The 57671-nt window shown below is 37.2% G+C and carries 52 protein-coding genes and 1 riboswitch (2 of these 53 cut by a window edge); of the genes, 51 read left to right on the forward strand and 1 reads right to left on the reverse strand.

The annotated features are described in order from the left end of the window. The 51 genes from CN326_RS14385 to mutL all read left to right on the forward strand — a co-directional run. Positions 1-1253 carry the end of a PolC-type DNA polymerase III gene (locus CN326_RS14385; protein ID WP_098309696.1) on the forward strand. 3049 nt of this gene lie to the left of the window's left edge, so 1253 of the gene's 4302 nt are visible here — the last part of the coding sequence; the start codon falls outside the window, past its left edge; its stop codon occupies positions 1251-1253. 341 nt (positions 1254-1594) lie between these two features. Further along, positions 1595-2065: a ribosome maturation factor RimP gene (rimP, locus tag CN326_RS14390; RefSeq protein WP_098309697.1), complete on the forward strand. Its 471-nt coding sequence runs from the start codon at positions 1595-1597 to the stop codon at positions 2063-2065. Positions 2066-2082: 17 nt separating this feature from the next. Further along, positions 2083-3183 carry a transcription termination factor NusA gene (gene nusA / locus CN326_RS14395; protein ID WP_098309698.1) on the forward strand — a complete coding sequence of 367 codons (1101 nt, stop codon included), beginning with the start codon at positions 2083-2085 and terminating at the stop codon, positions 3181-3183. An 11-nt stretch (positions 3184-3194) separates the two neighbouring features. Beyond that, positions 3195-3467, forward strand: a complete 273-nt coding sequence (rnpM, locus tag CN326_RS14400; protein ID WP_020059150.1) for an RNase P modulator RnpM — start codon at positions 3195-3197, stop codon at positions 3465-3467. After that, complete coding sequence (locus tag CN326_RS14405; protein ID WP_020059149.1) at positions 3468-3779, forward strand: YlxQ family RNA-binding protein; 312 nt, start codon at positions 3468-3470, stop codon at positions 3777-3779. Between the two features lie 4 nt (positions 3780-3783). Next, on the forward strand, positions 3784-5850 hold the full coding sequence (gene infB / locus CN326_RS14410; protein WP_098309699.1) for a translation initiation factor IF-2: 2067 nt from the start codon (positions 3784-3786) through the stop codon (positions 5848-5850). Beyond that, positions 5847-6128, forward strand: a complete 282-nt coding sequence (locus CN326_RS14415; protein WP_098309700.1) for a DUF503 domain-containing protein — start codon at positions 5847-5849, stop codon at positions 6126-6128. Before infB ends, CN326_RS14415 begins: the two co-directional genes overlap by 4 nt. Positions 6129-6143: 15 nt before the next feature. After that, positions 6144-6500, forward strand: coding sequence for a 30S ribosome-binding factor RbfA (rbfA, locus tag CN326_RS14420; protein ID WP_035428960.1), 357 nt, complete (start codon positions 6144-6146; stop codon positions 6498-6500). A gap of 78 nt (positions 6501-6578) precedes the next feature. After that, the gene (gene truB / locus CN326_RS14425) at positions 6579-7502 is read left to right on the forward strand and encodes a tRNA pseudouridine(55) synthase TruB (protein ID WP_098309701.1); all 924 of its coding nucleotides are present in this window, start codon (positions 6579-6581) and stop codon (positions 7500-7502) included. A gap of 43 nt (positions 7503-7545) precedes the next feature. Next, positions 7546-8517, forward strand: a complete 972-nt coding sequence (gene ribF / locus CN326_RS14430; protein WP_098309702.1) for a bifunctional riboflavin kinase/FAD synthetase — start codon at positions 7546-7548, stop codon at positions 8515-8517. Positions 8518-8617: 100 nt separating this feature from the next. Then, a complete protein-coding gene (gene rpsO / locus CN326_RS14435) occupies positions 8618-8887 on the forward strand; it encodes a 30S ribosomal protein S15 (RefSeq protein ID WP_020059143.1) in 270 nt (89 codons plus the stop codon). A 160-nt stretch (positions 8888-9047) separates the two neighbouring features. Beyond that, on the forward strand, positions 9048-11189 hold the full coding sequence (gene pnp, locus CN326_RS14440; RefSeq protein WP_098309703.1) for a polyribonucleotide nucleotidyltransferase: 2142 nt from the start codon (positions 9048-9050) through the stop codon (positions 11187-11189). A gap of 256 nt (positions 11190-11445) precedes the next feature. After that, on the forward strand, positions 11446-12345 hold the full coding sequence (locus tag CN326_RS14445; RefSeq protein WP_098309704.1) for a polysaccharide deacetylase family protein: 900 nt from the start codon (positions 11446-11448) through the stop codon (positions 12343-12345). Positions 12346-12433: 88 nt separating this feature from the next. Further along, the gene (locus CN326_RS14450; protein WP_098309705.1) at positions 12434-13678 is read left to right on the forward strand and encodes a M16 family metallopeptidase; all 1245 of its coding nucleotides are present in this window, start codon (positions 12434-12436) and stop codon (positions 13676-13678) included. A gap of 280 nt (positions 13679-13958) precedes the next feature. Then, positions 13959-14210, forward strand: a complete 252-nt coding sequence (locus tag CN326_RS14455) for a YlmC/YmxH family sporulation protein (protein ID WP_098309706.1) — start codon at positions 13959-13961, stop codon at positions 14208-14210. A gap of 170 nt (positions 14211-14380) precedes the next feature. After that, entirely contained in the window at positions 14381-15283 is a 903-nt protein-coding gene (gene dpaA / locus CN326_RS14460) for a dipicolinic acid synthetase subunit A (RefSeq protein ID WP_098309707.1), read from the forward strand. Then, a complete protein-coding gene (locus CN326_RS14465) occupies positions 15280-15879 on the forward strand; it encodes a dipicolinate synthase subunit B (protein ID WP_098309708.1) in 600 nt (199 codons plus the stop codon). Before dpaA ends, CN326_RS14465 begins: the two co-directional genes overlap by 4 nt. 149 nt (positions 15880-16028) lie before the next feature. Next, positions 16029-17075 (forward strand): aspartate-semialdehyde dehydrogenase, encoded by a 1047-nt coding sequence (gene asd / locus CN326_RS14470; RefSeq protein WP_098309709.1) that lies wholly within the window; start codon positions 16029-16031, stop codon positions 17073-17075. Between the two features lie 22 nt (positions 17076-17097). Next, positions 17098-18330, forward strand: coding sequence for an aspartate kinase (dapG, locus tag CN326_RS14475; RefSeq protein ID WP_098309710.1), 1233 nt, complete (start codon positions 17098-17100; stop codon positions 18328-18330). An 11-nt stretch (positions 18331-18341) separates the two neighbouring features. After that, complete coding sequence (gene dapA, locus CN326_RS14480; protein ID WP_098309711.1) at positions 18342-19220, forward strand: 4-hydroxy-tetrahydrodipicolinate synthase; 879 nt, start codon at positions 18342-18344, stop codon at positions 19218-19220. 655 nt (positions 19221-19875) lie between these two features. Beyond that, the gene (locus CN326_RS14490; RefSeq protein ID WP_098309712.1) at positions 19876-21546 is read left to right on the forward strand and encodes a ribonuclease J; all 1671 of its coding nucleotides are present in this window, start codon (positions 19876-19878) and stop codon (positions 21544-21546) included. Positions 21547-21649: 103 nt separating this feature from the next. Next, the gene (locus tag CN326_RS14495; protein ID WP_098309713.1) at positions 21650-22399 is read left to right on the forward strand and encodes a ClpP family protease; all 750 of its coding nucleotides are present in this window, start codon (positions 21650-21652) and stop codon (positions 22397-22399) included. Continuing rightward, complete coding sequence (locus CN326_RS14500; RefSeq protein WP_098309714.1) at positions 22396-22602, forward strand: YlzJ-like family protein; 207 nt, start codon at positions 22396-22398, stop codon at positions 22600-22602. Before CN326_RS14495 ends, CN326_RS14500 begins: the two co-directional genes overlap by 4 nt. Positions 22603-22961: 359 nt before the next feature. Further along, positions 22962-25331 carry a DNA translocase FtsK gene (locus tag CN326_RS14505; RefSeq protein ID WP_098309715.1) on the forward strand — a complete coding sequence of 790 codons (2370 nt, stop codon included), beginning with the start codon at positions 22962-22964 and terminating at the stop codon, positions 25329-25331. Between the two features lie 343 nt (positions 25332-25674). Continuing rightward, positions 25675-25777, forward strand: a riboswitch (purine riboswitch). Between the two features lie 236 nt (positions 25778-26013). Then, positions 26014-26739: a GntR family transcriptional regulator gene (locus CN326_RS14510; protein WP_098309716.1), complete on the forward strand. Its 726-nt coding sequence runs from the start codon at positions 26014-26016 to the stop codon at positions 26737-26739. An 89-nt stretch (positions 26740-26828) separates the two neighbouring features. Next, complete coding sequence (locus tag CN326_RS14515; protein ID WP_098309717.1) at positions 26829-27911, forward strand: BMP family lipoprotein; 1083 nt, start codon at positions 26829-26831, stop codon at positions 27909-27911. An 81-nt stretch (positions 27912-27992) separates the two neighbouring features. Beyond that, the gene (locus CN326_RS14520) at positions 27993-29525 is read left to right on the forward strand and encodes an ABC transporter ATP-binding protein (RefSeq protein WP_098309718.1); all 1533 of its coding nucleotides are present in this window, start codon (positions 27993-27995) and stop codon (positions 29523-29525) included. Then, positions 29518-30576 (forward strand): ABC transporter permease, encoded by a 1059-nt coding sequence (locus CN326_RS14525; protein WP_098309719.1) that lies wholly within the window; start codon positions 29518-29520, stop codon positions 30574-30576. Before CN326_RS14520 ends, CN326_RS14525 begins: the two co-directional genes overlap by 8 nt. After that, complete coding sequence (locus CN326_RS14530; protein WP_098309720.1) at positions 30577-31536, forward strand: ABC transporter permease; 960 nt, start codon at positions 30577-30579, stop codon at positions 31534-31536. Between the two features lie 131 nt (positions 31537-31667). Continuing rightward, a complete protein-coding gene (gene yfmF, locus CN326_RS14535; RefSeq protein WP_098309721.1) occupies positions 31668-32942 on the forward strand; it encodes an EF-P 5-aminopentanol modification-associated protein YfmF in 1275 nt (424 codons plus the stop codon). A gap of 1 nt (position 32943) precedes the next feature. After that, positions 32944-34230, forward strand: coding sequence for an EF-P 5-aminopentanol modification-associated protein YfmH (yfmH, locus tag CN326_RS14540; protein ID WP_098309722.1), 1287 nt, complete (start codon positions 32944-32946; stop codon positions 34228-34230). Positions 34231-34251: 21 nt separating this feature from the next. Continuing rightward, positions 34252-34965, forward strand: a complete 714-nt coding sequence (gene ymfI / locus CN326_RS14545; RefSeq protein WP_098309723.1) for an elongation factor P 5-aminopentanone reductase — start codon at positions 34252-34254, stop codon at positions 34963-34965. Positions 34966-35073: 108 nt separating this feature from the next. Then, positions 35074-35319 (forward strand): DUF3243 domain-containing protein, encoded by a 246-nt coding sequence (locus CN326_RS14550; protein ID WP_098309724.1) that lies wholly within the window; start codon positions 35074-35076, stop codon positions 35317-35319. A 152-nt stretch (positions 35320-35471) separates the two neighbouring features. After that, positions 35472-36257, forward strand: a complete 786-nt coding sequence (locus tag CN326_RS14555) for a DUF3388 domain-containing protein (RefSeq protein WP_098309725.1) — start codon at positions 35472-35474, stop codon at positions 36255-36257. Positions 36258-36278: 21 nt separating this feature from the next. Then, positions 36279-37166, forward strand: a complete 888-nt coding sequence (locus CN326_RS14560; protein ID WP_098309726.1) for a helix-turn-helix domain-containing protein — start codon at positions 36279-36281, stop codon at positions 37164-37166. A gap of 64 nt (positions 37167-37230) precedes the next feature. Further along, the gene (pgsA, locus tag CN326_RS14565) at positions 37231-37809 is read left to right on the forward strand and encodes a CDP-diacylglycerol--glycerol-3-phosphate 3-phosphatidyltransferase (protein WP_098309727.1); all 579 of its coding nucleotides are present in this window, start codon (positions 37231-37233) and stop codon (positions 37807-37809) included. Positions 37810-37830: 21 nt separating this feature from the next. Next, positions 37831-39069 (forward strand): competence/damage-inducible protein A, encoded by a 1239-nt coding sequence (locus CN326_RS14570; RefSeq protein ID WP_098309728.1) that lies wholly within the window; start codon positions 37831-37833, stop codon positions 39067-39069. A 303-nt stretch (positions 39070-39372) separates the two neighbouring features. Then, entirely contained in the window at positions 39373-40407 is a 1035-nt protein-coding gene (gene recA, locus CN326_RS14575) for a recombinase RecA (RefSeq protein ID WP_098309729.1), read from the forward strand. A 318-nt stretch (positions 40408-40725) separates the two neighbouring features. After that, positions 40726-42288 carry a ribonuclease Y gene (rny, locus tag CN326_RS14580; protein WP_098309730.1) on the forward strand — a complete coding sequence of 521 codons (1563 nt, stop codon included), beginning with the start codon at positions 40726-40728 and terminating at the stop codon, positions 42286-42288. 183 nt (positions 42289-42471) lie between these two features. Further along, positions 42472-43266: a TIGR00282 family metallophosphoesterase gene (locus CN326_RS14585; RefSeq protein WP_098309774.1), complete on the forward strand. Its 795-nt coding sequence runs from the start codon at positions 42472-42474 to the stop codon at positions 43264-43266. 149 nt (positions 43267-43415) lie between these two features. Continuing rightward, on the forward strand, positions 43416-43676 hold the full coding sequence (spoVS, locus tag CN326_RS14590; protein ID WP_020059065.1) for a stage V sporulation protein SpoVS: 261 nt from the start codon (positions 43416-43418) through the stop codon (positions 43674-43676). Positions 43677-43943: 267 nt separating this feature from the next. After that, positions 43944-44867 (forward strand): dipeptidase, encoded by a 924-nt coding sequence (locus tag CN326_RS14595; RefSeq protein ID WP_098309731.1) that lies wholly within the window; start codon positions 43944-43946, stop codon positions 44865-44867. A gap of 256 nt (positions 44868-45123) precedes the next feature. Further along, positions 45124-46881: a 2-oxoacid:acceptor oxidoreductase subunit alpha gene (locus tag CN326_RS14600; RefSeq protein ID WP_098309732.1), complete on the forward strand. Its 1758-nt coding sequence runs from the start codon at positions 45124-45126 to the stop codon at positions 46879-46881. After that, positions 46868-47734 carry a 2-oxoacid:ferredoxin oxidoreductase subunit beta gene (locus tag CN326_RS14605; protein ID WP_098309733.1) on the forward strand — a complete coding sequence of 289 codons (867 nt, stop codon included), beginning with the start codon at positions 46868-46870 and terminating at the stop codon, positions 47732-47734. Before CN326_RS14600 ends, CN326_RS14605 begins: the two co-directional genes overlap by 14 nt. 328 nt (positions 47735-48062) lie before the next feature. Further along, positions 48063-49592, forward strand: coding sequence for a tRNA (N6-isopentenyl adenosine(37)-C2)-methylthiotransferase MiaB (miaB, locus tag CN326_RS14610; RefSeq protein ID WP_098309734.1), 1530 nt, complete (start codon positions 48063-48065; stop codon positions 49590-49592). 3 nt (positions 49593-49595) lie between these two features. After that, positions 49596-50027 (forward strand): YlbF/YmcA family competence regulator, encoded by a 432-nt coding sequence (locus tag CN326_RS14615; RefSeq protein WP_098309735.1) that lies wholly within the window; start codon positions 49596-49598, stop codon positions 50025-50027. A 206-nt stretch (positions 50028-50233) separates the two neighbouring features. Then, positions 50234-50632 carry an IS200/IS605 family transposase gene (tnpA, locus tag CN326_RS14620; protein WP_098309736.1) on the forward strand — a complete coding sequence of 133 codons (399 nt, stop codon included), beginning with the start codon at positions 50234-50236 and terminating at the stop codon, positions 50630-50632. A gap of 11 nt (positions 50633-50643) precedes the next feature. Next, positions 50644-51756 carry an RNA-guided endonuclease TnpB family protein gene (locus CN326_RS14625; RefSeq protein ID WP_098309737.1) on the forward strand — a complete coding sequence of 371 codons (1113 nt, stop codon included), beginning with the start codon at positions 50644-50646 and terminating at the stop codon, positions 51754-51756. A 282-nt stretch (positions 51757-52038) separates the two neighbouring features. Beyond that, positions 52039-52590 (forward strand): outer spore coat protein CotE, encoded by a 552-nt coding sequence (gene cotE, locus CN326_RS14630; protein WP_098309738.1) that lies wholly within the window; start codon positions 52039-52041, stop codon positions 52588-52590. A gap of 128 nt (positions 52591-52718) precedes the next feature. After that, the gene (gene mutS, locus CN326_RS14635; protein WP_098309739.1) at positions 52719-55388 is read left to right on the forward strand and encodes a DNA mismatch repair protein MutS; all 2670 of its coding nucleotides are present in this window, start codon (positions 52719-52721) and stop codon (positions 55386-55388) included. An 8-nt stretch (positions 55389-55396) separates the two neighbouring features. Then, a complete protein-coding gene (mutL, locus tag CN326_RS14640; protein WP_098309740.1) occupies positions 55397-57319 on the forward strand; it encodes a DNA mismatch repair endonuclease MutL in 1923 nt (640 codons plus the stop codon). A 239-nt stretch (positions 57320-57558) separates the two neighbouring features. Here the strand turns inward: mutL and CN326_RS25105 are convergent, their stop codons facing one another. Continuing rightward, positions 57559-57671, reverse strand: the end of a protein-coding gene (locus CN326_RS25105; protein WP_098309741.1) for a PQQ-dependent sugar dehydrogenase family protein. Its footprint extends 526 nt past the window's final position; the window shows 113 of its 639 coding nt (coding positions 527-639); its start codon lies beyond the right edge, outside the window; it ends in the stop codon at positions 57559-57561.

Raw genomic sequence — 57671 nt, forward strand, 5'->3', positions numbered from 1 at the left:
TACGAGGAGCAGAAGTGGATCGTCTTGTAGCGGGTTGTACAGGTGTTAAGCGAACGACGGGACAGCATCCAGGTGGTATTATCGTAGTCCCAGATTACATGGATGTCTTCGATTTTACACCTATTCAATTTCCAGCAGATTCTTTAGATGCCGAATGGAGAACAACACATTTTGATTTCCATTCTATTCATGATAATTTATTAAAACTTGATATACTTGGACACGACGATCCGACAGTTATTCGTATGTTGCAGGATTTGAGTGGAGTTGATCCAAAGACAATTCCGACTGATGATCCAGAAGTAATGAAAATTTTCTCAGGTACAGAATCGCTTGGCGTAACAGAAGAGCAAATTAACTGTAAAACAGGTACGCTTGGTATACCGGAATTTGGTACAAAATTCGTTCGTCAAATGTTAGAAGAAACGAAGCCAACCACATTCTCCGAGCTTGTCCAAATTTCGGGGTTATCTCACGGCACAGATGTATGGCTCGGAAACGCAAATGAGTTAATCTATGATGGTACATGTACACTGAGTGAAGTAATCGGTTGTCGTGATGATATTATGGTGTATTTAATTTACCAAGGCTTAGAACCATCCTTGGCATTTAAAATTATGGAATCTGTACGTAAGGGAAAAGGTGTGCCTCCAGAGTGGGAAGAAGAAATGCGCAATAATAATGTGCCAGGATGGTATATTGATTCATGTAAAAAGATTAAGTACATGTTCCCGAAGGCCCATGCGGCGGCATATGTACTAATGGCTGTGCGCATCGCATATTTCAAAGTGCATTTTGCGCTCTTGTTCTATGCGGCATATTTCACAGTTCGTGCAGATGATTTTGATTTAGATGCAATGGTGAAAGGTTCAGCATCCATCCGTGCTAAAATTGATGAAATTACTCAAAAAGGATTAGATGCATCGCCGAAAGAGAAAAGTTTACTAACAGTATTAGAGATGACGCTAGAAATGTGTGAACGTGGTTATTCATTCCAAAAGGTTGATTTATATCGCTCCAGTGCAACTGATTTTATTATTGATGGGGATACATTGATTCCGCCATTTAATGCAATACCTGGTCTTGGTACAAATGCTGCACTAAATATCGTAGCAGCACGTGAAAATGGCGAGTTCTTATCGAAAGAGGATTTACAGCAGCGCAGTAAAATTTCAAAAACAATTATTGAGTATTTAGACAGTCAAGGTTGTTTAGGAGAACTACCGGATCAAAACCAGCTATCTCTGTTCTAATAGGTAGGAAAAGTCTTTGCAAAACCGTGGTTGCTATGCTATACTAGTAAGCGAGATAACCATGTCATGTATATTTTTTTAAAAAAAGAGTGGGGAAACCCACTCTTTCGTGTTACTATCTATGTTTCTGCGCCAAGACGATAGATGAGGCGCTTCTGTCGTATATACATATTTTGTTACAAGTTTTACTTCTTAAATTTGGTAATACTAAGACAGATATTCCCTGCTTATTGGCAGGGGCTTTTGTTAGCTAACGAGAAAGAATATATAAGCTGCGTTGGTTAACTATACGCAGGGTGAAATCTTTCAAACGGCACATGGCGGCAGAAAGGAGGCTGTTTATGGATAAGAAAGTTACAGAAATTGTTGAAGCACTTGCGCAGCCAATTGTCGAAGAGCTTGGTCTTGAGCTTGTAGATGTAGAGTATGTGAAAGAAGGAAAAGATTGGTTTTTACGCGTATCCATTGACTCTGATACAGGAGTAGATATTGAGGAATGTGGTGCGGTAAGTGAGCGATTAAGTGAAGCTTTAGATAAAGAGGATCCAATTCCTCATCTTTACTTTTTAGATGTATCCTCTCCAGGAGCGGAGCGTCCATTAAAGAAAGAAAAAGATTTCCAGCAAGCAGTAGGAAAACAAGTTGCGATTAAAACATATGAGCCAATCGATGGTGAGAAAATGTTTGAAGGAAAACTACTCGCGTACGATGGAACAACAATCACATTACTATTAACAATTAAAACACGTAAAAAAGAAATCCAAATTCCAATGGATAAAGTTGCCAATGCGCGACTTGCAGTTACGTTTTAGTAAGAAGGGGGATCCTCATGAGCACTGAGTTGTTAGATGCTTTGCTCGTATTAGAACAAGAAAAAGGTATAAGCAAAGATATTATTATTGATGCTATTGAAGCAGCTTTAATCTCTGCTTATAAACGAAATTTTAACCAAGCGCAAAATGTTCGCGTTAGCTTCAACCCTGAAGTTGGAACTATTCAAGTATTAGCGCGTAAAGATGTAGTGGAAAATGTATTTGATCCACGTCTTGAAATTTCTGTTGAAAAAGCAAGACAAATTAATCCGAACTATCAAGAGGGCGACGTATTAGAAATTGAAGTTACGCCAAAAGATTTCGGACGTATTGCAGCGCAAACAGCAAAACAAGTTGTGACGCAACGTGTACGCGAAGCAGAGCGTGGCGTTATTTATTCTGAGTTTAGCGATCGTGAAGAAGACATTATGGTTGGTATTGTACAACGTCAAGATGCTCGCTTTATTTATGTAAGTTTAGGAAAAGTAGAAGCGCTTTTACCTGTAAGTGAGCAAATGCCAAACGAACAATATAAACCGCATGATCGCATTCGTGTTTTCATTACAAAAGTAGAGAAAACAACAAAAGGGCCACAAATTTATGTATCTCGTACACATCCAGGTCTTTTAAAGCGTCTGTTTGAAATTGAAGTGCCAGAGATTTATGATGGAACTGTAGAAATTCGTTCTGTAGCACGTGAAGCTGGAGATCGTTCTAAAATCTCTGTGTACTCTGAAAACATAGATGTAGATCCAGTAGGTTCTTGTGTAGGGCCGAAAGGACAACGTGTACAACGCATTGTAGATGAGCTAAAAGGTGAAAAAATTGATATTGTTCGCTGGTCAAATGATCCAGTTGAATATGTAGCAAATGCATTGAGTCCATCACAAGTTGTAAAAGTACTTGTAAACGAAGAAGAAAAAGCAACCACTGTAATTGTTCCAGATCATCAGCTTTCTTTAGCGATTGGTAAGCGTGGTCAAAATGCACGACTTGCAGCGAAGTTAACTGCCTGGAAAATTGATATTAAAAGTGAGTCTGATGCGAAACAACTAGGACTTTTAACAGAAGAAGATATGATGATCGCATTCGATTCTGCTGAAGACGAAATCGAATAGAGGTGATGAACGTGAGCAATCGAAAAGTTCCGTTACGAAAATGTGTTGTAACACAAGAGATGAAATCAAAACGCGAGCTCATTCGCATTGTTCGTTCCAAAGAGGGAGTCGTGTCTATTGATTTAACAGGCAAACAATCAGGACGCGGTGCATACTTGTCAAAAGATAAAGAATGCATTTCTCAGGCGAAAAAAAAGAATGTCTTGGAACATCACCTAAAAGCGAAAATTGATGACTCTCTTTATGAAGAGCTAATTGAGCTTGTTGAGAAGGAGTCGAAGTAAGTGTCCAATTGGAAATCGTTTTTAGGGCTAGCTAATCGGGCCCGAAAGATTATATCGGGTGAAGAGCTTGTTTTAAAAGAAGTTCGAGGCGGTAAGGCAAAGCTCGTATTGCTTTCTGAAGATGCGTCAGCAAATACAACAAAGCGTATTACGGACAAAACAACGTTCTACAACGTACCAATGAGAAAAGTCGAAAATCGACAAGAGTTAGGGCATGCGATTGGGAGAGAAGAACGAGTCGTTGTAGCGGTGTTAGATGACGGCTTTGCTAAGAAGCTGCTTAGCATGCTCGATACAACTTACCGGGGGTGAAGGTATGAGCAAAATTCGAGTATATGAATATGCAAAAAAACACAATATCTCAAGTAAAGATATTATTACAAAACTAAAAGAAATGAATATTGAGGTATCGAATCATATGGCGATGTTAGATGATGAAGTAGTAAACAAGTTAGATAATCAATATAATGATGGAGCAGAAAAAACTTCTGTTGCAGATGAGTTTGAAGTAGAGGAAAAAGTTGTTCGTAGCAAAAAGAACAGCAATAAGAATAAGAAAAAAGGTAAAGGGAATCAAGACAAACGTCAAGAAAACTTTGCTGGAAGACAACAAACGCAAACGGTAGAAACACCAGATAAAATCACTTTCTCTGGTACACTTGCTGTAGGCGAATTGGCAAAAAAATTAAGTAAAGAGCCATCTGAAATTATTAAAAAGCTCTTTATGCTTGGAATCATGGCAACAATTAACCAAGATTTAGATAAAGATACAATTGAGCTGATTGCTAGTGATTACGGTATTGAAGTAGAAGAAGAAGTGATTGTTAGTGAAACAGAATTTGAAACGTTTATGGACGAGCAAGACGATGAAGAAAACTTAAAAGAACGTCCAGCTGTCGTTACAATTATGGGACACGTTGACCATGGTAAAACAACATTACTTGACTCTATTCGTAATTCAAAAGTAACTGCTGGTGAAGCTGGCGGAATTACACAGCATATCGGTGCATACCAAGTAGAAGTAAACGACAAAAAAATTACGTTCTTAGATACACCAGGTCACGCAGCGTTTACAACAATGCGTGCACGCGGTGCACAAGTTACGGATATTACAATTCTTGTTGTGGCAGCTGATGACGGTGTTATGCCACAAACGGTTGAAGCGATTAACCACGCGAAAGCAGCTGGAGTACCAATTATCGTTGCTGTGAATAAAATGGATAAACCATCAGCAAATCCAGATCGCGTAATGCAAGAGTTAACTGAATATGAGTTAGTTCCAGAAGCTTGGGGCGGCGATACAATTTTCGTACCGATTGCTGCGATTAAAGGCGAAGGAATTGACAACTTATTAGAAATGATTCTTCTTGTAAGTGAAGTAGAAGAATATAAGGCAAATCCAAATCGCTATGCAACTGGTACAGTAATCGAAGCACAGCTTGATAAAGGTAAAGGAACAATCGCGACATTACTTGTTCAAAACGGTACACTTCGAGTAGGAGACCCAATCGTTGTTGGTACATCATTCGGCCGTGTTCGTGCGATGGTAAATGATATTGGTCGTCGTGTAAAAGTTGCTGGTCCGTCTACTCCTGTTGAAATTACAGGCTTAAACGAAGTACCACAAGCTGGCGATCGCTTTATGGCATTTGCTGACGAGAAGAAAGCACGCCAAATCGGTGAATCACGTGCACAACAAGCATTGCTTGCACAGCGCGGTGAAAAATCTAAACTAAGCCTTGAAGATTTATTCCAACAAATTCAAGAAGGCGATGTAAAAGAAATTAACCTAATTGTGAAGGCAGACGTACAAGGTTCTGTAGAAGCAATGGCAGCATCACTTCGTAAAATTGATGTTGAAGGCGTAAAAGTGAAAATCATCCATACTGGCGTAGGTGCAATTACAGAATCTGATATTATTTTAGCTTCTGCATCAAATGCAATCGTAATCGGATTTAACGTACGTCCTGATGTAAACGCGAAACGTACAGCTGAATTAGAAAATGTTGATATTCGTTTACACCGTATTATTTACAAAGTAATCGAAGAAATTGAAGCAGCAATGCAAGGTATGCTAGATCCTGAATTCGTAGAAAAAGTAATCGGTCAAGCAGAAGTTCGTCAAACATTCAAAGTAACGAAAGTTGGAACAATTGCAGGATGTTACGTAACTGATGGTAAAATCACACGTGATAGCGGCGTACGTATCATTCGTGATGGCGTAGTTATTTTCGAAGGACAGCTTGATACGTTAAAACGTTTCAAAGATGACGTAAAAGAAGTTGCACAAAACTATGAGTGTGGTATTACAATTGAAAGATATAATGATCTTAAAGAAGGGGACATCATTGAGGCGTACATTATGGAAGAAGTGAAGCGATGATTATCGCTTCGCTCTCATTCGAATGTATGATTTATGATGTGCATTCTTTAAAAGAGAAACGAGCAATTTTACAGCGTATTTTAACTCGTGTGAAACAGCGTTACAATGTATCTGTTTCAGAAGTTGGACACCAGGATGTATGGCAACGTACAGAAATTGCAATCGTTTCCGTATCCTCAAATCGTGTTGTCTGCGAAAAAGAAATGAATCGTGTACTTGAATATATTGACTCATTTCCTGAGATTGAACGTACGATAACACAATTGGAATGGTATTGAATGAGGTGATTAGTTATGAAGCTACGTGCAAATCGCGTGGGCGAGCAAATGAAGAAAGAATTAGGCGAAATTATCAGTCGCAAAATTAAAGATCCACGTATCGGTTTTGTGACGGTAACAGATGTGCAAGTAAGTGGGGATTTACAGATTGCCAAAGTATATATTTCTGTTTTAGGAGACGAAGAGCAGAAGGAAAATACGTTAAAAGGCTTAGCAAAGGCGAAAGGCTTTATTCGTTCCGAAATTGGACAACGTATTCGTCTTCGTAAAACACCTGAAATCTCCTTTGAATTTGATGAATCGATTGGATATGGTCATCGAATTGATACGCTTTTACACGAAATTAATAAAGACGGTAAACGTGAAGAATAATGGATAGACACTTGTCTATCCATTTTTTTCAATCTGAAGTAAATTTGACATACAAAAGTATAACAATGAGGTGAACATATGGAAGGTGTAGTGTTATTACATAAACCAAAAGGAATGACATCGCATGATTGCGTATTTAAGTTAAGAAAAATATTAAGAGAGAAACGCATAGGGCATACAGGAACTTTAGACCCGGATGTAACAGGTGTATTACCGATTTGTGTAGGACGTGCTACAAAAATTGCACAGTTTTTAACGAGTGAAACAAAAACATATGAAGGTGAAGTCACGCTAGGCTTTTCGACAACTACAGAAGATGCTTCAGGTGAAATTGTTGAAAAACAGGCTGTAAATCGTATTATTACACGTAAAGAAGTAGAATCTGTATTAGCAGAGTTAACGGGAACACTTGAACAAGTACCACCGATGTACTCAGCTGTAAAAGTGAATGGAAAGAAATTATATGAATATGCAAGGGCGGGAATAGAAGTAGAGCGTCCAGTTCGTACAATTACAATTCATGACTTTACTTTACTTGATGACCGTGAGGTGTTTGAGGGTGCAACAGTTTCCTTCCGTTTTCGAGTGACTTGTAGCAAAGGAACATACGTGAGAACATTAGCTGTGATGATTGGGGAAAAGCTTGGATTTCCAGCGCATATGTCAGATCTTGTACGAACAGCATCAGGAGAGTTTCACTTAGAAGATTGCATATCATTTGAAGAAATTGAGCAAAACGTGCACAATGAAACAGTGGAATCTATCTTTATTTCCATTGATGAAGCATTACATAAGTTTCCAAAAATAATTGTTAATGAAGAACAAGCAGAAAAAGTAAAGAATGGTATGTTCTTACCGAATAAAGAGCAATTGATCGCGCCATTTATTACAGTCTTTGATGCTCATAAACGCTGTTTAGCGATTTATGAGCATCATCCAAAACGTCCAGGGATGTTGAAACCAATGAAAGTACTTGTGAATAATCAAGAATTACAGCTATAATGAATAATTAGAAGGATTATTATAGAAAAAGGTGAATTCAAGCGTGAAACTCATTCATTTAACTCATCCTCATGCATTAAATAAAGCGGAAATAGAGTCTACTGTAATGGCATTAGGGTATTTTGATGGTATTCACTTAGGTCATCAACGTGTCATTCATACTGCAAAAAAGGTGGCGGAAGAACGAGGATTTAAAAGTGCTGTTATGACTTTTCATCCACATCCGTCTGTTGTATTAGGGAAAAAGGAAGCGCATGTAGAGTATATTACGCCTTTACGAAGTAAAGAAAAAGTAATTGCAAGTTTAGGAATTGATATTTTATATGTTGTGAAATTTGACGAAGCATTTGCAAATCTATTGCCACAACAATTTGTAGATGATTATATCATTGGGCTGAATGTACAGCATGTTGTAGCAGGCTTTGATTATTCATATGGACGTTTAGGAAAAGGGACGATGGAAACTTTGCCATTTCATGCAAGAGGGGAGTTTACACAAACCGTGATTGAAAAAGTAGAATTTCAAGAAGAAAAAGTAAGTTCCACATTATTGCGAAAACATATTCGCAATGGAGAAATGGAACAAATACCATCTATTTTAGGCAGACCATATACTGTTGAAGGAACAGTTGTTCATGGAGATAAGCGCGGACGCCAAATTGGTTTTCCGACAGCAAATATTGCTCTAAATGATGAATATCTTTTACCGCCTGTTGGTGTATACGCCGTTCGAATGAAAGTAAATGATGAGTGGCATGAAGGTGTATGTAATATCGGATATAAACCGACTTTTAAGGAAAGTGAAAAGCAGCTTTCTATTGAAGTGCATCTTTTTGAATTTCAGCGTGATATATATGATGAGTCTGTTGTTGTAGAGTGGCATATGCGAATTCGCGAAGAAAAGAAATTTAATGGTATTAATGAGTTAGTTGTACAAATTGCAAAAGATAAAAAAGTAGCAGAAGATTATTTTAACCGTGCAAATAATATACTTGCTTTTTCGAATGAAAAGTAGTATTCTATCTTATGTACTTTAAAATAACCATTGCTTGGCATTACGACTCACCGACGTTTGCTAGGTAATTGGGGATTTATTACTTAGGAGGTGAAATAGGATGGCTTTAACACAAGAGCGTAAAAATGAAATCATTGCACAATTTAGAACTCATGAGACTGATACTGGTTCTCCAGAAGTTCAAGTTGCTGTCCTAACGGAGCAAATTAACACTCTAAATGAGCACTTACGTACTCACAAGAAAGATCATCATTCACGTCGCGGTCTTTTAAAGATGGTTGGTAAACGTCGTAACTTACTTACTTACCTTCGTAACAACGACATCACTCGCTACCGTGAACTAATCACAAAGCTTGGATTACGTCGATAGTCAAAAAAGCGGGAATATTCCCGCTTTTTTGTTAGGTAAAAATATATCTTCGACTCTTGATAGCTTACTGAATTTTCGGTAATACTAGAGGAAGAATATTGTGATATATTATTCATTTACATAGAAGAACTGAATACTTTAAATTGAGAGGGGTACTTAAATGAGTCACGAAAAGCAAGTCTTCTCGATAGATTTGGCTGGTCGTCAGCTAACAATTGAAACAGGTCAGCTTGCAAAGCAAGCAAATGGAGCAGTATTAGTGAGATATGGCGACACAGCGGTTCTATCTACAGCAACTGCATCAAAAGAGGCAAAAAATGTAGATTTTTTTCCACTAACAGTAAACTATGAAGAGCGTTTATATGCAGTAGGGAAAATTCCAGGCGGTTTTATTAAACGTGAAGGTCGTCCAAGTGAAAAAGCGATCTTAGCAAGCCGTTTAATTGATCGTCCAATTCGTCCTCTTTTTGCTGATGGCTTCCGTAATGAAGTGCAAGTTGTCAGCATCGTTATGAGTGTGGATCAAGATTGCTCTTCAGAAATGGCAGCTATGCTTGGTTCTTCATTAGCGTTATCGATTTCAGATGTTCCGTTTGAAGGTCCGATCGCTGGTGCGACAGTTGGCCGTATTGATGGAGAGTTTATTATTAATCCAACAGTTGAACAACAAGAGAAAAGTGATATTCACCTTGTTGTTGCTGGAACAAAAGATGCTATTAACATGGTAGAAGCAGGTGCAGATCAAGTACCTGAAGAAACAATGTTAGAAGCAATTATGTTCGGTCATGATGAGATTAAACGCTTAATCGCTTTCCAAGAAGAGATTGTACAAGCAGTTGGTAAAGAGAAAACAGAAGTTAAACTGTATGAAGTTGACGCTACAATCAACCAAGATGTACGTGAAATGGCAGAAAAAGATATGCTTGCTGCTATCCAAGTTCATGAGAAACATGCACGTGAAGATGCAATTAATGAAGTGAAAAAACGTGTAATTGAGCATTATGAAGCGAATGAAGCTGATGCAGAAACATTAGGACAAGTAAGTGAGATTTTATATAAAATTGTAAAAGAAGAAGTACGTCGTCTTATTACAGTTGAAAAAGTGCGTCCGGATGGTCGTAAAGCTGATGAAATTCGTCCTTTAGCATCAGAGGTAGGAATTTTATCTCGTACGCATGGTTCTGGTTTATTTACACGTGGACAAACGCAAGCACTAAGTATTTGTACGTTAGGTGCATTAGGCGATGTACAAATTTTAGATGGTCTTGGTGTAGAAGAATCAAAACGTTTTATGCATCATTATAACTTCCCGTCCTTTAGTGTCGGAGAAACAAGACCAATGCGTGGTCCAGGTCGTCGTGAAATCGGTCATGGTGCATTAGGTGAGCGTGCTCTTGAGCCAGTTATTCCATCTGAAAAAGACTTCCCGTATACAGTTCGTCTCGTATCAGAAGTATTAGAATCAAATGGTTCTACTTCGCAAGCAAGTATTTGCGGAAGTACATTAGCGATGATGGATGCAGGTGTTCCACTTAAAGCACCAGTTGCTGGTATTGCAATGGGACTTGTGAAGTCTGGTGAACACTACACAATTTTAACAGATATCCAAGGTATGGAAGATCACTTAGGTGATATGGACTTTAAAGTAGCTGGTACAGCTAAAGGTGTAACAGCACTTCAAATGGATATTAAAATTGAAGGTTTATCTCGTGAAATTTTAGAAGAAGCATTGCAACAAGCAAAAGTTGGACGCATGCACATTTTGGATCACATGTTATCTGTTATTGCTGAGCCTCGTACAGAGTTATCTCAATATGCTCCTAAGATTGTTACAATGACAATCAATCCGGATAAAATCCGTGATGTTATTGGGCCAAGTGGAAAACAAATTAACAAGATTATTGAAGAAACAGGCGTGAAAATTGATATTGAACAAGATGGTACAGTCTTTATTTCATCTATTGATCAAGAAATGAATGAAAAAGCGAAGAAAATTATCGAAGATATCGTTCGTGAAGTACAAGTAGGTGAAATTTACTTAGGAAAAGTAAAACGAATTGAAAAATTCGGTGCTTTCGTTGAATTATTCAGTGGGAAAGACGGTCTTGTTCATATCTCTGAACTAGCACTTGAGCGTGTAGGCAAAGTAGAAGATGTTGTGAAAATCGGTGATGAGATTTCAGTAAAAGTTATCGAGATTGACAAACAAGGTCGTGTAAACTTGTCTAGAAAAGTATTGCTTAAAGAAGAGCAAGAAAAAGAAGCAGCAAAACAAGAAGCAGCAAAGCAAGAACAAGAATAAGCTAAAAGCCAAGGAATTCCTTGGCTTTTTTATTATGTATAAAACCTTGGGATATATCTCGAGGTTTTTTTGTATATAACAGAGTATAGTTTTAACGAGAACGTTTAAATTAACAATGATAAGAAAAGGAGATTTTTACTATTCTGCTTTAACGAGCTGTAAATCCAGTCTTAGCATTTAGGGAAAGAAGAGAAGTGAGATTGGACTAAACAGCACGCCTAATGATAGAAGTTTCATTTTACTGGAGGGTACTTTTATGAAAACTCGCATCATTTTACTTATAGTTATTTTATTGTTCTCAGCTCAGCATTTTTCGCATATATCATATGCAAAAGACCATTTGTACGAAGAGATTGAAGAAAAAGCGAAAGTATATACGATTCCAGCACAAAATGCATGTATTGATAAAGTATGGAAAGCAACGCCAGGTTACAATGGAAAAGCAGTAGATATAAGAGCTTCCTATGATAACATGAAGAGGAAGGGTAGCTTTGATGAGAAACAGTTGGTATATCGAGAGGTATCGCCTCAAGTGCATTTAGAAGATTTATCTCCCGCTCCTATTTATAGAGGGAATCCAAGTAAAAAAATGGTTGCGCTTACTATTAATGTTGCCTGGGGGAACGAATATCTTTCTCGGATGTTAGAAGTACTGCAAAAACATCAGGTTACAGCAACTTTTTTTCTAGAAGGAAGATGGGTAAAAGAAAATTTACGTTTTGCAAAAATGATTGCAGATGCAAATCAGGAAGTGGGAAATCATTCGTATACGCATCCTGATATGAGCACTTTGTCGGTTGATGCAATTTATGAACAATTGCAAAAAACGAATCAAGTCATTGAAGCAGCGACGAATCAAAAGGTACGCTGGTTTGCACCGCCAAGTGGTAGTTTTCGTGATGATGTTGTCCATACTGCTGCAAAACTAAAAATGGGAACGATTATGTGGACGGTAGATACAATTGATTGGAAACGACCAGAACCGCATGTGTTGCTACAGCGAGTGTTAAGTAAAGTACATCCCGGTGCCATTATTTTAATGCATCCTACTTCTTCTTCAGCAGAATCACTTGATACATTGATTTCAAAGCTAAAAGAGAGAGGGTATACGGTAGGGAATGTATCAGCTTTAGTAGACGAAAAGCGTATTGATTAAACACATTTGCATGACATTCGCTGTTAAACTTGTTATGATTATATAATAGAAACTTTTTACAGAGAATTTGTCAATAGGAGGAAGGCATTTGATCAAAAAATATACGTGTAAAAATGGAGTAAGAATCGTAATGGAGAATATTCCAACAGTACGTTCTGTTGCAATTGGAGTATGGATTCATGCGGGATCACGAAATGAAAATGAAAAGAATAATGGGATTTCTCACTTTTTAGAACACATGTTTTTTAAAGGAACGAAAACACGTAGTGCTAGAGAAATTGCAGAATCCTTCGACAGCATTGGCGGACAAGTTAATGCGTTTACATCAAAGGAATACACATGTTACTATGCAAAAGTATTAGATGAGCATGCGAAATACGCACTTGATATTTTAGCGGACATGTTCTTTAATTCAACGTTTGTTGAAGAAGAATTGAAAAAAGAAAAGAACGTTGTGTTCGAAGAAATTAAAATGTATGAAGATACACCAGATGATATTGTTCACGATATGTTAACGAAGGCGACGTATGAAACGCATCCGCTAGCATATCCGATTTTAGGAACAGAGCAAACCCTTGACACATTTACAGGTGATACGCTTCGTCAATATATAAAAGATCATTATACGCCAGAAAATGTCGTTGTTTCCGTCGCTGGTAATATTGACGAATCCTTTGTTCAAATCGTCGAACAATATTTTGGAAATTATGAAGGAACGACAAATCGCGAACAAGTACATAAGCCTGTTTTTCACCCGAATAAAGTAGCGCGCAAAAAAGAAACAGAACAAGCTCATTTATGTTTAGGATTTAATGGATTACAGATGGGTGACGAAAATATTCATAATTTAATTGTATTAAATAATATTTTAGGTGGCAGCATGAGTAGCCGTCTGTTCCAAGAAGTGCGTGAGCAACGTGGATTAGCATACTCTGTATTTTCTTATCATTCTTCTTATGAAGATACAGGGATGTTAACAATTTACGGAGGAACGGGTAGTCAGCAGCTAGATACGCTGTACGAAACTATTCAGCAAACACTAGATATACTAAAAGATAAAGGAATTACAGAAAAAGAATTACTTAACAGTAAAGAGCAACTAAAAGGAAATCTTATGTTAAGTTTAGAAAGTACAAATAGTCGTATGAGCCGCAATGGTAAAAATGAGTTGCTGCTGAAAAAACACCGCTCTTTAGATGAAATTATTGAAAGTGTAAACAGTGTTACAAAAGCGGATGTAGATACGCTGATTCGTAATATGTTTACAGACGAGTTTTCTGCAGCGCTTATTAGTCCAAATGGAGAGCTTCCAAAAGGAATAAGTAAAAAATAAATATGTTTATGAAACCGTTTCTTATTAAGGAGAAACGGTTTTTTTATATACATGGGGGCAAAACTGGTAGGCATTTTTTTTACAAGACTAGAATAGGTACTTAATATAAAGTGAAACTTCCCCCACTGAGGGTTAGTTGAACTAATCGGGCATTTACGGGCAGTTATACCCGACCTATCTTCTTTGCTTCTCTCTCAATCTTGAGGTGGGGGTTTTACTGCCTGTTAATGCGGGATAAAAGAAATCTTCAAATTAGAACGTTTTATAAGGAGAGGATGGAATGCGATTAAGTGAATTGAGCGGGAAAGAAATTGTTGATTTACAGCGTGCGGAGAGAATGGGAGTACTTGGGCATGCGGACTTAGAGATTGATGAGAGAGATGGTAAAGTTCAAGCGCTCATTATTCCTGTTGGGAAATGGGGAGGGTTCAAACGAGGGCAACAAGAAGTGCGTGTGGAGTGGGGCAGAATTAAAAAAGTAGGGCAGGATATGATTATTTTTGATCTTGCTAATTATTCAGATCCTGTTTAAAAGATGACCATTGTGGTTGTCTTTTTTTATTGTGGAAATCCATAGATGTAAATCATCCTTACTTTTGGTTTTTCAATCACCTTATACTCGTATATTACATATGATGTGGAGGAAAACGAAAAAAGTAGGCGCTTTTCTTATAATGAGAGAAAAAGAAGGTGAAGTAAAGGATGTTGACTGATATCCATATTGCTGTCATAGGAGGAGATGCACGGCAGCTTGAAGTTATTCGTAAGCTAGTTGAGCTTGATGCAAAACTCTCATTAGTAGGCTTTGATCAACTTGATCATGGATTTACAGGAGCAGCAAAAGAGAGTATGCAGAATCTTGATTTTACTTCTTTAGATGCCATCATTTTGCCGGTAGCTGGAACTGATGCAAACGGACAAATCGATACAATTTTTTCTAATAAAAAAGTGATAATTACGAAAGAGCAAATTGAAAACACACCAGCACATTTTACGATATATTCAGGTATTAGTAACACTTACTTAGATACAATTGCTTCTTCTACGAATCGAAAACTTATCAAATTGTTTGATCGTGATGATGTGGCAATTTATAATTCAATTCCAACGGTTGAAGGGACCATCATGATGGTTATTCAACATACAGATTATACAATTCATGGCTCTAAAGTAATGGTATTGGGGTTTGGGAGAACTGGAATGAGTGTAGCGAGAGCATTTCAGTCGCTAGGAGCAAAAGTGAAGGTAGGTGCTCGGCGCTCTGAGCATATTGCTCGTATCACAGAGATGACATTTACGCCATTTCAAATGCGAGATATAGAGCAAGAGGTGCAAGATGCCGATATTGTAATTAATACAATTCCGTATCTTGTTGTAACAGCAAGTGTAATTTCAAAAATGCCAGCTCACACATTGATTATCGATTTAGCTTCTAAACCAGGCGGAACAGATTTCCGGTATGCGGAAAAGCGAGGCATTAAAGCATTGTTAGCACCTGGACTGCCAGGAATTGTTGCACCAAAAACAGCAGGGCAAATTCTTGCGAACGTCCTTTCTAATTTATTAATGGCAGATATAGAAGTGAGAAAGGAGAAGAAAAAATGAGTGTAAAAGGCAAACGAATTGGTTTTGGATTAACAGGTTCGCATTGTACGTATGCAGAAGTCATGCCGTATTTAGAGAAGCTTGTTGCAGATGGAGCCGAAGTGTTACCTATCATATCGTACACATTGCAAACGACAAATACGAGGTTTGGTGAAGGGGCAGAGTGGGTTGAAAAGATAGAAACTATTACAGGTCATAAAGTAATTGACTCTATCGTAAAAGCAGAGCCGCTTGGTCCGAAAATTCCGCTAGACTGTATGGTTATAGCTCCGTTAACAGGGAATACGATGAGTAAGTTTGCAAATGCAATGACAGATTCTCCTGTATTAATGGCAGCGAAAGCGACACTAAGAAATGGTAAACCTGTTGTATTAGCTGTTTCAACAAATGATGCTCTCGGATTAAACGGAGTGAATATGATGCGTTTGATGGCAACGAAAAATATTTATTTTGTACCGTTTGGGCAAGATGCACCGCATAATAAACCGAATTCTATGGTAGCGCGTATGGAATTGTTGCAAGATACAATGGTTGAAGCGATGGAAGGGAAACAACTGCAACCTGTAGTTGTAGAAAAATTCAGATACATGAATTAAAAAACAAAAAACAGACAATTTTTTTCATGAAACCATCATTCTTCTCGCAGAATATGATAAAATTAATTCTATTAAGAATTAGAAGGAGTATTTGTTACTCCTTTTTATTCTAAGTATAGAAGGATTGGTACCTAGAAAGGGGCATGGTGATGGAAAAGAAAAAATCTTTTCATGTCGCTGTAGTTGGAGCAACCGGCGCAGTTGGTGAACAAATGTTAAATACTTTAGAGCAACGTGATTTTCCAATTGGAAAATTAACGTTACTTTCATCTAAACGTTCTGCAGGCAAAACGCTTTTATTTAAAGGAGAAGAAGTAACAGTACAAGAAGCTACTCCTGAAAGCTTTGAAGGAGTGGATATTGCACTCTTTAGTGCGGGTGGATCTGTATCAAAACAATTAGCACCAGAAGCAGCAAAGCGCGGTGCAATCGTTGTTGATAATACTAGTGCGTTCCGCATGACAGAAAATGTTCCGCTTGTTGTACCAGAAGTAAACGAAAAAGACTTATTAGAACATAACGGAATCATTGCAAATCCAAACTGTTCTACAATTCAAATGGTAGTTGCTCTCGAACCAGTTCGTCAGCACTTTGGTTTAAAACGAGTAATCGTTTCCACATATCAAGCTGTATCAGGTGCAGGGGCTGCTGCAATTGAAGAGCTTCATGAACAATCACAAGCCATTTTAAACGGCGAAGAAGTAAAAGCAAATGTTTTACCTGTAAAAGGTGATGAAAAACATTATCAAATTGCATTCAATGCGATTCCACAAATTGATAAGTTCGAAGATAATGGCTTTACATTTGAAGAAATGAAAATGATTAATGAAACGAAGAAAATTATGCATATGCCAGAGCTTGAAGTAGCGGCAACATGCGTACGCTTACCAGTTGTATCAGGTCACTCTGAATCTGTTTACATTGAAGTGGAAAAAGAAGGTGTAACAGTAGAAGAACTACGTAATCTGTTAGCGAACGCAGAAGGAATTGTACTGCAAGATAATCCAGCAGAACAAGTATACCCAATGCCGGCAACTGCAGTTGGTAAAAACGAAGTATTCGTTGGTCGTATCCGTAAAGATTTAAACAATGATAAAGGATTCCATCTTTGGGTCGTATCTGATAACTTATTAAAAGGTGCTGCATGGAACTCTGTTCAAATTGCAGAACGATTAGTGAAATTACAATTAGTGTAAACGGCTAAAAGAAGGTGCAAAAATGAAAATTATTGTCCAAAAATTCGGTGGAACATCTGTGCGTGATGAAAACGGTCGAAAGCATGCTCTTCATCACATTCAAAAATCATTGAAAGAAGGCTATAAAACTGTAGTTGTTGTATCTGCGATGGGCCGTGTAGGTGAGCCTTATGCAACGGATACATTATTAAACCTTGTAAATGAGAAGCAATCGTTTATTTCAAAACGCGAGCAAGATTTATTGTTGTCTTGCGGTGAGCTAATTTCGGCGATTGTGTTTTCAAATATGCTAAATGAAAATGGTGTGAAGGCTGCAGCGTTTAACGGTGCACAAGCTGGATTCATTACAAATGATGACTTTACCAATGCAAAGATTATTGAGATGGATTGTGAGCGCATTTTGAAGGAATTAGAAGAAGTTGATGTAGTCGTCGTAACGGGATTCCAAGGCCGAACGAAAGAAGGCGATACGACAACACTTGGACGCGGAGGTAGTGATACATCAGCATCAGCGTTGGGTGTTGCACTTCATGCTGAGTATATTGATATTTTTACAGATGTAGAAGGTGTAATGACTGCTGATCCACGTATTGTAAAAGATGCGCGTCACCTTGAAAATGTAACATATAATGAAATTTGTAATATGGCATATCAAGGTGCAAAAGTCGTTCATCCGCGTGCAGTTGAAATTGCGATGCATGCAAAAGTGCCACTGCGTGTGCGTTCAACATATTCTGATAGCGAAGGAACTCTGATTGCAGCGTATGATGGTGCGACAAAAGGTCGCGATGTACAAGAGCGTCCTGTAACTGGTATTGCTCATGTTTCTAATGTAACGCAAATTAAAGTGTTGGCCAAGGACGGGGCATACGATTTACAAACAGAAGTGTTCAAAGAAATGGCAAATGAAAAGATTAGCGTAGATTTAATTAATATTTCTCCTACTGGTGTAGCATACACAGTTAGTGATGAGGTTACAGGCCGAGCTGTCGAAGTACTGCATAAACTTGGATATAATCCAATTGTAACTGAGCACTGCGCGAAAGTATCCATTGTTGGAGCTGGTATCGCAGGTGTTCCGGGTGTTACTGCAAAAATTGTAACAGCATTAGCTGAAAATGGTGTTCAAATATTACAATCTGCAGATAGCCATACAACAATATGGGTGCTTGTTAAGGAAGAGAAACTAGTAGATGCTGTAAATGCGCTTCATCGTGCATTTGAGCTTTCAAAAGAAAAGCAACTGGAATTATAAGGAGTGAGACCATGATAGATTTTGGGACAATTGCAACGGCGATGGTCACACCATTTGATAAGAATGGAAATATCGACTTTGTAAAGACAACAAAATTGGTAAATTATTTAATTGATAACGGTACAACAGCAATCGTTGTAGGGGGAACAACAGGTGAGTCTCCTACATTAACATCTGAAGAAAAAGTAGCGTTATATCGCCATGTTGTATCTGTTGTCGATAAAAGAGTGCCTGTAATTGCTGGAACTGGTAGCAATAATACACATGCTTCTACGGAGCTTACGCAAAAAGCAGAAGAAGTAGGTGTAGATGCGATTATGCTAGTTGCACCGTATTATAATAAACCAAGTCAAGAAGGTATGTATCAGCACTTTAAAACAATTGCTGAAAGTACAAAACTGCCGGTTATGTTATATAACGTTCCAGGCCGATCTATTGTACAAATTTCTGTTGATACAGTTGTTCGTTTATCACAAATTCCAAACATTGTTGCAATCAAGGATGCAGGCGGCGATGTATTAACAATGACAGAAATCATTGAAAAAACAGATGATAATTTTGCTGTATACAGCGGTGATGATGGCTTAACATTGCCAGCGATGGCAATTGGAGCGAAAGGTATTGTATCTGTTGCTTCTCATGTTATTGGTAACGAAATGCAAGACATGATTGCAGCATTCCAAACTGGCGATATGAAAACAGCACAAACGCTTCATCAATTGTTAGTAAGAGTGACGAATGCACTATTTATGGCACCGAGTCCAACTCCTGTCAAAACAGCACTGCAAATCGTAGGGTTAGATGTTGGTTCTGTTCGTTTACCTCTTCTACCATTAACTGAGGCAGAAAGAACGCAATTACTTGAAGTTATACAATCTATTCCTCGTTAATAGAAAAGAAAAGTGGCTTAGTGTTGTACTAAGTCACTTTTTTGTGTTTCGTACTGTATCCCGCATTAACGGGCAGTAAGACTAAGACCCTCACCTCAAGATGGAGAGAGAAGCAAAGAAGATAGGTGGGGGATAACTGCCCGTAAAAGCCCGATTGGTTCAACTAACCATCAGTGGGGGATGAAGAGAATCCCCACTGATGGAAGTTTCACTTTATCTCACTATTTTGGGGCAGTAAGCCCCCTATCTACAAAGAAAATCCCCACGGGTGGAAGTTTCACTTTATTGCTTAGATGAAGTGGTGAAATGAATCCAGTTTATCATCGTGTACACATTCTTCTCTTTTCTTTCTTATAATTTAACTTGTGTTCTATTTCTTGTATCAGTTATAATATGGCTAAGTAGCTTAGTACGGGTATGCTTAGCAAAAATGGGAAAACTTTACGGATTATCGGATTTTGTATGAAATTACATAAAACATTTGATTTATATAATGAAAGAGAGGTGGAACCTGGTTTAAAAACGAAAAAACGTGATATCGCATAGCGATAAGACCTTCGTTTTAGATGCTGAAAAATGATGGTGGAGTTTCCCCTGGTTTCTCTACAATGTTAGTGGGATCAGTTTTTACAACATTTTTAAACCAGGCAACAACATGAAGAAAAAAGAGATAGATACTGTAAAAGTATTCGCTCTCGGTGGAGTGGGCGAAATTGGAAAAAATATGTACTGCGTTGAAATTGACTCTGAAATTTTTATTGTAGATGCGGGACTTATGTTTCCGGAAGAAGAGATGTTTGGAATAGATATTGTTATTCCTGACATCACATATTTAGTGGAAAATAAAGAGCGAGTAAAAGGACTATTTTTAACACATGGCCATGAAGATCATATTGGTGGTATTGTCTATGTGTTAAGAAAATTAGATATTCCGGTTTATGGAACAAAGCTGACGAATGGTCTCGTGAAAGAAAAATTAGGGGAAGCGGGTATGTTAGGTCGCGTTGATTTAAAAACGATTGATTCTAATGCTACGGTAGAATTCGATACAACAACTGTTTCCTTCTTTAAAACAACACACAGTATTCCAGATGCAGTAGGGGTTTGCTTCCATACTTCACAAGGTGCAATTGTATATACTGGTGATTTTAAATTTGACCAAACTCCTGTTGGGAATAATGGTTCAGATATCGGAAAAATGGCACAAATTGGAAATGAAGGTGTGCTTTGTTTACTATCTGATAGTACGAATGCAGAGCGCCCTGGCTATACAGGATCTGAGAGAGAAGTCGGTTTGGAGATTTCTAAAGTATTTTATAATTCAGAAGGTCGTATTATTGTGGCTTCATTTGCTTCTAACGTTCATCGTATTCAACAAGTTTTTGATGCAGCGTATGAAACTGGGCGTAAGGTAGCGGTAGTTGGACGAAGTATGGTAAAAGTTGTTGATATTGCGTATAATCTAGGGTATTTAAATATTCCAGACGGTATGTTAATTTCACTTCAGGATGTTGATAATTATCCTGAGAAAAAGGTGACGATTTTAACGACTGGTAGCCAAGGTGAGCCAATGGCTGCTCTTTCTAGAATGGCAAGACAAGCCCATAAACAAATTTCAATTCGTAAAGGTGATACAGTCATTATTGCTGCATCCCCAATTCCAGGGAATGAAACATCTGTTTCAAGAACAATTGATTTACTGTTTAGAGCAGGTGCGGATGTCGTATATTACGGAGAAAAGAAAGTCCATGTTTCCGGGCATGGTAGTCAAGAAGAATTGAAACTAATGTTAAACTTAATGAGACCGAAATATTTTCTGCCTGTACATGGTGAATTCCGTATGCAAAAGGCGCATGCCCGTTTAGCTCAAGGTGTTGGCGTTCACTCAGATCGTATTTTTATCACGGAAAAAGGTGAAGTGATTTCCTTCACAGATGGAGAGGCAAAACCTGCTGGTAAGGTTCCTGCAGGAAATGTATTGATTGATGGATTAGGCGTTGGTGATGTTGGAAATATCGTTTTACGTGATCGTAAAATGTTATCACAAGATGGTATTTTAGTCGTTGTTGTAACGCTTGGAAAAGATGAGAAAAAGATTATTTCTGGACCAGAAATTATTTCGCGAGGATTTGTTTATGTTCGTGAATCAGAGGCGTTAATTGAAAAATCAACTGATATTGTACGTACAATTGTAGAACAATCTATCAAAGAATATTCTATTGAATGGTCAACGTTAAAACAAAATATTCGTGAGCTACTTGGACAATTTTTATTTGAAAAAACAAAGAGAAAACCGATGATTTTACCAATTATCATGGAAGTATAAGAGATGGCTGCCTATTTGTAGGCGGCTTTTTCTTTTGTCCTCTTTCGAATGAAATTTACAACTTAACAAATAATAGTTGTATACGTGAGAAAGGGGATTCGATATGGTAGAGCGTGATGAAATGAAAAATGAAGAAAAAGAGGCCGAGACAAAAGAAGAAACGAAAGAAGCTTCTGTGCTAGAGAAAATTCAGCAACTTGGACAGACAAATGTCCCGCAATTAAATGAATCGCGTATTCATTGTTTAACGATTGTAGGGCAAATTGAAGGGCATGTACAATTACCGCCGCAAAATAAAACAACGAAATATGAACATGTTATTCCTCAAATTGTAGCAATTGAACAAAATCCTAAAATTGAAGGGCTATTAATTTTGTTAAATACAGTTGGAGGAGATGTAGAAGCTGGGCTTGCAATTTCTGAAATGATTGCTTCGCTTTCGAAACCAACAGTATCGATTGTTCTTGGTGGAGGTCATTCAATTGGTGTGCCGATTGCTGTGTCAACAGATTATTCATTCATTGCAGAAACAGCAACAATGACGATTCATCCTATTCGTCTTACAGGTCTTGTGATAGGTGTTCCGCAAACATTTGAGTATTTAGATAAGATGCAAGAGCGTGTCATTCGTTTTGTCACAAAGCATTCAAAAGTAACAGAAGATCGTTTTAAGGAGCTAATGTTTGCGAAAGGGAATTTAACACGAGATATTGGTACGAATGTTGTAGGTGGAGATGCGGTGAAATATGGTTTAATTGATGATGTTGGAGGGATTGGCCAAGCGGTCAAAAAATTAAATGAATTAATTGACGCAAAAGCATCATCTGAACAAAGCGGGGCGTTATTACAATGATTTTATATACCATTATGCCAGAGCAACTCGTGTATCCAATGGATCATACAGAATTTGCAAGGCAGAAAATTGTACATGTAGATGGTATTGATATGGTTGTTGAAATGGGGAATGAAAATGATTATTCTGTTGTACGAGTATTAAGTACAAATCCCCAGCATTTTTTACAATATGAACCGGGGCAGAAAATATCCTTTTCGTAAAAGCAGGATTTTGTTTATGAGCTATGGTATAATATAAAAAACAAGAAGGTGGAGCAGCCGTGTATAGGCTGCTTTCTTCAATTTATCCCGCTATTCGCGGGAAATTATCACCTGCTTCAAGATTTTAAGAAAACAAAGAAGATAGGAGCGGGATAATTTCCCGTAAAATCTCGATTGGTCGGGCTAACGATGTGAGGGATGAAAACCTTGCATTCATGGAGGTTTTACTTTATTAGTATTCGGCTTTAAATTATCCACTGATAAGATAATGTGAAGAAAATTCACTGCCATTAGAGCGGGATTGAAACTACACTTGTTTTACAAAAGTTATATTTTGAATTGGAATTTGAGGTGAAGAAATGGCAAAACAAAAGCAAAGAGGGACGAAAACAAAAGCAAGACGTACCATAAAGCCAACTTTGTACTACGAAATCGTCGGTTTGGCTCTTTTTGCGCTCTCTATCATTACAATTATGCAGCTAGGTATTGTCGGAAAAGCATTCGTGCTATTTTTTCGCTTTTTCTTTGGGGAATGGTACATACTTGGAGTACTCGGAGTTATTGCTCTTTCTATAGCGTTTGTTATAAAACGAGAGTGGCCAAATTTATTGCACAAACGATTGATTGGTATATATTTAATCACATTAGCTGTGCTCATGTTTAGTCATATTACGTTAGTCAACCTTCTAACAAAAGATGGGGCGGTACAAAGTTCATCTGTTATTGTGACTACGAAAGATTTGTTTTTTCATGAAATGAAAAAAGGAGTCGACACGGTTCATTTAGGCGGAGGGATGTTTGGGGCTATTATGTTTGCGACATGTTACTTTTTATTTGATGAAGTTGGCGCATACATAATTGGAATGATTCTCATTTTACTTGGTGTACTATGTATTACAAATAAACATATAGGCGAGGTGCTTGCACCGATTGGGCGAATATTCAGAGGGCAATTTGAATCGATGCAAGGTGATTACAAAGAGTGGCAAACAAAACGTGCTGCTGAGAAAACGGAAAAGAAAAAGACCGTTCGTACGCGAAGTGAACGTCATGTGCAAGAAGTGCCGGAGTTAGAAGAGAGTGTAGAAGAGGTTGAAGTAGTGCCGCCGATTATATCAAACTTTACTGAAAACTATACAACACCAGATCCAATAAGAAATGAATCGCTTACTTCTGAAACAAATCTAGAAGAATCTCTGCCTATGCAAGAGGAGCAGCCGAAGCGGCAGAAAGGTGGGAAAATTGTTGAATCTCTTGCTGGAGAGACAGCGGCGCCACCAATGCATTTTTCAGATGTTGAAAATAAAGATTATAAGTTGCCTTCTTTAGAACTATTAAAGTTTCCAAAGAATAAGCAAGTGACCAATGAAAATGAAACGATTTATGAAAATGCACGTAAGTTGGAACGAACATTCCAAAGCTTCGGTGTGAAAGCGAAAGTAACAAAGGTTCATAGAGGACCAGCTGTTACAAAATATGAAGTGTATCCTGATATGGGAGTTAAAGTAAGTAAAATTGTTAGTTTAAGTGATGATTTGGCATTAGCTTTAGCGGCAAAAGATATTCGAATTGAAGCCCCAATTCCTGGGAAATCAGCTGTTGGGATTGAAGTGCCAAATTCAGAAGTTGCAATCGTTACGTTAAGAGAAGTGTTAGATTCGAAAGCGAATAATCATCCAGAAGAAAAGTTATTAATTGGACTTGGGCGTGACATTACAGGAGAAGCTGTATTAGCCCGTCTGAATAAAATGCCTCATTTACTTGTAGCAGGAGCAACTGGTAGCGGAAAGAGTGTATGTATAAACGGAATTATCACAAGTATCTTAATGCGCGCTAAGCCGCACGAGGTGAAACTCATGATGATTGATCCGAAAATGGTAGAGTTAAATGTATACAATGGTGTACCGCATTTATTAACGCCTGTTGTAACAGATCCGAAGAAAGCATCGCAGGCGCTAAAAAAAGTTGTCAATGAAATGGAGCGTCGCTATGAATTGTTTGCTCATAGTGGAACGCGTAATATTGAAGGGTATAACGAATATATAAAGCAACATAACGAACATTCTGAAGCGAAGCAACCCGAACTTCCTTATATTGTTGTTATAGTGGACGAGTTGGCAGATTTAATGATGGTTGCTTCTTCCGATGTAGAGGATGCGATTATGCGTCTTGCACAAATGGCACGTGCAGCTGGTATTCATTTAATTATTGCAACGCAGCGTCCATCTGTGGATGTTATTACGGGTGTTATTAAAGCGAATATTCCATCGCGAATTGCCTTTGCAGTTTCTTCTCAAATTGATTCAAGAACTATTCTTGATACAGGGGGAGCAGAGAAATTATTAGGACGCGGTGATATGCTGTTTGTACCAATTGGTGCTTCTAAACCAGTTCGTGTGCAAGGAGCATTTCTATCAGATGAGGAAGTAGAGAAAGTAGTAGAATATGTTGTTACGCAGCAAAAAGCACAGTATCAAGAGGATATGATCCCGCAAGATGTACCAGAAACAACGCAAGAAGTAGAGGATAGTTTATATGATGAAGCAGTTCAGCTTGTTGTCGATATGCAGACAGCGTCAGTTTCTATGTTACAGCGGAGGTTCCGTGTTGGGTATACGCGGGCGGCACGTTTAATTGACGCGATGGAAATGAATGGTATCGTGGGACCGTATGAAGGAAGTAAGCCCCGTGAAGTATTAGTAAAAGATATTCAAGAGAAAAGTTCGTAATAAAGTGAAACTTCCATCAGCCGGGGAGGCTTTATTCCCCGTTGATGGAAAGCCCGCCCAATCAGGCTCTTATGGGCAGTTATTCCCCATCTATCTTCTTAGCTTTCTCTAAATCTTGAGGTGGGGCTTACTGCCCGTTAGTGCGGGATAAAGTTGTCTGTTCATGTGAGATAAAGAAGCCGGTTAGAAACACTTCTAGCCGGTTTCTTTATTAAATAAAAATGACAACGCTTACTATCGTTGTGTTTCGATGAGAATACGAATGGTTATATATCTTTTTATTTCAACGTTCGATTTTTTTGTTGGATTGTATTGACAGTAATCATATCAAGTGGTACGATTACTTCGAAATCAAAATAAACCTCATATAATCTTGGAAATAAGGTCCATAAGTTTCTACCTAGCAACCATAAATTAGCTAGACTATGAGAAAAAAGTGTAAATACAAGGTGTATCATAACTTTGTCCCTGACTTTTTCAGCATATGAGAAATGTAGGTGTACAAAGTTTTTTTTATGGGTTAAAGAAAGAAAATTTAACCTAAAAAAATTATTAGCATTTATTTGACAAATTACAATTTTCTTATTTTTATTCAGGGGCATCCATGGTATATTAATTGTGGAAAAAAGAGAAAAGAGGTCTTACATCAGAGGTCGAATAAGTGAAGTGCGAGGGGAGTCTTATGTCAGTAAAGTCAGATAGTCGACATTTGTATTTACGAGTGATTGACCACATTAAAGAAAAGATTAAAAACGGGGAGTATAAAGAGAAACAAAAGCTACCATCCGAATTTGATCTAGCAAAAGAGTTAGGTGTCAGTAGAGCGACATTGCGAGAAGCGCTTCGAATCTTAGAAGAAGAAAACGTTGTTATTCGCAGGCACGGTGTAGGGACGTTTGTAAATGCAAAACCTTTGTTTTCTTCAGGAATTGAACAATTATCTAGTATTACAGATATGATTACTAGTGCAGGGAAAACGCCAGGGACAGTGTTTTTATCATCATCAATAGGCAATTTAACGGAAGAAGAAAAAGAGAAGTTTCATAGTGAAGATGATTTTGAAACACTTATGATTGAACGCGTTCGTACAGCAGACGGGGAACCTGTTGTATATTGTGTTGATAAGTTGCCAAAAGAAGTTCTTCCTGATTTGTCAGAATACAAAGAAGAATCATTACTTACTGTCATTCATAAAAACACAAATAAACGCATTACGTATGCTGTTGCTCATATTGAACCGCTCGGTTATCATCCGAAGATATCACCGATTCTAGAGTGTGAGCCAGAAACGGCACTGCTTGTATTAAAGCAAATGCATTATGATCAAAATGATGAACCGATTTTATATTCTATTAACTATTTTCGAGCAGATAAATTTAGCTTTCACGTGTTAAGAAAACGAATGTAAAATGTTCCCTTTTTAGGGGGGTGACAGCAAGAAAACGGGGACATGGTCATATAGGTAGAATGATACATATTTTAGGAGGGGTTTCTAGTATGAAGAAAAAAGCGGGGATTTTATTATCACTAACGTTAGCGGCAAGCACGATTTTAGGAGCTTGTGGTAACACGAATAAGGAAAGTGACAAAAAAGAGGGAAAAGGAAATAATAACTTTAAGGTTGGTATGGTTACAGACGTTGGTGGAGTAGATGATAAATCATTTAACCAATCTGCTTGGGAAGGTTTAACTGCATTTGGTAAAGAGAATAAGTTAAAAGAAAACGAAGAATATCGTTATCTGCAATCTTCTAAAGAATCAGACTATGTTCCTAACTTAACAAAGTTTGGGGAAACAAATTACGACTTGACATTCGGAATTGGATTCTTAATGCAAAAATCAATTGAAAAAGTAGCGGGTCAATTCCCAAAAAATCAATTCGCGATTGTTGATGCTGTAGTAAATAAACCGAACGTAACAAGTATTACATTTAAAGACCATGAAGGTTCTTTCCTTGTTGGTGTAGTGGCAGCAATGACAACGAAATCAAACAAAATTGGCTTTATCGGTGGTGTAAAGAGTCCATTAATTGAAAAATTTGAATCTGGTTTTAAAGCTGGGGTAAAAGCAGTAAATCCGAACATTGAAATTGTATCTCAATATGCTGAAGCATTTGATAAGCCAGAAAAAGGTTCTGTATTAGCTTCTGCTATGTACGGCCAAGGCGTTGACGTAATTTATCATGCATCTGGTGCAACGGGTAACGGTGTGTTTACAGAAGCGAAAAACCGTAAGAAAAAAGGTGAAAATGTTTGGGTAATCGGTGTTGACCGTGATCAAACACAAGAAGGTATGCCAGAGAATGTAACATTAACTTCAATGGTAAAACGTGTTGATGTTGCAGTGGAAAAAGTTTCACAAGAAGCAAAAGATGGTAAATTACAAGGTGGTAAAACAGAAGAGTTTGGCTTAAAAGATGATGGTATCGGGATTGCAAAAACAACTGATAACGTGAAAAAAGTAAATCCAGAGATTTTAACAAAAGTAGAAGATTATAAAAAGAAAATCATAAACGGTGAAATTAAAGTGCCATCTACTCCAGATGAGTACAAAACATATGAGGCTTCTCTTAAAAAATAATGTTAGAGAAATAGCAAAGGTTAGTTCTTAGAACTAACCTTTGTATATATAAAGAACTTTGTCCTGTCAAGGAGGAATAACATGGAATACGTAATTGAGATGAACAATATTACGAAAGTATTCCCGGGGATTGTAGCGAATGATAATATTACGCTGCAAGTGAAACAGGGAGAAATTCATGCTTTACTTGGAGAAAACGGTGCTGGAAAATCAACACTTATGAATGTTTTGTTTGGATTGTATCAACCAGAACAAGGAGAAATTAAAATTAAAGGGCAGCCTGTGAAAATTACGAATCCGAATGTAGCGAATGATCTTGGAATTGGTATGGTGCATCAGCACTTTATGCTTGTTCATAATTTTACAGTCACGGAAAATATTATTCTAGGAAATGAACCGAAGAAAAACGGTAAAATTGCTATTGATGAAGCAGCGGAAAAAATTAAAAAATTATCTGAGCAATACGGACTAGCAGTAGACCCATATGCGAAAATAGAAGATATTTCTGTTGGAATGCAACAACGTGTAGAAATTTTGAAAACGCTCTATCGCGGGGCGGAGATTTTAATTTTTGATGAACCTACAGCTGTATTAACACCGCAGGAGATTCAAGAGCTTATTCATATTATGAAAAAGCTTGTACAAGAAGGGAAATCTATTATTCTTATTACACATAAGTTGAAAGAAATTATGGAAGTGTGTAATCGTTGTACAATTATTCGTAAAGGAAAAGGAATTGGTACGGTAGACGTTGCAAATACAGATGAAAACAAGCTTGCAGAATTAATGGTCGGACGTCAAGTGAATTTTAAAACTGAAAAGTCAGACGCCAAACCACGTGAAAATGTACTTACGATTTCTAATCTTGTTGTGCACGATGCACGTCAGTTACCTACCGTAAAAGGACTTGACTTAACTGTTCGTGGAGGAGAGATTGTTGGTATTGCAGGAATCGATGGAAATGGACAAAGTGAATTAATAGAAGCGATTACTGGTTTACGAAAAGTTGAGTCAGGCTCTATTACGTTAAGAGAGAAGGACGTGACGAATTGGCCAGTTAGACGCATTACAGAAGAAGGCGTTGGACATATTCCAGAAGATCGTCATAAACATGGGCTCGTTCTTGATTTTTCTATTGGAGATAATATGGTACTTCAAACATATTATAAAAATCCGTATTCCAAAAAAGGTATTTTGAATTTTTCGAAAGTATATGAAAAAGCAAAGTCGTTAATTCAACAGTTTGATGTTCGTACACCGAGTGAGCATACACCAGCACGGGCGTTATCTGGGGGAAACCAGCAAAAGGCAATTATTGCTCGTGAAGTGGACCGTGATCCGGATTTATTGATTGCTGCACAGCCAACACGCGGTTTAGATGTCGGGGCAATTGAATTTATTCATAAAAAGCTAATTGAACAGCGTGATAAAGGAAAAGCAGTTTTACTACTTTCGCTAGAGCTTGACGAAATTTTAAATGTAAGTGACCGTATCGCTGTTATTTATGAAGGGAAAATTGTGGACATTGTGAATGCAAAAGAAACAAATGAACAACAACTAGGTCTGTTAATGGCTGGGGGAAAGAAGAAAGAGAAGGTGAATACAAATGGCTAAAAAGTTTTTAACGGAGCGAACAATTAATATGGTAGTACCTGTATTATCCGTTATTTTTGGTTTACTTGTTGGAGCCATTATTATGATTACGAGCGGATACGATCCAATCGCCGGCTATGCTGCATTATGGGATGGAATGGTTGGAAATCCACGTGCGATAGGGGAAACACTTCGAACGATGATTCCACTTGCTCTTGCGGGTTTATCGGTAGCATTTGCGTTCCGTACAGGTTTGTTTAATATCGGGGTAGAAGGACAATTATTAGTTGGGTGGCTCGCTGCTGTTTGGTTCGGTTATGCTGTTTCTCTACCAGCCTTTCTCCATATTCCATTATCGATATTAGTTGCAGCCCTTGCTGGCGGACTGTGGGGATTTATTCCTGGATATTTAAAAGGGAAATTCAAGGTAAACGAAGTTATCGTTACAATTATGATGAACTATATCGCGCTTTACGTAACTTATGATATTATTAAACGTTTTTTACATGAAGGAAATGAAAAATCGTATGATATACAAGCAAGCGCGTCTCTAGCTTCTTCTTGGTTATCATCTTTAACAGGAGGCTCTCGCCTGCACTGGGGAATTATTGTAGCAATTATTATGGCGATTATTATGTGGTTTTTATTAGAACGAACAACATTAGGTTACGAGCTCAAATCAGTTGGATTTAATCAACATGCCTCCAAATATGCAGGGATGAAAGTGTCGCGTAATATTATATTGTCAATGACAATTGCTGGTGCGTTTGCTGGAATTGGCGGTGCGATGGAAGGGCTTGGAACGTTCCAAAGTATGACAGCGATGTCTTCTTTTACAGGAATAGGATTTGATGGTATCGCTGTTGCTCTTCTTGGTGCAAATAATGCATTTGGTATTTTATTAGCAGCACTTTTATTTGGCGGTCTGAAAAGTGCTGCGCCGCAAATGAACTTTGAAGCGAATGTTCCATCTGAACTAATTAATGTCATTGTTGCTTGTATTATTTTCTTTGTAGCATGCAGCTATGTTTTACGATGGGCACTTTCTCGTTTTAGCAAGGAGGGGAAATAAATGAGTTTCCTAGATATTGTAGCCATTCTTGTCACAGGTACGTTATATACAGCAGCACCGCTTATTTTTACAGCACTTGGAGGCGTATTTAGTGAACGTTCTGGTGTTGTTAACATTGCATTAGAAGGTTTAATGTTGTTTGGTGCGTTTGTTGGAGTTGTTACAACTTTATTAATGGGGGATACATGGGGAGCAATGACGCCGTGGATTGCGCTTATTTTTGCAGCGATTGGCGGGGGATTATTTGCACTTCTTCATGCGGTTGCATCAATTACATTCCGCGCTGATCAAGTTGTCAGCGGAGTAGCGATTAACTTTTTAGCGTTAGGATTAACAGTGTTTGCGATTAAAAAGATTTTTGGAAAAGGTCAAACTGATTTTATCCAATATCGTATTGAAAAAATTGATATTCCTGGCCTTTCTGATATTCCTGTTATTGGAAAAGTGTTTTTCTCTGATGTACCATTAACCTCTTATATTGCAATCATTTTAGCATTTGTAGTTTGGTATGTGATTTATAAAACACCATTTGGCTTACGATTACGTGCTGTTGGGGAACATCCGATGGCAGCTGATACAATGGGTGTTAATGTTTATAAAATGCGCTATATTGCTGTTTGCTTATCAGGTATGTTTGCAGGTGTCGGCGGTGCTGTATTTTCAACATCTATCTCAAATAACTTTTCTGGCGCTACAATTACAGGCCAAGGGTTTTTAGCGTTAGCAGCAATGATTTTTGGAAAATGGCATCCAATTGGGGCTCTAGGTGCAGCGTTATTTTTTGGATTTGCACAGTCACTAGGCGTTGCAGGTGGTACAATTCCTGTTTTAAATCAAATTCCAAGTGTCTTTTTAACGATATTACCATATGTATTAACAATTTTTGCACTTGTCGGTTTTGTTGGGCGTTCCGAAGCTCCGAAAGCGCTTGGAACACCATATGAAAAAGGAAAACGCTAAAAGCTAAAAAGCTCGCACATTAGTGCGAGTTTTTTTACATACAATAACGTTAATACATGAGAAAAGTTGCAATTTCTTTTGTGAAAACTGTATATTGAAGAAGAAAATTCCTTTTTAGAGGAGGTTTACCAATGGAGCTTATAAAACAAGAAACACATGAATTAGGTGGATTACGCCTACATATTATTCCAACGGAAAAATATAAAACGAATACATTTGTATTGCGCCTGAAGGCACCGTTATGTGAAGAAACAGTAACAGAACGGGCATTACTTCCTTATGTATTACAAAGTGCTACAGAAACACATCCATCTGTTATTCGTATTCGTCAATATTTAGAGGAGTTATATGGCTCTTCATTAGCTGTAGATGTAAGTAAAAAAGGTGAAGATCATATTATTTCTATTTATATAGATGTTGCTAATGAAACGTATTTACAAGAAGCGCCTCCGCTCTTTGAAAAAGCGCTTGCTATGCTTGCTGATATTTTACTAAGACCAGCAACAGAAGGTAATGGTTTTTTACAAACGGTTGTGGAAAGTGAGAAACGTGCGCTTGTGCAGCGTATCGAATCTACGTTTGATGATAAAATGCGTTATGCTAATGAACGCCTCATCGAAGAAATGTGTAAAGTAGAGCCATATCGCTTAAGTGCAAATGGTCAAAAAGAGCGTGTTTCTGCTATTACAAGCGAGACGCTGTATCAATACTATAAAAAAGTCTTAGAAGAAGATGAAATGGATTTATATATTATAGGTGATATTGAAGCGGGGGCTCTTGACCTTGTGAAACAATATTTCTCTGTTTCTAAACGTGAGGTGAAAGAAAGAAATGTAATGTTGCATAAGAAAAATGAAGAAGAGCAAGAAGTTGTAGAAAAACAAGAATTAAAACAAAGTAAATTAAATGTTGGATACCGCACATATATTACGTATCGTGACGAAGACTATTTTGCTTTGCAGTTATTTAATGGTTTGTTTGGTGGTTTTTCACATTCAAAATTATTTGTTAATGTACGTGAGAAAAACAGTTTGGCATACTATGCTGCTTCTCGTTATGAAAGTCACAAAGGACTTCTGTTCGTGATGTCTGGAATTGAGGGAAAAAATTATGAAAAAGCTGTTACGATTATTAAAGAACAAATGACAGCGATGCAAAATGGTGATTTTACTGATGAGGAAATCGTACAAACAAAAAGTGTAATTAAAAATCAAATCTTAGAAACAATTGATACGCCGCGCGGTCTTGTAGAACTTCTGTATCATGAAATAATTGCAAATTATAATCGCCCTGTAGGAGAATGGTTAACAGGGATTGAACGGGTAACGAAAGATGCAATCGTGAACGTGGCTAATAATATCCAGCTAGATACAATTTATTTCTTACACGGGACGGAGGGTGTTTAAGATGGAAAGAATCGTGTACGAACAATTAAAAGAAACGCTATATTATGAGAAACTTTCGAATGGTTTAGAAGTATATATTCTTCCGAAGCAAGGCTTTAATAAAACGTATGCAACATTTACGACAAAGTATGGTTCGATTGATAATGCGTTTATGCCGCTTGGAAAAGATGAGATGCTCCGTGTACCAGATGGGATTGCACACTTTTTAGAGCATAAATTATTTGAAAAAGAGGATCATGATGCGTTTCAATTATTTAGTAAACAAGGAGCTTCTTCAAATGCATTTACATCTTTTACAAGAACTGCATATTTATTTTCTTGCACATCAAACGTTGAAACAAACTTAGAAACATTGTTGGATTTCGTGCAAGAGCCGTACTTTTCTGAACAAACGGTTGAGAAAGAGAAGGGAATTATCGGTCAAGAAATTCAAATGTACCAAGATAATGCTGATTGGCGTTTATATTTTGGATTAATTGACAGCTTATATAGGAAACATCCTGTAAAGATTGATATCGCTGGAACAATTGATTCTATTAGCAAAATTACGAAAGATTTACTGTATGAATGCTATCATACATTTTATCACCCAAGCAATATGTTATTATTTATTGTTGGCTCTATTGACCCAGAGAAGACAATGAATTTAGTGCGTGAAAATCAAGCGAAGAAAAATTATACCGCTCAATCTGAAATTGTTCGGTCTTTTGATGAAGAACCAGAACAAGTAAACGAGAAAAAAATGGTTATTACAATGCCAGTACAAACACCAAAATGTTTAGTTGGTGTGAAAACACAGGACTTAAAGAAAGAAGGAAAAGACCTGCTAAAACAAGAAATTGCCTTAACCCTTCTGTTAGATTATTTATTTGGAAAAGGTTCTACTCATTATGAGACGTTATATAATGAAGGTTTAATTGATGATACGTTTTCGTACGATTATACAGAAGAAAGCAGTTTCGGTTTTGCAATGATTGGCGGAGATACGAAACAGCCGGATAAGCTAGCGAAGCAAATAACTGATATTTTATTGCAAACAAATTATGATGAGTTATGCGGTGAAACATTAGAGCGTGTGAAGAAGAAGAAAATAGGTGGTTTTTTACGTTCGTTAAATTCATCAGAATATATTGCGAATCAATTCACACGATATGCATTTAACGGTTCTAGTTTGTTTGATGCATTATCTGTTTTGGAAAGTTTATCAATTGAAGATTTACAAACAGTCGCGAAGAGCTTTTTAAAAGAAGAAAGAGTAAGTGTTTGTCAAGTTCTTCCAAAGAAATAATGTAGTAGAGAGAGGAACAGGATGAAGAAATATGCGTTAGTTACCGGGGGAAGTGGAGGAATCGGTTCTGCCGTTGTAAGGCGGCTAGTGAAAGATGGGTATACGGTATATGTCCATTATAACCGAAGTGAAAAGAAAATTTTGGAGTTACAGCTTGAACTAGAAGGTATTATTCCAGTTCAAGCTAATTTATCAGAAGTGGATAGTGCTGAGCGTCTATGGTCTCAAATTCATCATCAAATTGATACTGTAGTATATGCAGCTGGAAAAAGTATCTTTGGATTAACGACAGATATTACCGATAAACAATTAAATGAGATGGTGGAGCTGCAAGTAAAAAATGTATATAAACTTATTTCATTTGTACTTCCTTCAATGATTCGAAATCGAAGTGGAAATATTGTCATTATCTCCTCCATATGGGGACAAATAGGTGCTTCATGTGAAGTGTTATATTCTATGGTAAAAGGAGCACAAAATTCGTACGTAAAAGCTCTGGCAAAAGAAGTTGCATTAAGTGGTGTACGAGTGAATGCTGTTGCTCCCGGCGCAATTGAAACAGAGATGCTACGTGAATTTTCAGATGAAGAAAAGCAAGATATTGCAGAAGAAATTCCACTTGGACGATTAGGAATGGCAGAGGAAGTTGCAAACACAGTTGCATTTATAGTTTCTCCCCAAGCATCTTATATAACAGGTCAAATCATTGGGGTTAATGGGGGCTGGCATTGTTAAGCGCTTAAAGTAAGGAGCATTATATTTTGTTTTCTGTTCATACATAAAAAAGGACATAATAGCAAAAAGTAAACATGACTCCATTACTTTATAGTGAGGTGCTTAACAATGACAGTGTTAGAAAACTTTGAACAATGGAAAGGCTTTTTAGGAGAACGTTTAGAGCAAGCGCAAGGAAAAGGGTTAGATGGCGGTGCAATTTCTGATATGGCTTATCGCATTGGTGATTATTTAGCAAATGAAGTAGAAGCGCGTAATGACCAAGAAAAATTATTGATGGAGCTGTGGAAAGTTGCAGATGAACAAGAGCAACACACAATCGCAAACTTAATGGTGAAAATGGTAAAACACTAAGTAAGAAAAAGGGAGGAGGAATCCTCTCTTTTTTGTTGATGTTGAAAATCTCTAGATTAAATCGAGTTCTATTATACATTTCGCTTTCCTATTAGGGAAAAATCATATAATATAGTACATAGGTGTAAAGTAAGCAAGGGGAGTGTCATCAAATGATTGAATGGTATTTTGAATATGAAATACATAAAAACCGACCTGGCTTGCTTGGCGACGTTTCTTCGTTGATCGGTATGCTTGGTATTAATATCGTAACAATTAATGGGGTAGATAATGCTCGGCGTGGACTATTGTTAATGTGTGATAATCAAGAACAAATTTCTAGACTTGAATCAATTCTAAATACGATGGATAATATAACCGTAACGAAATATCGTTCACCGAAGCTTCGTGATCGGTTAGCAGTTCGACATGGAAGGTATATACAGCGGGATGCGGATGATAAGAAAACATTTCGTTTCGTTCGTGATGAATTAGGCTTGCTTGTGGATTTTATGGCGGAACTCATGAAAAAAGAAGGCCATAAATTAATTGGAATTCGCGGAATGCCGCGCGTTGGAAAAACAGAGTCTATCGTTGCGGCGAGTGTTTGTGCAAATAAACGGTGGCTTTTTGTATCATCGACGCTCATTAAACAGACGGTTCGTAGTCAATTAATTGAAGATGAATATAGTGATAATAATATCTTTATTTTAGATGGAATTGTTTCAACGAAGCGCGCAAATGAACGACATTGGCAGCTTGTTCGCGAAATTATGAGATTGCCATCAACAAAAGTTGTAGAGCATCCAGATATATTTGTGAGTCAGTCAGAATATACACTTGATGATTTTGATTACATTATTGAGTTACGAAATGATTACGATGAAGAAATTCAATACAGCCTAGTAGATGAAATTGAACAAGGAAATCAGAATAATTTTTCCATGTTTGACTTTTAAAGAAATATTGAGGTGTTAGCATTGACGGAATTAGGACAAAAGCTGAAAGAAGCAAGAGAACTGAAGGGTTTTTCCATCGATCAGCTGCAAGAAGTTACGAAAATTCAAAAACGCTATTTGATTAGTATCGAAGAAGGAAATTACAGCATATTGCCTGGGGATTTTTACGCACGTGCCTTTATAAAGCAATATGCAGAAGCGGTTGGTCTAAATGGAGAGGCAGTGTTAGAAGAGTATAAACATGAGTTACCGCAGTCAGTTTCTCAAGATGTTCCGCAAATTTCAAGAGGACAAAAAACGCAGGAAACTGTACAAAGAGCAACTTCATCACCGATTGCAGATCATATGCCTAAAATTTTAATTACAGTGCTTATTATTGCGATTGGTGTTGCAATTTGGTTTGTTTTTCAATTTGTGCTAGGGAAAGATGACGGCCATGTAAAGCAAACAGAAAGTGCACAAACAGAAGTAGAGAAAGCGAAAAATTCACCTCTTGATCAAAAGAAAGAAGAAAAGAAAGAAGAAAAAAAAGAAGAAGCACCTCAACAACCTCAGTCACAACCAACTGCATCTCAAGAAGATGTTAAATTTGTTGAGACAAATAAGAACGTATCTACATTGGAAATTCACAATAACAAAGAGTTCAAATTAGAAGTTATTGCAAAAGGTACAAGTTATGTAGATATTAAAGACGAAAATAATAATGTACTCTATACGGGTACTTTAACGGAAGGGCAAACACAACAACAGGATTTAGGGTCAAAAAATGTTGTGCGGTTAAACATTGGTAGTGCGCCAAATGTTGAAATTAAAATTAATGGGCAAACTGTTGCTTTCCCAGTTAATCCAGAAGAAATGTATCATCAAATTTGGGTGATTAAAAACTTAGGAGAACAACCTGCGCAATAATAGTCATCGTTCCGATGACTTTTTTCAATGCACAAACCGTTTTTGACATGATGGAGGAATAGCTGTGAATTTACCAAATAAAATTACTGTATCAAGAATTTTCTTAATTCCTATATTTTTAATTATTATGCTTGTTCCATTTGATTGGGGAGCATACACAATTGGAAATGTAGAATTACCGATTCAGCACTTAGCTGGAGCTATCGTTTTTATTATTGCTTCTGCTACAGATTGGATTGATGGCCATTATGCAAGAAAACATAATCTTGTAACAAATCTAGGGAAATTTTTAGATCCTTTGGCGGATAAATTATTGGTATCTGCAGCATTAATTACGCTTGTAGATTTACATTTTGTATCAACTTGGATAGCTGTTGTTATTATTAGCCGAGAATTCGCCGTTACAGGCTTGCGTCTTGTATTAGCTGGTACAGGGGAAGTAGCGGCTGCAAAGATGCCTGGGAAAATTAAAATGTGGATGCAAGTTATTGCAATTTCTGCGTACTTATTGCATGATGTTCCATTTAATTTAATTCATATTCCAATTGCGGAAATTTCAATATGGATTGCGCTTATTTTTACGATTATTTCAGGATGGGATTATTTCTGGAAAAATAGAGAGGTTTTTGTCAATTCGAAATAACGGCTTATGGGGGAATGGAAGATGAATGCAGAGATTATCGCAGTTGGTACAGAGTTATTACTTGGACAAATTGCGAATACGAATGCCAAATTTTTATCAGAAAAGCTGGCATCTATTGGAATCGATGTATATTATCATACTGTTGTAGGAGATAACAATAATCGCTTGCGTCAAGCAATTGAAATTGCTCAAAAACGTGCAGATATGTTAATTTTTACAGGTGGATTAGGACCGACAAAAGACGATTTAACGAAAGAAACAATTGCTTCTTCTCTGCAGGAAGAGCTTGTATATGATGAAGTAGCGCTCGCTTCAATTGCTGACTACTATAAACGAACGGGAAGAGAGTTTACGGAAAATAATAAAAAACAAGCTCTTGTTTTAAAGGGGTCAACTGTGTTCGCCAATGATCATGGTATGGCTCCAGGGATGGGATTATGTAAAGATAACAAGGTGTATATTTTACTTCCAGGACCACCTAAAGAAATGAATCCAATGTATACAAGTTATGTAGAGACTTGGCTACTCCCTTTTACATCGGGTGAGAATTTATATTCTCGTACTCTTCGATTCTTTGGAATTGGAGAATCACAATTAGAGACAACGATTCAAGACTTAATAGATGCTCAAATGAACCCAACGATTGCTCCTCTTGCTTCTGAAGGAGAAGTAACGCTTCGTTTGACTGCAAAGCATCATGATGCAAAAGAGGCGGAAACGCTAATAAATGATATAGAAGAATTGATTTTACAAAGAGTAGGACAATTTTTTTACGGATATAATCAAGATCTTCTTCATAATAAAGCAATTGCCTTGTTAAAACAAAAATGTTTGACGATTGCATGTGCTGAAAGTTTAACAGGCGGATTATTTGGTGATCGTATTACCGAAGTAGCTGGTGCGTCTTCTGTGTTTACAGGCGGCATAATTTGTTATAGCAATGATGTAAAGCAACATATTTTACATGTTCCAGAAGAGATTTTACAAACGGATGGAGCCGTTAGTGAAGTCTGTGCTTGCTATCTTGCAGAAAATGTGAAAAAACTTATGCAAGCCAATATTGGAATTAGTTTTACTGGAGTAGCTGGTCCAGATGCCTCTGAAGGGAAAGAACCAGGGACAGTATTTATTGGATTAGCAATGGATGAACAGCCGACGATTGTTATTCCGCTTGCATTAAGTGGAAGTCGCCAGCAAATTCGTGAACGAACTGTCAAATATGGATTTTATCATCTGTATAAGAAGCTAGAAGAGATATAAGTCTCTTCTAGCTTCTGCTATTTTATCCCGCTATTTGTGGATAGTAAGACCCCACCTCAAGATTCAGAGAAAGCGAAGAAGATAGTTGTGGAATAACTGTCCGTAAAAGCCCGATTGGGCAGGCTTTCCATCAGTGGGAGATGAAGAAAAACTCCACTGATGGAAGTTTCACATTATATAGAAAAATAAAGGTTTTCATCTACTGGAAAATAAAAAAAACGAATAAACGTTCGATTTTTGTTGGCATAATGGAAAGAAACTATTATAATAAAATTAGCATTTAAGTTAAGGAGGAATTTTTGAATGAGTGATCGTCAAGCGGCTTTAGATATGGCGTTAAAACAAATAGAAAAACAATTCGGTAAAGGCTCTATTATGAAACTAGGAGAGCAAGCGGAACGAAAGATTTCTACTATATCAAGTGGTTCGTTAGCACTTGATGTTGCCCTTGGAGTTGGTGGTTATCCACGTGGCCGTGTTATTGAAATTTACGGACCTGAAAGTTCAGGTAAAACAACGGTTTCCTTACATGCGATTGCAGAAGTACAACGTCAAGGCGGACAAGCGGCGTTTATTGATGCAGAACATGCAATGGATCCTGTATATGCCCAAAAATTAGGTGTTAACATTGATGAATTACTATTATCTCAGCCAGACACAGGAGAACAAGGATTAGAAATTGCAGAGGCATTAGTACGAAGCGGTGCAATTGATATTATTGTTATTGACTCTGTAGCAGCACTTGTTCCAAAAGCAGAGATTGAAGGAGAAATGGGTGACTCTCACGTCGGTTTACAAGCACGTTTAATGTCACAAGCTCTTCGTAAATTATCTGGTGCAATTAATAAGTCAAAAACAATCGCAATCTTTATTAACCAAATTCGTGAAAAAGTTGGGGTTATGTTTGGAAATCCAGAAACAACTCCAGGTGGTCGTGCGTTGAAATTCTATTCAACAGTACGTCTTGAAGTGCGTCGTGCTGAGCAGTTAAAGCAAGGTAACGATATTGTTGGTAATAAAACAAAAGTGAAGGTAGTAAAAAATAAAGTAGCACCTCCTTTCCGCGTTGCAGAAGTTGATATTATGTACGGAGAAGGGATTTCAAGAGAAGGCGAAATTTTAGATATGGCTTCTGAACTTGATATCGTTCAAAAGAGCGGAGCTTGGTATTCTTATAATGAAGAACGCTTAGGACAAGGGCGTGAAAATGCGAAGCAATTCCTAAAAGAAAATCCAGAAGTTACAGATGAAATTGCATTCTTTATTCGTGAGCATCATGGCATTGGTGAAGAAGCGGCATCTGGAAGTGGAGAAGATATGAATCTTCTTGATGATTAAAAGACACGGTTTCGTGTCTTTTATTTTTCATCAGTGGTAAAGGAAGTAAAAGTAGACAAAGCTTGACAATGAAAATAGCGGTAGATACAATGATAATGTATATTTTTTCTTATATTATATACGATACACTCTTCTCAAGAAGAGAAGTAACATTCGGATAGGACTGATACTTTCCGAAATAAGCATATGTCTATTTTAATTGTGAAATGAAGAAAGTCCCTTAAAAAGGCGGGACGACAGTCATTGCTGTACGTTGCAAGCGCAAACAATGTACATCCATGCAGTCTTTTTTCATTCATAGCAAGAGGAGGTGAAATTATGAGTAATGTAGTTTGGCTACTCATCTCCATTTTGCTGGCCATCGTCAGTGCAGTTGTTGGATTTTTTGTTCGAAAGTCCATTGCAGAAGCGAAGATTAACGGTGCGGCCAATGAAGCGAAGCGTATTGTAGAAGATGCAAATCGTCAAGCAGAAGCACTGAAAAAAGAAGCGCTGTTAGAAGCAAAGGATGAAATTCATACACTTCGTACAGAAGCAGAATTAGAAATTCGTGACCGAAGAAGCGAGTTACAAAAACAAGAAAATCGTTTAATGCAAAAAGAAGAGAACCTTGATCGAAAAGACGAATCGCTTGAGAAAAGTCAGCAATTGTTAGAGAAGAAAGAGGAATCTCTTGTAGTAAGACAACAGCAGATTGAAGATTTGGAAAGCAAAGTGGGAGAGTTAGTACAAAAACAGCAAGATGAATTAGAGCGTATTTCTAGCCTAACGCGTGAGCAAGCAAGAGCCATTATCCTAGAAAAAGTTGAAAATGAAGTTTCGCATGAAATCGCTGTTATGGTAAAAGAAACTGAAATACGTGCAAAAGAAGAAGCAGATAAGAAAGCGAAAGAGATTTTATCTTTAGCTATGCAAAGATGTGCTGCTGATCACGTTGCTGAAACTACGGTTTCAGTTGTAAATCTTCCAAATGACGAGATGAAGGGACGTATTATCGGACGTGAAGGTCGTAATATTCGTACACTAGAAACGTTAACAGGTATTGATCTAATCATCGATGATACACCAGAAGCAGTAATCTTATCAGGCTTTGACCCAATTCGTCGTGAAACTGCTCGTATTGCTCTTGATAAACTTGTACAAGACGGCCGTATTCACCCAGCACGTATTGAAGAAATGGTTGAAAAATCAAGACGTGAAGTGGATGAGTATATTCGTGAAGTTGGAGAACAAACGACTTTTGAAGTAGGAGTACACGGGTTACATCCAGATTTAATTAAGATTTTAGGTCGTTTGAAATTTAGAACAAGCTACGGTCAAAATGTCTTAAAGCACTCTATGGAAGTTGCTTATTTAGCTGGACTAATGGCAGCTGAACTTGGTGAAGACGAAAAGCTTGCTCGTCGTGCTGGCTTATTACATGACATCGGAAAAGCAATCGATCATGAGGTTGAAGGCAGCCACGTTGAAATTGGTGTTGAGCTGGCGACAAAATATAAAGAGCATCCTGTTGTTATCAATAGTATTGCATCTCACCATGGCGATACTGAACCGACTTCTATCATCGCAGTTCTTGTGGCAGCGGCAGATGCACTGTCAGCAGCAAGACCTGGAGCACGAAGTGAGACGCTTGAAAATTATATTCGTCGTCTTGAAAAGCTTGAAGAGATTTCTGAGTCTTATGAAGGTGTTGAGAAATCCTATGCAATTCAAGCTGGACGTGAAGTTCGTATCTTAGTGAAACCAGATACAATTGATGATTTAGAGGCTCATCGTTTAGCGCGTGATATTCGAAAACGTATTGAAAATGAACTTGATTATCCAGGTCATATTAAAGTTACTGTTATTCGTGAAACACGTGCAGTTGAATACGCAAAATAAAGTGGTGGTGTTACACCACTTTATTTTTTTGTGTCGGGAATGGACACAATATAGAAAAGTATGTAGAATCGGAAACGATTCATGAGATAGAATAATGTAAGTAAATTCGTATTTTTCATAAGTAGAGATTGCTACTTATAAAACTAAACTACGAGGAAAGTATAGATGGAAAGGGTAAACACAATGAGAATTTTATTTGTTGGGGATGTAGTAGGCTCGCCAGGAAGAAGTATGATTCAAGATTACGTGCCTGCATTAAAGAAAAAATATACACCTACAGTTACGATTATTAATGGAGAAAATGCTGCAGGTGGACGTGGAATTACAGAGAAAATTTATCGTAACTTCTTAGAGTGCGGTGCACAGGCAGTTACACTTGGAAACCATGCATGGGATAACCGCGAAATTTTTGAATTTATCGATGATGCAAAGTACCTTGCAAGACCAGCAAATTTCCCGGAAGGAACACCAGGAAAAGGGCTTATTTTTGTAAATTGTAATGGTATAGAAGTTGCAGTGATTAATTTACAAGGTCGCACATTCCTTCCACCAATTGATTGTCCATTCCGTAAAGTGGATGAATTGATTAAGATTGCGAAAAAGCGTACGAATATTATTTTTATTGATTTTCATGCTGAAACAACGAGTGAAAAGCAAGCGCTTGGCTGGTATGTAGATGGACGCGCTACAGCGGTTGTTGGAACGCATACGCATGTTCCAACTGCGGATAATCGTATTTTACCAAAGGGAACAGCTTATATTACGGATGTTGGTATGACAGGTCCATATGATGGGATTTTAGGGATGGATCGCGAAGCGGTATTGAAGAAGTTTTTAACAAATCTTCCAGTACGATTTGAAGTAACGAATGGAAGAACACAGTTAAGTGCTGTGTTAATTGATGTGGATCCAAATACAGGAAAAGCTAAGAAAATTGATCGTATTTTAATTAATGATGACCAGCCATTTTTTGAATAAGAAACACAAAAGTTAGAAAATAAAATATATTTTAATTTTTAGAAAAATTACAGAATTTTAGCAGGAATATGAATCATTGCTCGTGAATATAAGTTAAAAGTGAATTCAATCGCTAATACTTTTTTTAAGAAACGAGGAGGAAACGAGCAATGGAAATATTAAAAGTTAAAGCAACTTCGGTACCTAACTCTGTAGCTGGTGCACTTGCTGGAGTTATTCGTGAGCGCGGTTCAGCAGAAATGCAAGCAATCGGTGCTGGTGCATTGAATCAAGCCGTGAAGGCAGTAGCAATTGCGAGAGGATTTGTAGCGCCGAGTGGTGTGGACTTGATTTGTATCCCAGCTTTCACAGATATTATGATTGATGGTGAAGAACGCACAGCGATTAAATTAATTGTAGAACCTCGTTAAATTGGATGACCTGTTTGCATTTGCAAACAGGTCATTTTTATCCCACATTAACGGGCAGTAAGACGCCCACCTCAAGATTCAGAGAAAATCGAAGAAGATAGATGGGGGATAACTGCTGGCATGCGCCCGATTGGTTTAACTAATAATCAGTGGGGGCTGAAAAAATCCTCACTGATTAAAGTTTCACTTTATCATTTTCTGTAAGAAGAGCTTCGCTTCAAATTGAATAGTAAATGAGGCTGGTTCTAGAAGAAGGGATGAAGAACATTGGAAATTTTTGATGCGCATTGTGATGTATTATGGCAGTTATGGATGGGAAAAGGAAAAAAATCTTTTCAAAATGATTCATCTTTACATATTACATACGATCAGTTAAAACAAAATGGCGGCAGTGTTCAATGTTTTGCGATTTATGTGCCGGAAGAAGTGCCATATGGACAACGATTTGCAGTTGCATTAGAGATGACAAATATATTTCACGAACAAATCTTGGCACTGCCGAATATAAAATGGATCAGGACAAAAGAAGATATTCAGCAATTAGGAAAAGATGAAATTGGAGCGCTTTTAACTTTAGAAGGATGCGATGCAATTGGAAATGAATTAGAGAAGCTGAAAACGTTGTATTATCTTGGGGTTCGTTCTGTTGGACTTACTTGGAACTATGCGAATTTAGTTGCTGACGGAGCATTAGAGTCCCGAGGCGGTGGTCTAACACTGTTTGGAAAAAAAGCAGTGGACGAGTTAAACCGTTACAAAGTATGGACAGATGTTTCACATCTGTCAGAGAAAGGATTTTGGGATGTGATAGAACTTGCAAATCATCTCATTGCTTCTCATTCGAATAGCTACGAGTTATGTCAGCATCCAAGAAACTTAACGAATGAACAAATAAAAGCATTAATCCAAAAAGATGGGATGATTGGGATAACATTTGTACCGATGTTTTTAGCTGCAAATAAGTCTGTTTGTATGGATGATATATTGCGCCATGTTGAGCATGTATGTATGCTTGGTGGAGAAAAGAATGTTGGATTTGGATCAGATTTTGATGGAATAACAGAAACAGTGGTACATGTAGAACGGTATGAACATTATGAATATGTCATAAATGAACTATTAAAACGATATAAAGAAGAACAAGTAAACAATTTCACATATCGTAATTTTATACACCACATTTCATTCTAAGTTACCCTTATACAAGAGGTTATAGAGGAAAATTAAATATTAGAAAATTTGAAAAATATTCGATAAAATTGTATCAAATTCTTGCATTTTTACAGTGGTAGAGCTAGAATTGTAAACGAATTAAGATTATGCAAAACATTTACTGAAATCAGAAGAGGTATAATTTGTGTCCATTGTAGTTTCTTGGCTCAAAAAGTGCTAAACTAGTACTGTAAAAAAATACACTACAATGTATGAAGCTAAAGGGGTGTAGGAGATGATTAGTCAACTTTCATGGAAAGTTGGAGGGCAACAAGGTGAAGGAATTGAAAGTACAGGAGAAATCTTTTGTATTGCATTAAACCGATTAGGTTATTATCTATATGGTTATCGCCACTTTTCATCACGAATTAAAGGTGGTCATACAAACAATAAAATTCGCGTAAGTACAACAGAAGTACGCGCAATATCAGATGATTTAGATATCTTAATTGCGTTTGATCAAGAAACAATTGACTTTAACTTCCACGAACTACGTCCAGGTGGGATTGTTGTTGCAGATGCAAAATTCAATCCAAGCATTCCAGAGGGAGCAGATGCAACATTATATGCGATTCCGTTTACGGATATTGCTTCTGAACTTGGTACATCTTTAATGAAAAACATGGTTGCGGTAGGAGCGTCTAGTGCTGTATTAGGATTAGACGAAAATGTATATTTAGAAGTTGTTGATGAGATTTTTGGTCGTAAAGGAGAGCAAGTTGTTGAGAAAAACATGGAAGCAATTAAACGCGGCTCTCAATATATGAAAGAATTGCTAGGCGAAAAAGTAAATATGATGCAACTTGAAAAAGCAGATGGAAAACAACGCATGTTTATGATTGGAAACGATGCAATCGCATTTGGCGCAGTAGCTGGTGGTGCTCGTTTTATGTCTGCTTATCCAATTACGCCTGCTTCTGAGATTATGGAATACTTAATTAAGAAGCTTCCAAAAGTAGGAGGAACTGTTATTCAAACTGAAGATGAAATCGCTGCTTGTACGATGGCAATCGGTGCAAACTATGCTGGTGTACGTACATTAACAGCGTCAGCAGGTCCTGGTTTATCTCTAATGATGGAAGCAATTGGTTTAGCTGGGATTACAGAAACACCTCTTGTTATCATTGATACACAACGTGGTGGGCCAAGTACTGGTTTGCCAACAAAACAAGAACAATCTGATTTAATGGCAATGATTTACGGTACGCATGGCGAGATTCCGAAAATCGTCATGGCACCAAGTACTGCTGAAGAAGCGTTCTATGATATTGTAGAAGCATTTAACTTAGCGGAAGAATATCAAGTTCCTGTAATCTTTTTAACAGATTTACAACTTTCTTTAGGCAAACAAACAGTAGAACCACTTCAATTAGAAAAGGTTGAAATTCGCCGTGGTAAACTTGATTTACATGCGGAGTTACCAGAGCGTGAAAATAAAGCATACTTCAAACGTTATGAAGTAACAGAAGATGGCATTTCACCACGTGTTGTACCTGGTATGAAAAATGGTATTCACCATGTAACAGGCGTAGAGCACGATGAAACAGGTAAACCATCAGAGTCAGCACTTAATCGCAATGCACAAATGGATAAACGTTTCCGAAAAATGGAAAATATTAAATTCAATACCCCTGTATATAAAAATGCTAAATATGATGACGCTGATGTATTATTAGTAGGCTTTAACTCAACTCGTGGTGCAATTGAAGAAGCGATGGAACGTTTAGAGCAAGAAGGGTTAAAAGTAAACCATGCTCATGTTCGCCTAATTCATCCGTTCCCAACAGCTGAAATGCTGCCACTTGTGAAGAGTGCAAAACGTGTTGTCGTTGTAGAAAACAATGCAACTGGACAGCTTGCTAATATTATGAAGATGAATCTTGGCCACGGTGAGAAAATTTCTAACCTATTGAAATATGACGGAAATCCATTCTTACCGAAAGAAATTTACAACGAATGCAAAAAAGGGGTTGTTTTAAATGGCAACATTTAAGGACTTTCGTAATAGTGTAAAGCCAAACTGGTGTCCAGGTTGTGGGGACTTCTCAGTACAAGCGGCAATTCAACGTGCGGCTGCAAATGTAGGCTTGAATCCTGATGAATTAGCGGTTATTTCTGGTATCGGATGTTCCGGCCGTATCTCTGGTTATATTAACTCTTACGGTGTTCATAGTATTCATGGACGTGCCCTTCCAATTGCACAAGGTGTAAAAATGGCAAATCGTGATTTAACAGTTATTGCCTCTGGTGGTGACGGTGACGGTTTTGCAATCGGTATGGGACATACAATTCATTCTATTCGTCGTAATATTGATATTACGTACATTGTTATGGATAACCAAATTTACGGTTTAACAAAAGGCCAAACTTCTCCTCGTAGTGAAGCGGGCTTTAAAACAAAAAGTACGCCGCAAGGGTCGATTGAGCCAGCACTATCTGTAATGGAAATGGCATTAACTGCTGGAGCAACGTTCGTAGCACAAAGTTTCTCTAGTGACTTAAAAGAATTAACACAGCTAATTGAAGCTGGTATTCAACATAAAGGGTTCTCACTTATTAACGTATTTAGCCCATGTGTAACTTATAACAAGGTAAATACGTATGATTGGTTTAAAGAGAATTTAACAAAGCTTAGCGAAGTAGAAGGATATGATCCATCTAATCGTATGGTTGCTATGCAAACATTAATGGAAAACAAAGGGTTAGTAACAGGTTTAATTTATCAAAATACAGTGCAACCTTCTTACCAAGAGCTTGTAAAAGGATATAGTGAAAAACCATTAGTTCATGCTGATTTGCAAATGGACCAAAAAATGTTTGATGAACTTGTAGCAGAATTTATGTAATATATGAAGGCTATCGAAATTTCGATAGCCTTTTCTAATGCAAAGTTATGATAAAGTATCTTTGTGATGGGGGATACTTCCTTTACTAAGAAAATTCAGAATGATAGAATAATAAATAAGAGTTACATTATATACGAGCTCTTCACCTCCCTTTAGTATCAGGTAAAATCGTTCATGAATGCAAGGCCTCTCTATTGTTTAATTTGACTGAACGCTTTATACTATAATAATGTGTATAGGAATGAAGCGATAGGCTTTTTATAAAGACAAAATAAACAACAACTAAAAGTCAAAACTGTGTATATGTAAGGTTGAAAGGAGATTATTCATGAACGAAGAGCAACGATTAGCAGGTCAACAAGCAACTTCAACTACTAAAAAAGCAGAAAAAGATTACAGTAAATATTTTGAAAGTGTATATCAGCCACCTTCTTTAAAGGATGCGAAAACACGCGGAAAAGAAGAAATTAAAATTGAGCGTGATTTTGGCTTACCTGAAGAGTTTCGCAATTTTGGTACAGGAAGAAAGTTCTATATCCGTACTTATGGATGTCAAATGAATGAGCATGATACGGAAGTAATGGCCGGTATCTTTACAACTCTTGGATATGAACCAACATTCTCTACAGAAGATGCAGATGTGATTTTATTAAATACATGTGCAATTCGTGAAAACGCTGAAAATAAAGTATTCGGGGAACTTGGACATTTAAAATCTTTAAAACAAAGAAATCCTGATCTTTTAGTCGGTGTTTGCGGTTGTATGTCACAAGAAGAATCTGTCGTAAACAAAATTATGCAAAAACATCAGCATGTAGATATGGTATTCGGTACACATAACATTCACCGTTTACCATACATTTTAAAAGATGCTATGTTCTCGAAAGCGACAGTTGTTGAAGTATGGTCAAAAGAAGGAGATGTCATTGAGAATCTTCCGAAAGTACGTCGCGGGGACATTAAAGCGTGGGTAAACATTATGTACGGATGTGACAAATTCTGCACATATTGTATTGTACCGTATACTCGCGGTAAAGAGCGTAGCCGTCGTCCAGAGGACATTATTAAAGAAGTACGTCATTTAGCGGCAAATGGTTATAAAGAAATTACACTACTTGGTCAAAACGTAAATGCATACGGAAAAGACTTTGAAGATATGGAATATGGTTTAGGAGATCTTATGGATGAACTTCGTAAGATTGACGTAGCACGTATTCGTTTTACAACAAGCCATCCGCGCGACTTTGATGATTATTTAATTGAAGTACTTGGAAAAGGCGGCAATTTAGTTGAACACATTCACTTGCCAGTACAATCTGGAAGTACGGATATGTTGAAAATTATGGCACGTAAATACTCACGTGAGCATTATTTAGAACTTGTACGTAAAATTAAAGAAGCGATTCCAAATGTAGTACTAACGACTGATATTATCGTCGGTTTCCCAAATGAAACAGATGAACAATTTGAAGAAACGATGTCGTTATATCGCGAAGTAGGTTTCGATAGTGCATATACATTTATTTATTCACCACGTGAAGGCACACCAGCTGCTAAAATGCAGGATAATGTACCGATGGAAGTGAAAAAAGAACGCTTGCAACGTTTAAATGCGTTAGTAAATGAATTTTCTGCGAAGAAGAATAAAGCGTATGAAGGACAAATTGTTGAAGTGCTTGTTGATGGAGAGAGTAAAAATAATCCTGATGTACTTGCAGGTTATACACGTGCCAATAAACTTGTAAACTTCGTAGCTCCAAAATCTGTAATCGGTCAGCTTGTAAAAGTGAAAATAACAGAAGCAAAAACTTGGTCTCTAAACGGGGAATTGGTTGAGGAGCCGATCGAGGTGAAATAATAGATGAAAATCTTTACAAAAGATGAAATTGTAGAGCAAGCGAAGGAATTAGCAAAAATGATTTCTGAAACAGAAGAAGTTGATTTCTTTAAACGTGCAGAAGCGCAAATTCATAAAAATGAGAATGTAAAACGCACGATTGATGAAATTAAAGCTTTGCAAAAACAAGCAGTGAATCTACAACATTATGGGAAATGGGAAGCGCTAAAAAAAGTAGAATCAGAAATTGATGCGTTGCAAGATAAACTGGATGAAATTCCAGTTGTACAGCAGTTCAAATCTTCTCAAACATATGTAAATGATTTATTGCAGCTTGTCGCAAGTACAATTTCAAACAAGGTCACAGATGAAATTTTAATTTCAACTGGCGGCGATGTATTAAAAGGAGAAACAGGTGCTGAAGTAGCAAATAAAAAAGGCACATGTGGCTGTTAAAAGAGATGTCGAATTCGACATCTCTTTTTGTTTCATTTTAACGCTTTACCCGAAAGAATTCTCCTTCCTCAAGCGTGTGCAGGGCGATGGCTCAACGGTAGGTGGGAGATGAATTTCAGTTTGACATTAGCCAAAAAGTACTTGCTATTATTTTTATTTTCACTTTGATATAATCAGTCTTATAAAGCATAAAGGTTGGTATATCAATGGAATTAGATAGTAATAATCATTCAGTATTCTCACTTTATTATCATCTTATATTAGTTGTGAAATATAGAAGAAATGTATTTGATGATGATATGTCTAACTATGCAAAGGATATGTTTATAAGGCTTTCAGAAAGCTATAACATAACTTTAGTTGAGTGGAATTATGACAATGACCATGTTCATATTTTATTCAAAGCACATCCAAATACAGAAATAACAAAGTTCATCAATGCGTATAAAAGTGCCAGTTCTCGACTAATCAAGAGAGACTTTCCACAAGTGAAAAAGAAACTTTGGAAAGAGATGTTTTGGTCAAGAAGTTTTTGCTTACTCACTACTGGTGGTTCACCAATAGAAGTAGTAAAAAAGTATATCGAAAATCAAGGTGAAAAGTGAGGTGAAATGATATGACAATACATAATAAAGCGTACAAATTTCGTTTGTATCCAACAGAACAACAAGCACATCTTATACGTAAAACTTTTGGGTGTGTACGATTTGTATACAATAAGATGTTAGCTGAACGAAAAGAAGTGTATGAGAAGCACAAAGGGAATAAAGAAGAACTAAAGAAACAAAAATTTCCTACTCCTGCAAAGTACAAGGCGGAGTTTGAATGGTTAAAAGAAGTGGATTCATTAGCATTAGCGAATGCTCAATTAAACTTGCAAACTGCTTATAAAAATTTCTTTAGCGGTCAAAATGGCTTCCCAACGTTCAAAAGCAAAAAGGCTAGAAAATCTTATACAACGAATATGGTCAACGGAAATATTATGTTGCTGAATGGTCATATCAAATTACCAAAATTGAAGCTTGTAAAGATCAAACAACATAGAGAAATACCTCAGGACCATGTGATTAAATCATGCACGATTTCCATGACACCTACTGGGAAATACTATGTATCTATCTTGACTGAGTATGAAAAAGAAATCGTGCAGAAAAAAGTGGAAACGGTTGTTGGATTAGACTTTGCTATGTCTGAATTATATGTTAGTAGTGAGAATGAGAAAGCCAATTATCCTCGCTTCTACCGTCAAGTATTAGAAAGATTAGCAGAGGCCCAACGAGTATTATCAAGACGTACAAAAGGCTCAGAGCGTTGGAATAGGCAACGTATTCGTGTAGCTAAATTGCATGAAAAAGTAGCAAATCAACGTAAGAACTTCCATCATCATAAGTCAAAAGAATTAGCTAACAACTTTGATGTTGTAGCAATCGAAGACTTGAACATGAAAGGAATGTCACGAGCACTTAGCTTTGGAAAAAGTGTTACTGATAATGGGTGGGGGATGTTCACGGCTTTTTTAGCCTATAAGTTACAAGAACAAGGCAAACAACTTGTGAAAATTGATAAATGGTTTCCTTCTACAAAGACATGTAGTAGTTGTGGAAGCGTAAAGGATCTAGCACTATCTGAACGAGTGTATGTTTGTGATTGTGGTACGTCAATAGATAGAGATTATAATTCTGCAATCAACATCAAAAATGAAGCTATACGCTTGTTAGCATTATCATAAATCGTATCAAAAAACCTATGGAACATGGGAGATAGCTCGCGGTCTTACGACTAATTCGTTAGCTAATAAAAGTAACGACTAACCGAGAAGCCCCCACTTCAAACAGCTCGTAAGAGCATTAAGTGGCGGGTAGTTCACTAGGCAATAATGTATTATCTCCTTCTAGAAAGTAGAAGTTTCACGTTACATAATGAACAGGACAGAGCATTTGCAAAAAAGAATAACACATTCCGCATTTGTCCCGCATATAATAAATTGAACATTCATTGAGGAGGGGTTCGTATGTCTGAATTTAGAGAAATTATTACGAAAGCAGTTGTGGGAAAAGGGCGTAAGTATATGAAAACAACCCACACTGTTACACCGAATCATCCGCCGACAAGTATTTTGGGGTGTTGGGTTATTAACCATGCATATGAAGCAAATAAAAATGGAAAGTATGTAGAAATCGAAGGATTCTACGATATTAACACATGGTATTCGTATGAAGAAAATACGAAAACAGAAGTCGTGACAGAGCGTGTGCATTACACAGATGATGTGAACATTGGTTATCGTGATAAGAACTTTTCTGGGGAAGATTTAGAAATTGTTGCACGTGTCGTACAACATCCAAATTGTTTAGAAGCTGTTATTTCACCAAATGGAAACAAAATGGCTGTCACTGTGGAACGGGAATTTGTAATAGAAGTCGTGGGTGAAACAAAAATTTGTGTGAGTGTGAATCCGGAGGGCTGTCAAGAAGATGATCAGCAATTTGAAGTTGAAGTTGAAGTAGATGATGACGAGTTTGAAGAACTTGATCCGAACTTTATCCTAGAGGAAGAAGAATAAGTCGAAGCTAGGGAGAATCTCTTCCTAGCTTTTTGTATATGTTTCAGATGATGGAACAAAATCATTCGTGTATAATTGTGTTATAATATATTTTTAAAGTGAAAAAGAAAGACGTATGGGGGATCAAAATGGCACAGTACACGCCGATGATGCAGCAATATTTAAAAATCAAGGCAGATTATCAAGATGCCTTTTTATTTTTTCGATTAGGCGATTTTTATGAGATGTTTTTTGAGGATGCTGTAAAAGCAGCACATGAACTTGAAATTACATTGACGAGTCGCGATGGGGGCGGGAGCGAACGGATTCCGATGTGCGGGGTACCGTATCACGCTGCGAAAAACTACATTGAACAACTGATTGAAAAAGGATATAAAGTAGCAATTTGTGAACAAGTTGAAGATCCAAAAACAGCAAAAGGTGTTGTGCGCCGTGAAGTTGTTCAGTTAATTACGCCAGGAACGATGATGGAAGGTCGTACAATAGATGAAAAGGAAAATAATTTTCTCGCAGCACTAGCACATTTTGAAGATGGTTCCTATACATTAGCATGTAATGACTTAACAACAGGTCAAAATACAGTAACATTGTTAACTGGAACACTTGAAGATGTATTACTAGAAGTATATGCAACGGGTGCGAAAGAGATTGTCGTATCTTCCACGTTCTCTAAGGAAGAATTGGACAAGATGTTAGCAACATTAAAAATGACGGTTTCATATGAGGAAGAAACGAAAATTCCAGAGAGTCTTAGACACCTCGTTCAAAATGTAACGCAAACGAAATTAATTGCAGCAGTTGGACGTTTATTTAACTATGTTTTACGAACACAAAAACGTTCACTAGATCACCTGCAACCGGTTGAAATTTATTATACAAATCAATTTATGAAGATTGATGTTCACTCTAAACGTAATTTGGAGCTAACAGAAACCATTCGAACAAAAGAAAAAACAGGCTCCCTATTATGGTTGTTAGATAAAACAAAAACAGCAATGGGTGGACGAATGTTAAAACAGTGGATGGAACGCCCACTCATTCAAAAAGAAAAAATTGAAGAACGTTTAGAGATGGTTGAAACGTTTGTGAACGATTATTTCTTACGTGAAGATTTAAAAGAAAAATTAAAAGAAGTATACGACTTAGAACGGTTAGCAGGAAAAGTTTCATATGGAAATGTCAATGCACGTGATTTACTGCAATTAAAGCGTTCCTTAATGCAAGTTCCGGCTATTTTAGAGGCAGTTAGTCTGTTAGATAATTCTTATGCTGCAAACTTAATTCAAGGTGCTGATCCTTGTGAAAGCTTAACGGCGTTATTAGAGAGAAGTATTCAAGAAAATCCGCCACTTTCTATAAAAGATGGTGACATTATAAAAGACGGTTATAGTGAGAAATTAGATCAATATCGCTACGTAAGTAAAAACGGAAAAACATGGATTGCAGAGCTTGAAAAACGTGAGCGTGATATAACAGGAATTAAATCATTAAAGATTGGTTACAACCGTATTTTTGGTTATTATATTGAAGTTACAAAAGCAAACCTTACCGCACTTCCAGAAGGACGCTATGAACGAAAACAAACACTTGCGAATGCAGAGCGTTTTATTACAGACGAATTAAAAGAAAAAGAAACATTGATTTTAGAAGCAGAAGAAAAAATCGTTCAGTTAGAATATGATTTATTCACGGCTCTTCGCGAAGAAGTGAAAGTGTTTATTCCGAAGTTACAGCAATTAGCGAAAATTATTAGTGAACTAGACGTCCTTCAAAGCTTTGCAACTGTAAGTGAAGAAGAACAATTTGTAAAACCAATATTAACGAGTAAACGAGAAATCTTTATTAAAGATGGCCGTCATCCGGTCGTTGAAAAAGTATTAAACGGCAAGTTGTATGTTCCAAATGATTGTATAATGCCTGAAAATATGGATGTTTTTTTAATTACTGGTCCAAATATGTCCGGTAAAAGTACGTATATGCGTCAATTAGCACTTATTACTGTTATGTCGCAAATCGGTTGCTTTGTACCAGCAGCAGAAGCTGTACTCCCTGTGTTTGACCAAATCTTTACGAGAATTGGGGCAGCAGATGATTTAATTTCAGGCCAAAGTACGTTTATGGTTGAAATGTTAGAAGCAAAAAATGCGATTGCGAATGCATCGGAAAGAAGCTTAATTTTATTTGATGAAATTGGTCGTGGTACATCTACGTATGACGGTATGGCATTAGCGCAAGCAATCATTGAGCATATTCATGATCAAATTGGTGCGAAAACGTTATTTTCAACACACTATCATGAATTAACAGTGTTAGAAGAAAGTTTAGATCAACTGAAAAATGTGCATGTTTCAGCGATTGAAGAAAACGGAAAAGTTGTCTTCTTGCATAAAATTCAAGAAGGAGCAGCAGATAAGAGTTACGGAATTCACGTTGCCCAGCTTGCAGAGCTGCCAGATAGCTTAATCGCTCGTGCCAAAGAAGTATTAGCGCAGCTTGAAGGTCAAGAGGAAGTAACCATTCCAAAACGAACGGAAGTCAAAGTTCCAGAAGAAATCGTACAAGAACCTGTAGTCGTGAAAGAAGAACTAGAGGCATTGCCGCAAGAAGAAGTGGAAGAAGAATCACAGCTATCCTTCTTTGCGGTGGAACAAACAGCGGAAAAAGAAGATAAGTTTGTACTCGATTCAAAAGAAACAGCAGTATTAACACAAATCAAAAAAATAGATTTACTAGATATGACACCGCTAGAAGCATTAAATGAACTGTACCGTTTACAGAAAAAGTTGAAGAAAGGATGAGTAAGTAGATGGGGAAAATTCGCAAACTCGATGATCAACTTTCTAACTTAATTGCAGCGGGAGAAGTAGTAGAACGACCTGCTTCAGTTGTAAAAGAACTTGTCGAAAATTCCATCGATGCGAATAGTACATCTATTGAAATCCACTTAGAAGAAGCTGGATTATCGAAAATTCGCATCATCGATAATGGAGATGGAATTGCTGAAGAAGACTGTATCGTTGCTTTTGAACGACATGCAACAAGTAAAATTAAAGATGAAAATGATTTGTTTCGTATTCGGACGCTTGGTTTTCGTGGTGAAGCATTGCCGAGTATTGCGTCTGTTAGTGAATTAGAGTTAGTAACGAGCACAGGGGATGCGCCAGGAACACACCTTGTTATTAAAGGTGGCGAGATTTTGAAACAAGAAAAAACAGCCAGCCGTAAAGGAACAGATATTACGGTTCAAAACCTGTTTTTTAACACACCAGCACGTTTAAAATATATGAAAACGATTCATACAGAGCTTGGAAACATAACGGATATTGTATACCGCATTGCTCTATCACATCCAGAGGTCTCTCTGCGTTTGTTTCACAATGAGAAAAAACTGCTTCATACATCAGGAAATGGTGATGTAAGACAAGTTCTTGCTGCAATTTACAGCATTCAAGTCGCGAAAAAACTAATTCCAATTGAAGCAGAATCGCTAGACTTTACGATTCGTGGTTATGTAACGTTGCCAGAAGTAACGCGTGCATCTCGTAACTATATGTCAACGATTGTAAATGGTCGTTACGTCCGGAACTATGTCTTAATGAAAGCTGTGCAGCAAGGCTATCACACATTGCTACCTGTTGGACGCTATCCGATTGGCTTTTTATCAATTGAAATGGATCCGATGTTAGTTGATGTGAACGTTCATCCAGCAAAACTAGAGGTTCGCTTCAGTAAAGAACAGGAACTATTGCAGCTTATTGAAAAAGCATTGCAAGATGCTTTTAAAAAGATTCAACTCATTCCTGATGCTGGTGTTACGACAAAGAAAAAAGAAAAAGATGAAAGTGTTCAGGAACAGTTTCAATTTGAGCATACAAAACCGAAAGAACCATCGATGCCAAATATTGTTTTACCAAGTGGAATGGATGAGCAAGAAGAAGAAAAGCCAAAGCAACAGTCACCGCTTTGGAATCCACCAAAGCAAGAATGGCAGCCACCACAATCTCTCGTAAAAGAAGAAAACAATTGGCAACCGTCCAAGCCAATTGTAGAAGAACCGCTTCCACAAGAGAATGAGTGGGAAGAGCGTGAGGAAGATTTTGAGTTAGAAGAACGGGAAGAAATGCAAGAAATCGAAATGAACGGAAACGATTTACCACCGCTTTATCCAATTGGGCAAATGCACGGAACATATATTTTTGCTCAAAACGATAAAGGGTTATATATGATTGATCAGCATGCAGCTCAGGAGCGCATTAACTATGAATATTTCCGTGATAAAGTAGGACAAGTTGCACCAGAGGTACAAGAATTACTCGTTCCATATAGAATTGATCTATCACTCAATGAATTTTTACGAGTAGAAGAACAACTAGAAGAACTGAAAAAAGTAGGATTATTCCTAGAGCAATTCGGTCATCAATCGTTCATTGTACGCTCACATCCAACATGGTTTCCAAAAGGACAAGAAATGGAAATCATTGATGAAATGATGCAGCAAGTATTGAAATTGAAAAAAGTTGATATTAAAAAACTGCGCGAAGAAGCAGCCATTATGATGAGCTGCAAGGCATCTATTAAAGCAAATCAATATTTAACGAACGATCAAATCTTCGCCTTATTAGAAGAACTGCGAACAACAACAAATCCTTATACATGCCCGCATGGCAGACCGATTATTGTGCATCATTCGACTTATGAACTGGAGAAGATGTTTAAGAGGGTAATGTAGGGGATTTATTCAAATGGAAAAAAGTCCGCTACTAGGTGTTGATAAGATAAATTTGAATCCATATAATGAAAAAACGCTTCAGACCAGACTACTGAAGCGTTTTTTATTTGAATCCAGATAGTTATTTAGTACTACTGAATCATCATTTAAATAAATCTGTTATAGGAGAGGCCAATGCTTCATTAATAAACCAAGAATTAGAGGATAATTCTTCATAAAGTGAATATTGCCAAGTGTTTTTAGCTAGCCTTTATAATTCCTTTTATATACTCTCCTTTATAGGGTAGAACACCAAAGGGAGAGAATGCGCCTGTCCATACTTGCTCACTTGAAACATCAGATAAATAATTCT

This window comes from Bacillus sp. AFS018417 (genome assembly GCF_002560985.1).
GTDB lineage: Bacteria > Bacillota > Bacilli > Bacillales > Bacillaceae_G > Bacillus_A > Bacillus_A rhizoplanae.

What these genes read in the sequence shown, in the direction of transcription:
- CN326_RS14495 (WP_098309713.1), top strand. Translation starts at nt 21,650, where the DNA reads ATGGTAGAGCGTGATGAAATGAAAAATGAAGAAAAAGAGGCCGAGACA.
- CN326_RS14600 (WP_098309732.1), top strand. Translation starts at nt 45,124, where the DNA reads ATGATTAGTCAACTTTCATGGAAAGTTGGAGGGCAACAAGGTGAAGGA.
- CN326_RS14525 (WP_098309719.1), top strand. Translation starts at nt 29,518, where the DNA reads ATGGCTAAAAAGTTTTTAACGGAGCGAACAATTAATATGGTAGTACCT.
- ymfI (WP_098309723.1), top strand. Translation starts at nt 34,252, where the DNA reads ATGAAGAAATATGCGTTAGTTACCGGGGGAAGTGGAGGAATCGGTTCT.
- CN326_RS14570 (WP_098309728.1), top strand. Translation starts at nt 37,831, where the DNA reads ATGAATGCAGAGATTATCGCAGTTGGTACAGAGTTATTACTTGGACAA.
- CN326_RS14490 (WP_098309712.1), top strand. Translation starts at nt 19,876, where the DNA reads ATGAAGAAAAAAGAGATAGATACTGTAAAAGTATTCGCTCTCGGTGGA.
- CN326_RS14500 (WP_098309714.1), top strand. Translation starts at nt 22,396, where the DNA reads ATGATTTTATATACCATTATGCCAGAGCAACTCGTGTATCCAATGGAT.
- yfmF (WP_098309721.1), top strand. Translation starts at nt 31,668, where the DNA reads ATGGAGCTTATAAAACAAGAAACACATGAATTAGGTGGATTACGCCTA.
- CN326_RS14515 (WP_098309717.1), top strand. Translation starts at nt 26,829, where the DNA reads ATGAAGAAAAAAGCGGGGATTTTATTATCACTAACGTTAGCGGCAAGC.
- pnp (WP_098309703.1), top strand. Translation starts at nt 9,048, where the DNA reads ATGAGTCACGAAAAGCAAGTCTTCTCGATAGATTTGGCTGGTCGTCAG.
- nusA (WP_098309698.1), top strand. Translation starts at nt 2,083, where the DNA reads ATGAGCACTGAGTTGTTAGATGCTTTGCTCGTATTAGAACAAGAAAAA.
- CN326_RS14445 (WP_098309704.1), top strand. Translation starts at nt 11,446, where the DNA reads ATGAAAACTCGCATCATTTTACTTATAGTTATTTTATTGTTCTCAGCT.
- CN326_RS14465 (WP_098309708.1), top strand. Translation starts at nt 15,280, where the DNA reads ATGAGTGTAAAAGGCAAACGAATTGGTTTTGGATTAACAGGTTCGCAT.
- rimP (WP_098309697.1), top strand. Translation starts at nt 1,595, where the DNA reads ATGGATAAGAAAGTTACAGAAATTGTTGAAGCACTTGCGCAGCCAATT.
- CN326_RS14625 (WP_098309737.1), top strand. Translation starts at nt 50,644, where the DNA reads ATGACAATACATAATAAAGCGTACAAATTTCGTTTGTATCCAACAGAA.
- dpaA (WP_098309707.1), top strand. Translation starts at nt 14,381, where the DNA reads ATGTTGACTGATATCCATATTGCTGTCATAGGAGGAGATGCACGGCAG.
- CN326_RS14605 (WP_098309733.1), top strand. Translation starts at nt 46,868, where the DNA reads ATGGCAACATTTAAGGACTTTCGTAATAGTGTAAAGCCAAACTGGTGT.
- CN326_RS14615 (WP_098309735.1), top strand. Translation starts at nt 49,596, where the DNA reads ATGAAAATCTTTACAAAAGATGAAATTGTAGAGCAAGCGAAGGAATTA.
- recA (WP_098309729.1), top strand. Translation starts at nt 39,373, where the DNA reads ATGAGTGATCGTCAAGCGGCTTTAGATATGGCGTTAAAACAAATAGAA.
- cotE (WP_098309738.1), top strand. Translation starts at nt 52,039, where the DNA reads ATGTCTGAATTTAGAGAAATTATTACGAAAGCAGTTGTGGGAAAAGGG.
- rny (WP_098309730.1), top strand. Translation starts at nt 40,726, where the DNA reads ATGAGTAATGTAGTTTGGCTACTCATCTCCATTTTGCTGGCCATCGTC.
- dapG (WP_098309710.1), top strand. Translation starts at nt 17,098, where the DNA reads ATGAAAATTATTGTCCAAAAATTCGGTGGAACATCTGTGCGTGATGAA.
- CN326_RS14550 (WP_098309724.1), top strand. Translation starts at nt 35,074, where the DNA reads ATGACAGTGTTAGAAAACTTTGAACAATGGAAAGGCTTTTTAGGAGAA.
- tnpA (WP_098309736.1), top strand. Translation starts at nt 50,234, where the DNA reads ATGGAATTAGATAGTAATAATCATTCAGTATTCTCACTTTATTATCAT.
- spoVS (WP_020059065.1), top strand. Translation starts at nt 43,416, where the DNA reads ATGGAAATATTAAAAGTTAAAGCAACTTCGGTACCTAACTCTGTAGCT.
- mutS (WP_098309739.1), top strand. Translation starts at nt 52,719, where the DNA reads ATGGCACAGTACACGCCGATGATGCAGCAATATTTAAAAATCAAGGCA.
- CN326_RS14585 (WP_098309774.1), top strand. Translation starts at nt 42,472, where the DNA reads ATGAGAATTTTATTTGTTGGGGATGTAGTAGGCTCGCCAGGAAGAAGT.
- CN326_RS14520 (WP_098309718.1), top strand. Translation starts at nt 27,993, where the DNA reads ATGGAATACGTAATTGAGATGAACAATATTACGAAAGTATTCCCGGGG.
- rbfA (WP_035428960.1), top strand. Translation starts at nt 6,144, where the DNA reads ATGAAGCTACGTGCAAATCGCGTGGGCGAGCAAATGAAGAAAGAATTA.
- mutL (WP_098309740.1), top strand. Translation starts at nt 55,397, where the DNA reads ATGGGGAAAATTCGCAAACTCGATGATCAACTTTCTAACTTAATTGCA.
- CN326_RS14530 (WP_098309720.1), top strand. Translation starts at nt 30,577, where the DNA reads ATGAGTTTCCTAGATATTGTAGCCATTCTTGTCACAGGTACGTTATAT.
- infB (WP_098309699.1), top strand. Translation starts at nt 3,784, where the DNA reads ATGAGCAAAATTCGAGTATATGAATATGCAAAAAAACACAATATCTCA.
- CN326_RS14510 (WP_098309716.1), top strand. Translation starts at nt 26,014, where the DNA reads ATGTCAGTAAAGTCAGATAGTCGACATTTGTATTTACGAGTGATTGAC.
- CN326_RS14415 (WP_098309700.1), top strand. Translation starts at nt 5,847, where the DNA reads ATGATTATCGCTTCGCTCTCATTCGAATGTATGATTTATGATGTGCAT.
- CN326_RS14455 (WP_098309706.1), top strand. Translation starts at nt 13,959, where the DNA reads ATGCGATTAAGTGAATTGAGCGGGAAAGAAATTGTTGATTTACAGCGT.
- asd (WP_098309709.1), top strand. Translation starts at nt 16,029, where the DNA reads ATGGAAAAGAAAAAATCTTTTCATGTCGCTGTAGTTGGAGCAACCGGC.
- yfmH (WP_098309722.1), top strand. Translation starts at nt 32,944, where the DNA reads ATGGAAAGAATCGTGTACGAACAATTAAAAGAAACGCTATATTATGAG.
- CN326_RS14505 (WP_098309715.1), top strand. Translation starts at nt 22,962, where the DNA reads ATGGCAAAACAAAAGCAAAGAGGGACGAAAACAAAAGCAAGACGTACC.
- CN326_RS14555 (WP_098309725.1), top strand. Translation starts at nt 35,472, where the DNA reads ATGATTGAATGGTATTTTGAATATGAAATACATAAAAACCGACCTGGC.
- rpsO (WP_020059143.1), top strand. Translation starts at nt 8,618, where the DNA reads ATGGCTTTAACACAAGAGCGTAAAAATGAAATCATTGCACAATTTAGA.
- miaB (WP_098309734.1), top strand. Translation starts at nt 48,063, where the DNA reads ATGAACGAAGAGCAACGATTAGCAGGTCAACAAGCAACTTCAACTACT.
- truB (WP_098309701.1), top strand. Translation starts at nt 6,579, where the DNA reads ATGGAAGGTGTAGTGTTATTACATAAACCAAAAGGAATGACATCGCAT.
- dapA (WP_098309711.1), top strand. Translation starts at nt 18,342, where the DNA reads ATGATAGATTTTGGGACAATTGCAACGGCGATGGTCACACCATTTGAT.